We start from the raw sequence: 57,143 nt of genomic DNA, 5'->3' as shown, positions 1-57,143 counted from the left end.
AACCCTCGAAGGGGGCCAGGCGGCTGCCCTTGGTGGCGAGCACCAGCCGGTCGCGATTGTCGCGAGCCTGGATCCACTCCCCGAGAATGGTCTCGGACTCACCGCCGCTGTTGCCGGGCACCCAGGCGGAGTAGACATCCGCGGTGTCGATGAAGTTGCCACCCCCGGCGACGAAGGCGTCCAGCACATCGAACGACTCCGCCCGGTCCGCGGTCCAGCCGAAGACGTTGCCACCCAGGCACAGGGGAAAGACGTCGAGATCCGTGATACCGATTTTCGCCATGATCTCGAACGTACTCGGATTCAGCCGCGGCGCACGTCGGCGACCGCGGCGGTGAACACCTGGTCCAGGCCCTCGGTATCGGCGCGCGCGTCCGAGTAGCTCATATAGGTGACCGCGACGCGCACATCGCCGATCTGCCCGATCAGGGTCTGCAGTGTGCGGGTGAGTCCGGGACCGCTGGTCTGCCCGGTCACCGTGCGCCGCAGCGCCAGCGCCTCGTCGACATGTCCGGGCGGCGGCGGATCCAGCTGGGTCACAACGGTATTGGTGATCGGACCGCGAGTGACCCGCACCGTGGCGCATCGCTGCAGTCGCTCGCGCAATCGGGTCAGCGGCGTATCGGTCCTGGTCAACTCGACGGTGAGCGTGGCGCGAGACTGGTTGTCGGTCCCCACCGCGATCGCGCCCCGATCCGGCTCGAACGATGGGGTCGCCTCGCCACAGTCGGCCGGATCGACCTGTGCGCCCTCGGGCATCGCGCGCACATCCCCGGCGGCCCGGCGCGCCCGATCGGGCGAGAGCACGACAGTCGAATAACGCGCCGGGAACTCGTCCTGACCGGGCAGCAGCCGGTTCAGCGCACCCGGGGTGTGTGCGGCGTCGCGCGCGGGTATCGGATGGCCGGACACGGCCGCGCCGCACGCCGCGAGCGACCAGCTCAGCGCCGCGCATCCGAGGGCACGACCGATCGCACGGCCATACCGCGAGCCCGATGAATCCGGCACGATCACATGTTCACTATGGACGAAACCGCGCGAACGCCTCGCTGCCACGCCGGTGATGGCGTGCGGGAATGACGATCGGGTACCCGTTGTTGTGCGGGTGCGGTCCACCCCACCCTGCGCGGTCTCCGAACAAGATGAGAGACAATGGAAGGTGGTCGGCGATCCCGCGTCGAGGTGGGCCACCGCAGGAAGGAGTACGCGATGGACTACGAGTCGCGAATGTACGAGCTGGAGTTCCCCGCTCCGCAGCTGTCGTCCGCCGACGGCGCGGGTCCGGTGCTGGTGCACGGCCTGGAGGGCTTCACCGACGCCGGCCATGCGGTCCGCCTGGCTACGACGCACCTGCGCGAGAGCCTCGAGTCGGAACTGGTCGCCTCGTTCGATGTGGACGAGCTGCTCGACTACCGCTCGCGCCGCCCGCTGATGACGTTCAAGACCGATCACTTCACCGACTACGCCGATCCCGAACTGAACCTGTGGGCCCTCAAGGACACCGAGGGCACCCCGTTCCTGCTGCTGGCCGGTCTGGAACCGGATCTGCGCTGGGAGAAGTTCGTGACCGCGATGCGGTTGCTCGCCGAACAGCTCGGCGTGCGCCGGACCATCGGCCTGAGCGCGATCCCGATGGCGATTCCGCACACCCGTCCGCTGGGCGTGACCGCGCACGCCAGCGATCGCGATCTGATCGGCGAACATCAGCGCTGGCCCGGTGAGCTGCAGGTGCCCGGCAGCGCCTCCTCGCTGCTGGAATACCGGATGGCCCAGCACGGACACGAGTCGATCGGCTTCTCGGTGCACGTGCCGCACTATCTGGCCCAGACCGCCTATCCCGAGGCGGCCCAGACCCTGCTGGAAAGCGTCTCCGACAACGTCGGACTCAAACTGCCGCTGGCGGCGCTCGGTGAGGCCGCGGCCCGGGTTCGCGAACAGGTCAACGAGCACATCGCGGGCAATGCCGAGGTGGAGACGGTCGTGCACGCGCTGGAACGCCAGTACGACAGCTTCGTCACCGCCCAGGAGCGTCAGTCCAGTCTGCTCGCCGGCGACGCCGACCTGCCCACCGGCGACGAGCTCGGCGCGGAATTCGAACGCTTCCTGGCCGAGCAGTCCGGCCTCGGCGACGACGAGGACAACCGCGACAGGTAATGCCGGGGCGCGAAAAACCGCGTGACACCTACCGGTAACGTTGAAATACGTGCAGCTGTCCGAACTGATCCCCGATCGCGCCGTGCCCGACGTGGATCCCGAGTGGCTGTACGAGAGTTTCGCCGACTGGACCCTCGAACAGGGCCTGACGCTGTATCCGGCGCAGGAAGAGGCCCTACTCGAGTTGATGACCGGGGCGAACGTCATCCTGGCCACGCCGACCGGATCCGGTAAGTCGATGGTCGCGGTGGGCGCGCATTTCGCCGCGCTCAACCGCGGCGAGCGCAGCTACTACACCGCCCCGATCAAGGCGCTGGTCAGCGAGAAGTTCTTCGCGCTGTGCGAGGTGTTCGGCGCGGACAAGGTCGGCATGGTCACCGGCGACGCCGCGGTGAATCCGACCGCGCCGATCATCTGCGCGACCGCGGAGATCCTGGCCAATCTGGCGCTGCGCGAGGGCGCGGCCGCGAATGTGGGTCAGGTCGTGATGGACGAATTCCATTTCTACGCCGATCCCGATCGCGGCTGGGCCTGGCAGGTGCCGCTGCTGGAACTGCCGAAGGTCCAATTCCTGCTCATGTCGGCCACTCTCGGCGAGGTCGACTTCTTCGCGAAGGATCTCGAGCGGCGCACCGGCCGAAGCACCGCGATCGTCAGCGGCTCGGAACGTCCGGTGCCGCTGATGTTCTCCTACGTCCGCACGCCGATCACCGAAACCCTCGAGGAATTGGTCTCCACCCACCAATCCCCGGTCTACGTAGTGCATTTCACCCAGGCCGCCGCCCTCGAGCGCGCCCAGGCGCTGACCAGCGTCAACTTCGCGTCCAAGGCCGAGAAGGACGCCATCGCCGAGGCGATCGGCAGCTTCCGGTTCTCCAGCGGATTCGGCAAGACGCTGTCGCGGCTGATCCGCCACGGCATCGGCGTGCACCACGCGGGCATGCTGCCCAAATATCGGCGGCTGGTGGAACGGCTCGCCCAGGAGGGCCTGCTGAAGGTGGTGTGCGGCACCGACACCCTCGGCGTCGGTATCAATGTGCCGATCCGCACCGTATTGCTCACCGGACTCACCAAATTCGACGGTGTGCGCACCCGTCGCCTCAAGGCCCGCGAATTCCATCAGATCGCCGGGCGGGCCGGACGCGCGGGCTACGACACCATCGGCACGGTCGTGGTGCAGGCCCCCGAACACGAGATCGAGAACGTCCGGCTGCTGGCCAAGGCCGGTGACGATCCGAAGAAACAGCGCAAGGTGCAGCGGCGCAAACCGCCGGAGGGCTTCGTGTCCTGGTCCGAGGACACCTTCAACCGCTTGGTCGCCGCCGAACCCGAGGCGATGGTCTCGCGTTTCCGGGTGACCAACTCGCTGCTGCTCAATGTGATCGCGCGGCGCGGCAACTGCTTCGACGCCATGCGCCATCTGCTCGAGGACAATCACGAACCGCGCCCGGCCCAGCGCAAACACATCCTCAAGGCGATCCGCTTGTACCGGGCGCTGCGCGATGCGGGCGTGGTGCAGCAGCTGGACGAACCGGACGAATACGGCCGTCGCGCGCGGCTCACGGTCGACCTGCAGCGCGACTTCGCGCTCGACCAGCCGCTGTCGCCGTTCGCCCTGGCAGCCTTCGAGCTACTTGACAGCGACGCCCCGACCTACACACTGGATGTGGTGTCCATCATCGAATCCACGCTGGAGGATCCACGCCAGCTGCTGCTGGCCCAGCAGCACAAGGCGCGCGGCACCGCCATCGGTGAGATGAAGGCCGACGGCATCGAGTACGACGAGCGTATGGAATTGCTCGAGGACATCACCTGGCCCAAACCGCTGGTCGAACTCATCGAGCCCGCGTTCGAGACCTATCGCGCCGGTCATCCCTGGGTGTCGGAGTTCAGTCCCGCACCCAAATCCGTCGTGCGCGAAATGATCGAGCGCTCACTGACTTTCGCCGAGCTGGTCAGCGAATACGAACTGGCCCGCTCGGAGGGTGTGGTGCTGCGCTACCTCGCCGACGCCTATCGCGCCCTGCGCCGCACGGTTCCGGAATCGGCGCGCACCGAGGAGCTCGAGGACCTCACCGAATGGCTGGGCGAGCTTGTGCGCCAAGTGGATTCGAGCCTGCTCGACGAGTGGGAACAGCTCACCAATCCGGGCGCGGAGAACGACGACGAGCAGTTGGCCTTCGGTGCGGAGACGGTGCGCCCGATCACTGCCAATGAGCGCGCCTTCCGCGTCATGGTGCGCAACGCGATGTTCCGGCGCGTGGAACTGGCCGCGCTGGGCCGCTGGGACCGGCTCGACGAGCTGGACGACGGGCCGGACTGGGAATCGGCGCTCGAACCCTACTTCGCCGAGTACGAGACCCTCGGCACCGGGCCGAACGCCCGGGGCCCACGGCTTTTCCAGATCGAACAGCGGCCGGGCTTCTGGCGGGTGCGCCAGGTGCTCGACGACCCCGCGGGCGATCACGGCTGGTCCATCGACGCCGTGGTCGATCTCGCCGAATCCGATGCCGCCGGCGAGGTGGTGTTCGACGAGATGACGGTGACGGCCGGATGAATATTTCCCGCCGCGCACCCGTCAGCGCGTTGATCCTGCGCCGAAAACCGATTCCGGCGATCGCCGGGGTCACAGGTGGTAACGCCGCTCGATAGCCGAGCGGTATGTCGCGCCGCGACATGACGTGGCATTGCCATGGCGTATGGATCCGCCCGCGCGTGATCAAGGTGACGTCAATCCGGTTCGTAATCCGCGCCACCCTGCTGATACTGTTCCGCTCCGTGCCTGCAGCCAGTTGCTGCCCAGAAGAAAGAGAGTTCCCTTAGATTGTCGATCTCAAACGCGCCCGAGTCGCCCTGTCTCGTCATCGATCTCGCCCGGGTGCGCGACAACTTCCGCGCACTGCGCTCCGCGCTACCCACAGCGCGAATTCGGTTCGCGGTCAAGGCTTCTCCCCTGCCGGAGATCATCCGGCTGCTCCATACCGAAGGCGCGGAATTCGACGTCGCCAGTATCGGTGAGATCGAGCAGTGCCTGAGCCTGGGCGTCGACCCGGCCGCACTCTGCTATGGCAACCCCATCAAGAAGGCCGGCCATATCGCCGCGGCCCACGCCGCGGGCGTGCGCCGCTACGCCTTCGACACCGAAGACGATCTCGAGCGCATCGCCGAGCACGCGCCCGGTGCGGAGGTCGAATGCCGGTTCCTGGCCTCGGCCCCGCAGTCGCAGACGCCCTTCGGCACCAAATTCGGCTGCGCGCCCGGCGAGGCGGTGCGGCTGCTGGTGCGGGCGCGCGATCTGGGCCTGCGGGTGGTCGGACCGTATTTCCATGTGGGCTCACAGCAATTGGATCCGACGGCGTGGCGGATCGGCATCGAGCAGGCCGCAGCGATCTCGGAAGCCTTGGCGGTCAAGGACATTCCGGTCAGCGCGGTGAACATCGGTGGGGGACTGCCGATTTCGTATGTCGATCCCGCGCCCTCGCTGTCGGAACTGGGTGCGGTGATCGCCGAGGCGGCGTCGCGCCATCTCCCGGAGCACACCGATCTGGTGGTGGAACCCGGCCGTGCCCTGGTGGGCAACGCCGGCGTGATCCACGCCGAGGTCGTGAACGTGCGCATCGCGCCGGACGGGCGGCGCTGGATATACCTCGATATCGGCCGCTACAACGGAATGGCCGAAACCGAGAACGAGTACATCGCTTACCGGATCGAAACCTTACGAGACGGTGACCCCGTGGACGAGGCGGTGATTGCCGGTCCGACCTGCGATGGCGACGATGTACTCTATCAACGCACGCGTGTCCTCCTCCCTACCACGCTGCGAGCCGGTGATCCCGTTCGGATCCTCGATACCGGCGCTTATACGGCGAGCTATTCGTCGGTGTCCTTCAATGGTTTCCCGCCTCTGACTGTCAATGTCATTGGCGCTGAGCGAGAGTGAGTTTAGCCATGACGGCAGAATTCACCGGCTGGCACGTGCTGGCCGAGTTCGGTGGTGTCGACGCAGCTCTGTGCAACGACCTCGAGCGACTCGAAACAGCGCTTCGAAAATCGTTGCTAGGAGCCGGTGTCACCATCTGCGATGTGACTCATAAGCAGTTCGAGCCGCAGGGTGTCACGGTGCTGGCGCTGCTGTCGGAGTCGCATGCCTCGATCCACACCTATCCGGAATCGGGTGACATCTTCGTCGACGTGTTCACCTGCGGCAGTATCGGCGCGGGCGCCACGAAGGCGGTCGAGTTACTGCAGGCGGAACTGTCGCCCGGCAGCGTCCATATGGAGGTGATCCAGCGTGGGCACAGCGCCCGGCGGATCCACGAGCCCGTGGGCGAGGGTCTGACCCGCGTCTGGGATCTCGAGGATGTCATCGTCGACACCCGAACTCCGTTCCAGCACATGGTGATCGCGCGCACCGCCCAGGGCGTGTCGCTGTTCTCCGACGAGGATCGCCAGTCCACCGAGTTCTCCCAGCTGACCTATCACGAGGCCATGCTGGTGCCCGGCTACGCGCTGGCCGCGAAGCTGGACAAGGTGCTGATCATCGGTTCCGGCGAGGGCGTCGCCTCGCAGATGTCGGTGGCCGCGGGCGCGTCGCTGGTAGACCACGTCGATATCGATCAGCTGGAGGTGGAGCTGTGCGCGAAGCATCTCCCCTACGGCTATACCGAGGCCGATCTGGCGCGCGCCGTGGCCCACGAGGGCCCGATCAAGATGCACTACGCCGATGGCTGGGACTTCCTGGCCAAGGCCGAGGCCGCGGGCGTGCGCTACGACATGGTGGTCATCGACCTGCCCGACGAGCGGGTCGAGGACGCCCAGCACAACCGTCTGTACGAGGACGAGTTCCTGCTGCGATGTAAAGCGCTGCTCGCCGAGGGCGGCGTGCTCGCGGCGCAGGCGGGCTGTCAGACCATGTGGCGCAACGAGACCCTGAAGCGCTCGTGGAGCCGGTTCCACAATATGTTCGCCACCGTCGTGCCCTACGTCAGCGACGAGCACGAGTGGACGTTCATCTTCGGCACCCCGGCCGAGATCGTCGATCCGGTGGCGAAGATGACCGACACGCTGGCGCTGCTGCCCTACCGTGCCGAGACCGTCGACGCGCAGGCGCTGGTGCGCGGGGCCGTCGAACCGCACGCGCTGCGCGTGGGCGTGGCCGTAGGCTGACTGCCGCACAACGGAATACGCGAAGGGCCCGTCCGGACCGCGAGTCCGGGCGGGCCTTTCGCCCGTCACGGGTACACGGCGCTAATCTCGTGCGCCCATGGCGGTTTCGGCCACCGCGACGAGGTCGTCGGACTCATCGACCGGCACCAGATGATCGCGCGCGATCGGCTGATAGTCGCCCACCGCATAGCTGCCCGAGCCGTGCACGAGGATGTCGTCCTCGTCCACCATGCCGCGGTCGATCCCCTCGAGAATTCCGGTGAACGCCAGGACGCCGTCGGCATGTGGGGCACCTCGGTGGTCCTCGGTCAGCGCACCGACGCGACCGAATGGTCGCGCCGGATCGCCGACGCGCTCACCCGCGGCCATGCCGTCGTCCAGGAATACGTTCGGGCACAACGCTGTCCGGCGACCTTCATCGATCCGACCGACGAGTCGAGGGTCGAGATCGAGATCGCGCCGGTGCTGGGTCCGTTCATCGTCGACGGCGCGCCCGCGGGCTGTCTCACCAAGTTCTACACCCACAACACCCATCCGGTCGTCAGCGTCACCGCGGGCGGGGCGGATCTCAACACCGTGATCGGCCTGCCCGCACACGAGGCCCGCTGACATCGAGGCCGGTCCGATACAGGTCGGGACCCGTTGCGGTCTGCGGGTCGCAACGGATCCCGACCTGTACCGGCGCACCGGCCCGGAGGTCAGGGCAGGACGGGCGGCTCGATCCCCAACTCGCGCAGGCGATCCCGGTAGGTCTCGATCGAGGCGAGTTTCACGCCCTCGTAGCCGCGGACCACATCGGCCAGCGACGCGGCCGCCACGGCCCGGTCGTAGTCGGCGGCCAGGGAACCGGCCAGCGATTCGACCATTCCGGTGTAGTGCTCGAGCAAGGCGCGCTCGACCTTGCGCAGGTGCATGTAGCCGAACGGATCGAATTTGGTGCCGCGCAGGCGCTTACCCTTGGCCAGCATCTTCAGTACGACGTGGCTGCGCGGGGTGAAGCCCATCTTCTTCGAGCGGCCCATCGCGCGCAGGATCGGCGGATGCAGCTTGTAGGTGAGGTTCGAGCCCTCGGGCACCTGGGCCGAAACCTCGGCCAGGAACGCCGGATCCACCAGCCGCCGCGCCACCTCGTACTCATCCTTGTACGCGGTGAACTTGTACAGCCCGCGCGCAACCTGCTCACTGAATTCGGTGCGCTCGGTGACCGCCTGCTGGGCCAGCCAGATGCGCTGCACGGTCGCGACGTAGTCGCGAGCCATCCGCACGCCCTGGAAGCCGATCAGTTCCACCGCGCGCAACTCGACCAGTCGCCGGGTCTCCCCCGTCGCGGTGAGGCCGTCGAAAAGGTCGGCGGGAACGGCGATTTCGGGCCGCTTCGGCTGCGGGCGAGTGGTGGCCGCCGCGAACTCCTCCGGGCGCGCCACCGCGGCACGACCCCAGCGGAACGCGGCGATATTGGCCGCCACGGCCACACCGTTGATCTCTATGGCCTCCTCGATCGACGCGGCGGGCAGGCGCAGGCCGCCCAGCTGATAGGCCGCGCCGATCAGCAGGAAGTTCGCGGCGGTGGTGTTGCCGAACAGCTCCTCGGCCGCGGCCAGCGCGTCGAAGGAGTGCATCGTGCGCGAGACGCCCGCCAGGCGCGCGAGCAGCAGATCGGTCTCCGGATAGGACACCGACTTGTCGTAGACCATCTCGCCGGTCGGGGTCTTGCTGGTCGAGGCTACCGACAGCGTGGTCTCGGCCGAGCCGTAGCCCAGATTCTTGTTGTCGGTCGCGGCGAGCAGATCGAAGGCCACGATGCAGTCGGCGCTGGCCGGGGTCAACCGGTTGGACGGCTCCAATTCGCCCGGGGCGAAGCGCAGATGCGATACCACCGGTCCGGCCTTCTGACTCAGGCCGATCTGGTCCAGGCTGGCCACCTCGTATCCGGCGCGCATGGCCGCGGTCGCGAGGACCTGGTTCACGGTCACGATGCCGGTGCCGCCGATTCCGGCGAGGAAGACGTTCTGCGTGGTGGTCGGGGCGAGCGCCTCGATATCGGGCAGGGCGGGCGGTTCGGGCCGGATCGGCTTGACGCGCTTGGCCTTCGACTTCGCCGGATCCGGCAGCTCCACGGTGACGAACGACGGGCAGTCGCCGTCCATGCAGCTGTAGTCGGTGTTGCAGGAGGTCTGGTCGATGCGGGTCTTGCGGCCGAATTCGGTGTCGACCGGCTGCACCGACAGGCAGTTGCTCTTGACGCCGCAGTCGCCGCAGCCCTCGCATACCGCCTCGTTGATGACCACGCGGGTATTGCGGGTGGGCAGCGTGCCGCGCTTGCGCTGGCGGCGGGCGTCAGCGGCGCAGTGCTGGTCGTAGATCAGGACGGTCACGCCCGGAATCTCGCGCAGCGCGCGCTGGGCCTCGTCGAGCCGATCCCGGTGCCACAGCCGGGTCCCCGGAGCGAGGTCGCGCTTGCGGTACTTCTTCGGTTCGTCGGCGCAGATGATGATCTGCTTGACGCCCTCCACCGACAGTTTGTGCGTCAGCCGCGGCACGGCCAGCGCGCCCTCGGCGTCCTGCGCGCCGGTCATCGCGACGACGTCGTTGTAGAGCAGTTTGTAGGTGATGTTCACCCCGGCCGCGATGCAGGCCTGGATCGCGAGCTGTCCGGAGTGGAAATACGTTCCGTCGCCGATGTTCTGGAACAGATGCGGCACGTCGGTGAACGGGGCCAGGCCGATCCACTGCGCGCCCTCGCCGCCCATCTGGGTCAGGCCGAGCACCTTGCTGTCGTCGCGGTCGGACATGGTGACCATGGTGTGGCACCCGATACCCCCGCCCGCGAGCGAACCCTCCGGTACGGCCGTGGAGCGGTTGTGCGGGCAGCCGCTGCAGAAGTACGCGGCGCGTTTGGTCGGCAGCACCGCCAGCGAGAGCGGCTGCGGCAGCGGCCGTTTCATCTCGAGGTGGCCGTCGAGCACGCGGCGCAGCGGCTTGACGATCCGCCCGGCGGTCAGCTCGCCGTCCTGTTCGAACAGCGGCCGGTTCGAGGCGTCGCGCTTGCCGAGGATCTGCGGTGCGTCGGTGGCGCCGTAGAGGATCTCGCGGATCTGGGTCTCGATGAAGGCGGTCTTGTCCTCGACCACGATCAAACGCTCCAGGCCCCTGGCGAATTCGCGCACCCGCTGCGGGGCGATCGGGAACGGCATGCCGATGCGCAGCAGTCGCACGCCCGCCCGGTGCAGCGCCTCGTCGTCGACGCCCAGGTCGATCAGCGCCTGGCGCACCGCGTCGAAGGTCGTTCCGGTGGCGGCGATGCCGACGCGCGCGTGCGGCGGGTCGATCTCGATGACATCCAGATCGTTGAGGGTGCTGTAGGCCTGCACCAGTTCCCAGCGCGGGCCGTAGAGATCGGCCTCGGCGATGACGCTGTCGGTCGGCGCGGCCATCGGGCGCTGCCTGTAGGTGAAGGGCCTGCCCTCCCACTGGATTTCGGGGACGACGATATCGATGTCGCCGACCGAGCCGTCGACCGTCCACGCGCCGTCGGCGACGTCGGCCACGATCTTCAGCGCCACCAGGCAGCCGGACGCGCGCGACAGCGCCACGCCGTGCAGACCCATGGTGATGATCTCGCGGGCGTTGCGCGGGAACAGCACCGGAATGTTCATCGCGGCCAGCGACCGCTCCGAGACCGCCGGGACCGTCGAGGACTTCGAGGCGGGATCGTCGCCCACCAGCAGCAGCACACCGCCGTTGGGGTTGGCGCCGTACATGTTCGCGTGCCGCAGGGCATCGGTGGAGCGGTCCAGGCCGGGGCCCTTGCCGTACCAGACGCCGACCACACCGTCATGGGTCAGGGTGCTGCCCTCGGGCAGTTGGCCCTGGCTTCCCCACACGGCGGTGGCGGCCAGTTCCTCGTTCAGCCCGGGCACGAAGGCGATGTCGTGTTCGGCGAGCACATTCGGCATACCGCCGAGCATCCGATCGACGCCGCCCAGCGGCGAACCCTGGTAACCGGATACGAAGGTGCCCACCCGTCTGCCCGCGCGCAGATCGCGCACATGCTGTTCCACCAGCTGGCGCGCGATGGCCTGAACACCGGTCAGAACGACGGTGCCGCCGCCGACTCGGTAGCGATCGGCGAGGTCGTACGGTGCTGGGAGCAGTTCGCGGTCGGCGAGCTCGGTCATCAGTTCCACCCGTCCGTTCGGCGCCTTGTGGGCGCCTCTCGAAGTTGAGCATTCGTCGCCGTCATCCTGTCTCCAGGACGCGAAATGAACAACAGATGGATCAGAAATTGCGCAGTGTGCGCAATTCATCACGGGCAAAGTGGGCAGATGTTGTGCAGAGTGTGACCCGGGACACGATCTTGTCGATACCGCGTAGAATCGCTCGCGCTGTGGTCCGGGCTACTGTCCGGCGTCGCGGGCGGTCTCCCGCCGCCACCGCGCGCAGCGCTGGGCGTAGCGCTCGAGGTGATCGGTCGCGAATGTCTCGGCCACCCAGTCGTTCCGGGTGACCTCCGCGGTCCAGACATAGGTCGGCACCGGATCCGGGTGGCCGATCACCTCGATGGTGCGCAGTTCGTACTCGTCGTCCTCGAACGCGTCGATGATGTGCCATTCCGCCGGGGTGAGCCCGTCGAGGACCAGGCCCGCGGCCATGCGGCCGGGCTCGGGCACCAGTCCGGGATACAACCGGCCCGCGAGCGTGGCCGCGCGCCAATCCCGCGCGACGGCCACCGCGTAATCCGGTGTGCGACCGATCAATTCGTCGAGCACCGGCGCGAACTGCAGGGTGCCATAGACGAACAGCCGCCCGCCGACCCCCTCGAACCTGGTCATGCCGTTCGCCATGAGATTGCCAGCGGGTAGGTAGAAGATCTGATCGCGCGCATCCTTTCCATGGAACCACTCTGCCCAAATCGTCCGGAAAGGCCGAAGCGAGAGCGCGTGACCTCGATCACGGACATAGCGACAGGGAATGATAGCGCGCTCACAACTGATGCTGATCAGTTGCTGAGACTTATCGAGCGGGCCTCGCGGTCGCACCCGAGAGGCGGGCGAAGGCCTTGGGGTCGTGCGAGCAGAAGATCGTGATCTCGCCGCCGTGCTCGCGATTGAGCTCGGTCAATCGGCGCTGATTGTCCCGATAGGTCGCCATCGAGATGGCTCCGAACTCGTAGAGTCTTCCCATCCACGAGGTATTGGTTCCGGCCGGATCGATCTCGCTGTCCAGGTAGAAGGAGTCACCGGCGTGCAGCAGCCATCCCGAACCGGTGTCGACCGCCACGCCGCTGTGGCCGCGGGTGTGGCCGGGCAGCGGAATCACCAGAATCTCCGGCGGCAATCCCTCCAGATCGCGCACCGCGCGGAAGCCGAACCACGGCTCACCGCCGTCGAATTCGTTCACCATCCAGCGCGGGCCGTGCGCCCATTCGACGGCGCGGTAGCGCATCCGCTCCCCCATGGTGCGACCCGCGGTCGCCGCGCGGAACTCCGGACCGTGCACGTGGACCAGCGCGTCGGGGAAGTCCGACAGCCCACCGGCGTGGTCGAAATCCAGATGAGTGAGCACGATGTGGCGCACATCGGCCGGGTCGTAACCGAGGGCCTGGATTTGGCGGATCGCGGTCTCGTGTTCGGCGGGCTTGGCGCCGAACACGAAGCGGCTCGGTCCGAGCAATCGCCCGGGATCACGCACGCAGTCGAGCCCGAAACCCGTATCTACCAGCACCAGTCCGGCTCTGGTCTCGATGAGCAGGCAGTGGGCGACCGTACCGCGAGCCATACTGCCGCAGTTGAGGTGATGAATCCGCACGGCCCGAGCGTCCCAGACCCTCACCAAACGGTCAATCGCGCTGGTCGCGAACCCGAGCGGCCCGGATGATCTCGGCCAGATGCTCGTAGTCCTCCACCCGCGCGGTCGAACCTCGAAACACCAGGCCCAGCGTCCGCCCGGGCGCGGGCGCGGCGAAGCGCGCGATATCCAGCGTGCCGCGGGCGGTTTCGGCGGCCACGGCCATCTCAGGAATGAGCGTCACGCCCAGACCGCCCGCGACGCACTGCACCACGGTCGCGAGCGAGGCCGCACGGGTGTCGCCGACCGGTCCGGGTCGCACATCGCGCGCCCGGCACAGCTCCAGCGTCTGATCACGCAGGCAGTGTCCCTCGTCCAACAGCAGCAGCGGCAACCGGTCCAGCGCCTCGGGGGAAACGTCGGCCCGCCCGGCCAATTCGTGTCCGCGCGGGGTGACCAGCACGAACTCCTCGGTGTAGAGCGGTATCTCGATCAGGCCGGTCGTCTCGGTGGGCACCGCGAGCAGGGCCACATCGAGGACGCCGGTGCGCAGCCCGTCCAGCAGTCGCGCGGTCTGATCCTCGATGATATGCGGCACCAGTGTGGGCAGCAGCCTGCGCAATTCGGGCAGCAGATCCGGCAGCACGTAGGGTGCGACGGTCGGGATGATGCCCAGTCGCAGCGTGCCGCCCAGCCCGTTCCCGGCGGCCGAGGCGACGAAACGGTCGGCCGCCTCGAGGGTCGCCATCGCCTGGGGCAGCAGTCTTTTGCCCGCGGCGGTCACCAGGACCCTGCGGGTGCTGCGCTCGATCAGTTGGAGTCCCAGTCCGTTTTCCAGTGATGCCAGGGCCTGCGATAGCGTTGGTTGGCTCACATTCAGCCTGGCGGCCGCGGTGCCGAAATGCCGATATTCGGCGATCGCCACGAACGCACGCAGCTGTGACAGGGTGGGCTGATAAGTCTGATCAGTCACGCCTATCAGTATAGTGCGACTGATCACCTTTACCTTTCACTGCAGGTTGGGCAAGATCACAGCGAACACTTCGCACGGCAATCCCGACAACGAAGAGGAGCAAGCATGGCCCTGCTGACCATCGGCGACCAGTTCCCCGCCTACAACCTGACCGCGGTTATCGGCGGCGACCTGTCCAAGGTGAATGCTCAGCAGCCCGACGACTACTTCACGCAGATCTCGAGCGACGACTACGCGGGTAAGTGGCGAATCGTGTTCTTCTGGCCGAAGGATTTCACCTTCGTGTGCCCGACCGAGATCGCCGCGTTCGGCAAGCTGAACGACGAGTTCGCCGACCGTGACGCCCAGGTCCTGGGTGCGTCCGTCGACAACGAGTTCGTGCACTTCCAGTGGCGGGCTCAGCACGAGGATCTGAAGACCCTGCCCTTCCCGATGCTGTCGGACCTCAAGCGCGAACTGGCCGCGGCCACCGGCGTTCTCAACGCCGACGGCGTCGCCGACCGCGCGACCTTCATCATCGACCCGAACAACGAGATCCAGTTCGTGTCGGTGACCGCCGGTTCGGTCGGCCGCAATGTCGACGAGGTGCTGCGCGTGCTGGACGCGCTGCAGTCCGACGAGCTGTGCGCCTGCAACTGGAAGAAGGGCGATCCGACCATCAACGCCGGTGAGCTGCTCGCCGCCAGCGTCTGATTCGAGGAGTCACCAAGTGTCCGTAGAGAACCTCAAGAACTCGCTTCCCGAATACGCCAAGGACCTCAAGCTCAACCTGTCGTCCATCGCGCGGTCGACCGTGCTGAACGAACAGCAGCTGTGGGGCACCCTGCTCGCGTCGGCGGCGGCCACCCGTTCGGCCAGCACACTGCGCGAGATCGCCGAGGAGGCGGCCGACATCCTGTCGGCCGAGGCCTACAACGCCGCCCTCGGCGCCGCTTCGATCATGGGCATGAACAACGTGTTCTATCGGGGCAAGGCGTTCCTCGGCGGCCGCTACGACGACCTGCGGGCCGGACTGCGCATGCAGATCATCGGCAACCCGGGCGTGGACAAGGCCGATTTCGAGCTGTGGTCGTTCGCGGCGTCCTCGATCAACGGCTGTCAGCACTGCCTCGAGGCGCACGAGCACACGCTGCGCGAGGCCGGTGTCTCGCGTGAGGTGATCTTCGAGGCGCTGCGCGTGGCCGCGATCGTCGCCGGCGTCGGCCAGGCCGTCCAGGCCACCGAATCCCTCGCGGCGGCCAACGTCTGATTCGACCGAATTGCCCTGTCCCGGAAAAGCGTCGGGACAGGGCAATTTTGGTTTGCGGGACATGACAATGTTGGATTTGCCGCACGTTGTTTCGCGGCACGCTTTTCGCCGAGGCCCTCTCTCGATACCCAGCGGTACGCTTGTTCACCATGGGCGCAGTCGAAAGCGACAGCACGCAGGTCGAGGTGGTTCGCGTCTTCACCGATGCGGCCGGACGGTTCGGTAATCCGCTGGGGATCGCGCGGGCGGACGAGGTCGTCGGCGTCGATCACCAGGCCCTGGCCGCTCGGGCCGGGTACAGCGAGACCGTGGTGGTGGACGAGCCCGCCGACGGGCGCACCCGGATGCGGATCTACACCCCGACCGTCGAATTGCCCTTCGCCGGACATCCCTCGGTCGGCGCGGGGTGGTGGCTCGCGCATATCGCGCGGCCGGTCAAGGTCATCGACGTGCCCGCCGGGCCGGTCGAGGTCGAGGCGCTGGACAACGGGCTGACCTGGATTCGGGCCCGCGCCGAGTGGACGCCGAGCTTCGCCTTCGACCAGTTCGAATCCCTCGACGATCTGCTCACCCTGCAGCCCGCGGATTTCGCCGCGGGCCAGCACTACGCGTGGGCCTGGGTGGATCAGCATCGCGGTGCCATCCGCTCGCGAATGTTCGCGCCCGCCATGGGGATCGCCGAGGACGAGGCCACCGGCGCCGCGGCGGTCGCCATCACCGCGCTGCTGCGCCGCGGACTGATCATCACCCAGGGCCGCGGCTCACAGCTGTTCACCGAATGGGACTCCGACGGCTGGGTCCGCCTCGGCGGCCGAGTGGTGCCGGACTATCCGGTCATCGTCTGAGCCCGCATGGTTGCCAGGGGATTGTGGTAGCTGACGAAATCCGCGATCTTGCCCTCGCGCATTCGGATCAGCACGACCATGTGGTCGCGGTAGGACCCGCCGCTGTCCCACAGATCGTCGGCCGCGTCGACCTCCACCAGCCAGCGCCCCGGATCCAGGAACGGACGCATCGAGGTGACCGCGAGGGCATGGCGGCCGTGCATACCCAGGGTCGCGAAGGCCGCGCGAATCTCCTCGTGCCCGATCAGCTCTCGCGGGAAGCCCGGCGGCTGCCACGGCAGCAGAATTCGCGCGTCGTCGGTCATCGTCGCGAGGTAGCCGTCCAGATCGCGCGCCGATTGACACTCGAAATTTGCCAGGACGGTCATACGCTCGTGTCGACGCCGCGCGTCCAGCCCGGCCCGATCGGATTCGGTGGTCATCATGTGCTGCTCCCTCTCCGGAACCTCTCGCCTACCAAGAGTTAACTGAATGTGAGCTAGACCTCTTTCTCATAGTTATTCACAGCAAACGATCTGCGCAACAGCAGGGCTGTCATTCTTTCGTTAGGATCGCGACATGCACATCGTTGCGGCGGTGGTTCCGGATCGGGTCGAGATCTACGACCTGATCATCGGTTGCCATGTCTTTGCCACAACGGTCATACCGGACGTGGGCTATGGCTATGACGTGCGCGTCTGCGGCGACGAGCCGACCACCGCCATGTCCTTCGGCCAGCAGATGTTCGATATGCGGGCCCGCTGGCCGATGAGCGAGATCGAAAACGCCGACACCGTCCTGATTCCGGGCTTCCAGCCGCCGTGGGAGGTGCCGCCGGAGTTGGCCCAGGCGATCCGGCGGGCCGCGGGGGCCGGTGCGCGGATCGCGTCGGTGTGCACCGGTGCGTTCGTCGTGGCCGAGGCGGGACTGCTGGACGGCCAGCGGGCGACCACGCACTGGATGAACTGCGACGCGCTGGCGCGCCGGTTCCCGAATGTCCAGGTCGATCCGGACGTGCTGTTCGTCGACAACGGTTCGGTGCTCACCTCGGCGGGTTATTCGGCCGGTCTGGACATGTGCCTGCACATGGTGCGCAACGACTACGGCGCGCAGGTGGCCGCCGATACCGCCCGCACGATCGTGATGCCGCTGCAGCGCGACGGCGGTCAGGCCCAATTCATCACCCACACCGGCGATCCCGGCGAGCGCACCGCATTGCAGCCGGTGCTGGAGTGGATCGAACATCACCTGGACAAGCCGCTGAGTCAGACCGATATCGCCCGCGCGGCCGGGGTTTCGGTGCGCACGCTGCAACGCCACTTCCAGGAGCAGTTGGGCACCACCGCGCTGCAGTGGCTGTTGCGCACGCGGATCGATCGCGCCCGGCAGTTGTTGGAGACCACCGACCTGTCCATCGAGCAGATCGCCGATCAGTGTGGATTCGGATCGGCGGTCACGCTGCGGCATCACTTCGGCCGCAAGATCGGCGTGGCGCCGCTGGCCTACCGCAAGGCTTTTCGCTGAGACGGGTTCAGCGCAGCGCGGCGATCATCATGTAGGCGGTGCCGAGGTCCATCACCACATGCGGCAGCCTGGCGATCGGGCCGGTGGATCCCGACGGATGCACCAGGGTGTGCCACAGCGACAGTTTCGCGGGCAGCAGCGTCAGCACCGCGTCGACCACGAACAGCGTGGCCAGCACCGGCAGGATCGGGCCCTGTCGGCCGCCGTCCATATGCCCCGACATGGCGTAGAGCATGGCGGCGGCGGCCACCAGGTGATAGGCGATCGCCACACCCGGTCCAGCGGCGGCTCCGGTGCGCCACTGGATGATTCGGCCCAGCAACAGTAGGCCGTAGACCACCACCATGGCGGTCAGCACCCCGTCGAGGGCGTGCGAACCGGCCGCGACCGGGAAGACCAGCATCACGCCCATCACCAGGCACATGAGCAGATGCGCGGCATCGGATTCGAGATCCACCGCGCGCGAAAAACGCTGTCCCCCTTCACCTCCGGCCGTTCCCACGGCGACCCGCCCCGCCACGATCACCCCGGCCACCGCGAACGCGATCACCGCCGCCCACCGCAACGCCCCGTACTCCAGCACGAATCCGGCCACGCCAGACCACCTTTCCCGCGCTGCCCCTTCGTCGCCCTCTCTCCATGCTCGCACTCGATCGAGGTAAGGGCACCCTGTTCTGCGGATTCGGATACCTGCCAACCGACCAGTTCAGAGTTATGGTGTGCCATGCGAATCGTGGTGGACGATGTGACCGGAGCCGAGCTGATCGATCTGCTCGGCGGCCATCTGGCCGATATGTACGAGCACTCCCCCGAGGACAGTGTGCACGCCCTGGACCTCGACGGTCTGCGCAAGCCGGAGGTCACCCTCTGGACGATCTGGGACGAGAACACCCTCGCCGGTTGCGGCGCGCTGAAGGAACTCGACCCCACCCACGGCGAGATCAAATCCATGCGCACCGCTCCCGTCGTGCGCCGCCGCGGCGTGGGCGCGCTGATGCTCGGACACATCCTCGCCGAGGCCCGTACCCGCGGCTACGACCGCGTGAGCCTGGAAACCGGTACGGCGGAATTCTTCTCACCCGCGCGCCGCCTCTACGAACGCCACGGTTTCCGACCCTGTCCACCGTTCGCCGACTATGCGGAGGACCCGCACAGCATCTTCATGACGCTGGCGCTGTAACCGCCTCGGGCCGATGCGGCCCGCTGCCGGGTCGGCGCGAACGCTCAGCCCAGGGCGCGGGCGAAGGCTGCGGCCATATCGGCCACCTGCTGTTCGGTGATGACGAAGGTCGGGGAGATCTGCAACGCGCCCTGGCCCGCGGCGCGGCCCGAAACACCCTGAGCGCGAAGGGCCTTCACCAAAGCGGGCCCCTCGGCGGGTTCGGCCAGTTGAACCGCGGCGACCGCGCCAAGACCGCTGCGGATCTCGGCGACGCGCGGGTGGGCTGCCAGGGGCGCGAAGTGTTCGTGCAGCAGGGATTCGAGGTTCTTGCTGGCGTCGAGTAGGCCCTCGCGCTCGATGATGTCGAGGTTGGCCATGGCCGCGGCGGCCGAACCGGCGTGGCCGCCGTAGGTGTAGCCGTGGCGGAACCAGACGCCGCCGGAGTAGAACGGCTCGGCCACCCGCGGGGCGATGAAGACCGCGCCCATCGGCAGATAGCCGGAGGTGAGGCCCTTGGCGGTGGTCATGAGGTCGGGCTCGAGGCCGAAACGCGTGGAGGCGAACCAGGATCCGCCGATGCGGCCGAAGCCGGTGACCACCTCGTCGGCGACGAACAGGATGTCGTTGTCGCGGCACAGACCGCGCACCTCGGCCAGATAACCCTCCGGCGGCAGGTAGATCCCGCCCGCGCCGATGATCGGCTCGCAGAAGAAGGCCGCGATGCTGTCGGCGCCGACCTCATCGATCAGCGCCCGCAGCGCCTGGGCGTCGTTCCATTCGATCGTGCGAGCATCGGGCATGAGCTCGCCGTAGCCCTCGCGGTTGGGCGCGATACCGCCCAGCGCGGTACCGGCCACATGCATGCCGTGATAGGCCAGGCGACGCCCGACGATCAGCTTCTTGTCCGGACGACCGAGCTCGTGCCAGTAGCGACGGGCCAATTTGGCGGCGGTGTCCACCGAATCGGAACCACCCGAGGTGAACATGACCTTGCTGCCCGGCACCGGGGCCAGTTCGGCCAGCCGCTCGGCGAGCGCCTGGGTGACCGGCGCGGTCAGATCGCCGAAGTTGCTGTAGTGGGCCAGCGTCGACAGCTGCGCCGCGACCGCGTCGGCGATCTCGCGGCGACCGTGCCCGACATTGGTGAACCACAGTCCACCCGTGGCGTCGAGGTAGCGATTGTCCTCGCTGTCCCAGATGTAGGCGCCCTCACCTCGAGCCACCACGAACGCCCCGTCACGCTCCACCGCACCCATATCGGCGAATCCATGCCACAGCGCACCCATATCCCGGCTCCTCTCACCCAACCCGGCCGCCACCGGCCCCGCACCACATTACCCGCGAGTACGAAACAACCCGCACGGGAGCGGACGGGCAGAGCCCGACGACCGGCGCCGGGCCGAATCCGCGGATTGTTCGACGGCCACGGGCGGCTGCTCGGACACCTGGACGGCGGCCGCGCGCTATTACTCCGAGGCCCGATGAGCGCCGCGCAATGTGCCCAGACCCGCGATCGCGGCGGCCAGGAAGGCGAACACGACCGCGAGGATGACCAGGCCGATGAACAGCGAGGCATAACCCTGGGTGCGCGGGTCGAGGAACGGATACGGATACCAATGGACCATCGCCCCGCGAATCAGGCTGTACACCCCGTACACCGCGGGATAGATCAACCAACTCGCGACCAGCCGCATCGAAATGCCCAGCCGCGCCGGAACCAGCAGCCAGTCGGCTACCAGCACGATCGGCAGCACGCGATGCAGAACGTCGTTGATCCAGCGGTCCTGCAGCATCACATCGATATTGGCCAGCAGCACCGCGTACACCACGCCGGTGATGAGCAGATACAGCGCCGCCGCGCCGCGCAGGGTCTGCCAGCGGCGGCCGGTCGGGTCGAGCAGGCCGCCCGCCACCAGGACGAGGACGCCGAAGATATTGGATTCGATGGTGAAGTAGCTGAGGTAGTTACCCAGCGAGAAGCCGTCGACGCCGAGATTGCGCAGCGGGATCCAGAGCAGCGCAACAATTCCCAGCACACCGAATCCGAACCGCACCGCCCGCACCCACAGCGCCGTCCCCGCACCGGTGATCATGGGGTCGATCTTGGCATATGTCATCGCATTCGCAGTGGTAGGGAAACCGCGGGCACGCCCGTGTCCGGCGCGGGTCGCGGGCGGCTCGCGCTGCGTCGAGGCGGTCTCAGCTGTTCGGGGTCACGATCGCCCGGGCAGGGCGGAGCTCGCCGCCGCGCCCAGCGCACGGATCTCGCCCCGGATCAGGGCGGCGATGCCCAGCAGCAACGAAATGAATCGCAGGGCGCGGACCCACATCGGCGTTCCGGAACCAGCGGTCATCCATCGATGGTTACATACCGGACACCCGACTCGGAGCAAGATCGGTAAGGGGTTTGCGCTCCCGCGTCGACGTTTCGCTACGCTGGTCGATGCAATGACCAGGACCGCCGCCACATCTCGCGCGCTGCGCACCCGCCTGGCCGATCTCACGATCCGCGACGAATATCGTCTGCGTCGCCGGCTCGATCGGACTCGCGGGGACACCACCGACCTCGAGGCCGAGATCGCGGCCGCCGAGGGCCGGATCCAGGCCCGCCGCGCGGCCGTACCGCAGATCCGCTACCCCGAACAGCTACCCGTCTCCGCGCGCCGCGACGATATCGCCGCGGCTATCGCCGCCCATCAGGTCGTGGTGATCGCCGGTGAGACCGGTTCGGGTAAGACGACCCAGATTCCGAAGATCTGTCTGGAATTGGGTCGCGGCATCCGCGGCACGATCGGCCACACCCAGCCGCGCCGACTGGCCGCGCGCACGGTCGCCGAGCGCATCGCCGAGGAACTCGGTACCGAACTCGGCGACGTGGTCGGCTATACGGTCCGCTTCACCGATCAGGCCTCCGAACGCACCCTGGTCAAGCTGATGACCGACGGCATCCTGCTCGCGGAGATCCAGCGCGATCGGCTGCTGCGCCGCTACGACACGATCATCGTCGACGAGGCGCACGAGCGCAGTCTCAATATCGACTTTCTGCTCGGCTATCTGAAACAGCTGCTGCCCAAGCGTCCCGATCTGAAGGTGATCATCACCTCCGCGACCATCGATCCGGAGCTGTTCGCCCGCCACTTTGCGGAGCAATCAGATGACCCTAGCGCGGACGAATCCGGTACGCCCGCACCGATTGTCGAGGTATCGGGCCGGTCGTACCCGGTGGAGATGCGCTATCGCCCACTGGCGCTGGAGATTCCGGCCCCCGCCGGCGAGGGCGAGGACGACGAGGATGCCGACCCCCGTGTGGTGGACCGGGATCCGGTCGACGCCATCGGCGACGCGGTGACCGAACTGCTCGCCGAGGGCGACGGCGATGTGCTGGTCTTCCTCTCCGGCGAACGCGAGATCCGCGATGCCGCCGACGCGCTGCGCGATCTGAAACTGCCGCGCACCGAGATCCTTCCGCTCTACGCGCGACTGTCCGCGGCCGAACAGCATCGAGTCTTCCAGTCCCACACCGGCCGTCGTGTGGTGCTGGCCACCAATGTCGCCGAGACCTCGCTGACCGTGCCCGGCATCCGCTACGTCGTGGATCCGGGAACCGCCCGCATCTCCCGCTATTCGATGCGCACCAAGGTCCAGCGCCTGCCGATCGAACCGATTTCCCAGGCCTCGGCCCGGCAGCGCGCCGGCCGCTGCGGCCGCGTCGCCGACGGCATCTGCATCCGCCTGTACTCCGAGGACGACTTCGAGGCCCGTCCGGCCTTCACCGAACCGGAGATCCTGCGCACCAACCTCGCCGCGGTCATCCTCCAGATGACCGCCCTGGGCCTGGGTGATATCGAGAACTTCCCGTTCGTCGAACCACCGGACCGCCGGGCGATCCGCGACGGCATCGCGCTGCTCGAGGAATTGGGCGCGCTGGCCCGTAAGCCGGATTCGAAATCGACCGCGCCCCAATCGGCTTCCGAGTCCACCGACCCAGACGACAGGCCCGGCCGGGAGGACGAGCGCGAGGGTGCGGCGGCCGCGGGCGACCGGACCCGGCACGCGGAGAGCGGCCAGGGAAACAAGCGCGGCGGCGCGGCGACCGACGACGAGGACCGGACCAGCGGCCGTAGCGCGGGCGATCGCTCCGAGGAGGGCCGGAACAGCGCGGACGCGCGGGGACGCGGGAATTCGCGGCGATCCGATGAGGCCGTGGTCGGCGACCTGGCGCTCACCCCCGTCGGCCGGGAGATGGCCCAGATTCCCGTCGATCCGCGCATGGCCCGAATGCTGGTGGAGGCCAACAAGAACGGCTGCCTGCCCGAGGTGCTGGTGGTCGTGGCCGCGTTGTCGATCCAGGATGTGCGGGAGCGGCCCGCGGAATTCCAGCAGCAGGCCGACGCCAAACATGCCCGCTTCACGGTGGAGGGTTCGGACTTCCTGGCCTACCTGCGGCTCTGGGACTATCTGCGGGGCAAGCGTAAGTCGTTGTCGTCCAACCAGTTCCGGCGGATGTGCCGCGACGAGTTCCTGCACTATCTGCGAATTCGGGAGTGGCAGGATCTGCACGGGCAGCTACGGACCATCACCAAGGGTCTGGGCTGGTCCGGTGACGGACAGGTCGCGCCGATGCCCGAGGACACCGACGCGCTGCCGTGGGACGCCACGTCGATCCATCAGTCGCTGCTGGCGGGCATGCTGTCGCATATCGGCGTGCGCGAGGCCGAGAGCCGGGAATTCCTGGGCGCACGCAATGCGAAGTTCATGATCTTCCCCGGTTCCTCGCTGGCCAAGAAGCCGCCGCGCTGGGTGATGGCCGCCGAACTGGTGGAGACCTCGCGACTGTGGGGCCGCATGGCCGCGCGCGTCGAACCGGAATGGGCCGAGCGGCTGGCCGGGGACCTGGTCAAACGCACCTATTCCGAACCCCATTGGTCCGCGCGGCGCGGCGCGGCCATGGCCTACGAGCGGGTCACGCTCTACGGGGTTCCACTGGTCGCCCAGCGCCGCGTCGACTTCGGCCGCATCGATCCGGAGCTCTCGCGTGAACTGTTCCTGCGGCACGCGCTGGTTCAGGGCGAATGGCAAACCCGCCACGAGTTCTTCCATCGCAATCGAGAATTGATCGACGACGTCGCCGATCTGGAGAACCGGGCTCGCCGACGCGACATCCTCGTCGACGATCAGGTGCTGTTCGAATTCTACGATCAGCGTGTGCCCGCCGAGGTCGTCTCGGCCCGGCATTTCGACACCTGGTGGCGTAAGGCCAAGCGCAAAGACCCTGCGCTACTGGACTTCTCGACCGCGACACTGGTCAATTCCGATGCCGCGATACTGGATCCCACGGCCTTCCCGGATCAGTGGCGGCAGGGCGAGCTCACCTTCCCCCTCACCTATCAATTCGAGCCCGGTCAGGCCGACGACGGTGTGACCGTGCACATTCCGATCGCCCAGCTCGCGCACGTGCGCCCGGTCGGCTTCGACTGGCTGGTGCCGGGTATGCGCGAGGAGTTGGCGGCGGCGCTGATCAAGACGCTGCCGAAGCAGTTGCGCCGCACGGTGGTTCCCGCGCCCGACTTCGCCCGCGCCGCCTTGGCGCGACTCACTCCGCGGGCCGAACCGCTGCGGGTCGGCCTTGCCCGCGAACTGTCACAGCTGGGCTCGGTCACCATCGGCACGAACGATCTGGATCCGGCCGCGCTGCCCGATCATCTGCGCATGACCTTCGCGGCCACCACGCCCGACGGCACGATCGTCGATCGCGGCAAGAGCCTCACGGCGCTGCGGACCCGGCTGTCCGACCAGGTGTCGAAATCGGTCGCGCGCGCCACCAAGGCCGCCGAACGGGCCCCGGCCGCGGTGTGGACCTCCGAATCGCTCGGCACACTGGCCCCGACGGTGCGCCGCGAGGTCGGCGGCCAGACCATCACCGGCTATCCGGCGCTGGTTCCCGAGGGCGACGGCGTCGCGGTGCGCGTACTGTCCTCCCCCGGCCAGCAGGCCGCCGCCATGCGCGCGGGCACCCGGGCCCTGGTGCTCAACGAATTGCCCGCCTCGGCACGGTCCGCGACGGCCGGGCTGTCGCCCACCGAACGCCTTGCCCTGAGCCAGAATCCGTACGGCTCGCTGGAGGCGCTGATCGAGGACTGCCGCGCCTGCGCCGCCGACGAGCTGATCGCCGCCAACGGTGGCCCGGTACGCAGTCCCGAGGAGTTCCGCGCACTGGTCGAGCGGATCAGACCGCGCTTCGGCGAGACGGTCATTCGGATCGTGCGGCTGGTGGTGCCGGTCCTGGCCGAGGCCCATCGGGTGCGAACGGCCCTGTCCGACATCCATGATCGCGATATCGCCGACGATGTCGAACATCAGCTCGACGAGCTTGTCTTCGCGGGGTTCATCACCGAATTCGGCAGCGCCCGACTGCGTGAGCTGCCCCGTTATCTGCAGGCGGCCACGGCCCGGTTGCAGGCGCTGCCGGGTTCGGCCACACGCGATCGGCAGGGTATGGCCGAACTGGATCGTGTGCACGCCATCTATCAGCGGCTGCTGGACAGTCTGCCGGAGGCGCGCCGCATCGCACCCGATGTCACCGAAATCTGGTGGATGATCGAGGAATTGCGGGTGAGCCTGTTCGCACAGCAACTCGGCACGCCGTATCCGGTGTCGGCCAAGCGCATCGAGAAGTCGATCGCGGCCGTCCGCGCCGCGCCGGTCAAACGTCCGGGGCGGTAACCGATTCGGGTTATTCGCTGCGGTGCAGGATCGCGAGGTATTCGAACTCCTCGCCCAGTAGCGCGGGCGCTTGCTCCCGCGGCGATGGCGTATCGCCGACCACGATCGCACTCAGCGACAGGCCGGTTCCGTCGAGCAGCAGTTCCAGATCGGCGGGGGTATAGCAGCGTAGCGACTGCTGGATCGGGCGTTCGGGCGCGGTCGACTCCCACCAGGCATCGGTGGCGACGCAGGTGACGGGGTCGAAGCTGATGCGCTGGTGGAGGTCGAATTGGTAGCCCGCCTCGGGGACGGCCGGATGATGTTCCTCGTCACCGTCCCATGCGGCCCAGACGAACGGATTGAACACATCGATGAGCGCGACGCCGTCCGGCTCGAGCCAGGTCGAACCGATCCGCTCGAGGAGTCGACGCTGATCGGCGTCCGAGCCGATGCCGAATCCGTTCCAGTAGCAGACGATATCGAAACGCCCGTCCAGTTCGACCTCGTAGAAATCGGCCCGATGCGTCGTGAGCGCGCCCGGGGTCACATCATCGAACAAACGGCCGAGATAGTCCGCGCGGTCGCTGATCTCCACCGCGGTGACGTCGTAGCCCGCCCGCGCGGTGGCCACCGCCGTGGCGCCGTAACCGGATCCCAGTTCCAGCACGCGACCGGTCCACGGACCGTGTTCGCGAAGCAGCCGGACGCGCCGACGATCCCGATCCGTCACTCGCGCGTCCGCTGGCCCCCACCACATGCCGGTCGTCGAGTAGAACTCCCTCACCCAATCCATCTGCGCAGTCAAGCACAGGTACGGGTGGGGATCCAGGCGAGGTGCGGACCGGTCGGTCCGAAGATCCAGCGCCGGAGCCGAATTCGGCCCGGCGGTTATTCGGCGGTGACGCCGACGGCGTGTTCGGCGCGGTGACGGCGCAATTCGGCGATCTCGCGTTCGAAATCCTCGGCCGAACTGAACGAGCGATAGACCGAGGCGAAGCGTAGATACGCCACCTCGTCCAGATCGCGCAGCGGGCCCAGGATGGCCAGTCCGACCTCGTGACTCGGCACCTCCGGGGAGCCCTTGGCCCGCACCGCATCCTCCACCTGCTGGGCCAGCAGGTTCAGGGCATCGCTGTCGACCTCGCGACCCTGGCAGGCGCGGCTGACCCCGCGGATCACCTTCTCCCGGCTGAACGGTTCGGTGACGCCGCTGCGCTTGACCACCGACAGGATCGCGGTCTCGACGGTCGTGAAGCGTCGCCCACACTGCGGGCAGGCGCGACGGCGCCTGATGGCCGTGCCTTCCTCGGCCTCACGGGAGTCGACCACACGCGAATCCGGGTGGCGACAGTACGGGCAATGCATCCGTTGAGATCCTTCGGCAAGCGGGTGTATGGAGATCTTCCCGGCACAAGCGTATAACGCGCGAACTCGGGTTATACGTCCATAGCACCGTTGAGGATACTCCCGGGCGGGATGGAACTGCCGACCGGCCGGTCGGCCCCATCGGTCTCGCACCCGCTGTCAGGCCGTCAGCTGCCACTCCTTGGTCAGATCGGCGATGAGGTCGGGCACTCGGACCATCAGGCGATTGCGGGCCAGCTGATCGGGGAACGGCACCGACAGCAGCGCCTGCGCGGCGGCCCGATTCGACTGCAGTTCGGAATAGCAGGGCACCAGATCACCGGTGATATAGGTCCAGCGGGTATCGCGGTCGGCCCAGTCGAAGGCGGGCAGCGAGACCCGCAGCACGACCCGGCGGCCGTCGATATCGGCGGCGACGGTGACGGGGGCGAAGTTGCCCGGCGCGCGCACGCCGGGGACGGCCGGTTTACCCGCGACGGTGCTCACATAGGTCAGCACTCGGCCGATGGCGCCGCGACCCCAGGCGGTGGCGTCCCATTGATCGGCGATGATCTGATTCTGTTCGCGGTCGGTCATGCGCAGCAGGGCGTCGCGATATCCGGCCTCGGTGCCCGAGTCGATGGATCGCCATGCGGCAACGGCATTCTCGTCGAGCACCCCGGCCCGATACATCTCCTCGATCGCGGGCAGCCCCTCGGCGGCGTACGCCTCGTGCATGGGCACCTGATCGATGAAGATGTGCCGCTGCATGATCATCAACCGGGTCTGATACCAGGTCAGATCGGCGGCGGTCAGCCGCTGGCCCTCGGTGCCGAGCAGACGCAGATCGGCGGGCAGCAGATCGAGCAGTTGGGCCGGGGTCCGGCGGAGCAGATCGGCGACCGCGCTGCCGAGTTGGTGTACACCGGGCACGCTCACGACCGCGGAGACATCGTCCATATCGAAGAAGCCCGAGGCGAACGAGCCGCCCGCCAATTCGGCCAGACCCGCCCAGTAGAAGTCCGGATGTGTGGTGGCCAGTCGCCGATAGTTGACATACACCTGGGTGAAGGTGCGCGCATTGGCCGCGACACCGTGCGCGGGATCCCACGCGGCCAGGTCGATATCGGCATTACCGGCCGCGACCGCGAGCCAATACTGGTGCAGCAGTGTGGCATAGCGCCGCGGCGCGATACCGTCGGCGCGGGCGTGCTCGACCGCGGCGCGCAGCGTCGAGACATCCAGCGGCAGTGCGGGATTGAGCCCGCCGCCACCGGAACCGTCGCCGTTGACCGACGGCAGATCCAGATAGGCCGCATAACCCGGATCGGCGTATACGACCGGCGCGGCCGTGAACCCGACCATGAAGGTCGCCAGCAGCCCGGCGAGTCCGGCGAACAGACGCGCCGAACGCGCTGAGCGGGTGGGTGCGGTCATGATGCCAAGCCCTCGAGGTCGATCGGCGACGAAGATCGCCTGGGTCACGTGTCGAGCACAGTAGCAACAGGTTGCAGTAGGCGGATGTCGAAATTCGGCCACGCCCGATGGCCGCGCGGCCCTATCGAATTCAGCGGTCGTGCGCGGGCACGATCAGGGTGCGGCCCGTCGCCACCTCGGCGCCGCGCAATCCGTTCAGTTCCACGATCTTGTGCACGGTGTCGCGAACCGGGGCGTCGGGCGCGACCCGCGCGGCCACCTCCGACAGCGATTCACCCGCGCGCACCTGCACGACAGTGGTCGGCCCGGGACCGGTTTCGGCCGAACGCAATTGGGATACGCCGACCAGACCGCAGACGACCACCGCACTGACCAGCGCGGTGACCGCCAGGGTCGCGAAACCGATGCGAGCCCGTTCCACTCGCTCGCTGGGATGTGGTCCGCGATCGCGCTCCCCCGCCACGGCCCGCACGCGCATGCGCTCGTAGCGCACGACGGCGGCCGCGGGCCGGGCGCCGCGGGGGCGGCGGTTGCCCAGCCCGGCACAGGCCGGAGCCACGGCGGGCGACCGGCGGACACGCGGCACCGAATCGAAGCCGAGATCGGTATCGGCGGAGACGAATTCGCTGATCGGGGTGCGCATCGGACAGACCTCCAGGAGACGAGTGGGCGGGACTGTGTGTGGTTGATCCGGTGAGCCGAAAATCGCTGTTTCGATCATGTGTTCGAAGAACTGGTGTTCGATTTTTACCACGCGGCACCGACAAAGTCACGGCTTTGCGAGACATGCGTCGAACAGATGTTTGAAACCTGGTCGCGGGCGGGCTACTGTCGAGACACGCAATCCGGTGAGACCACAGACGAGCACCCCGCGGGCGTCGCCCGCGCGGCGCGAGGAGGACCGAACACCCCCATGAACGGAGGACGGCGACCGTGAACGAACGAACGGTGGGCGGACACGACGACCTGGCCGACCCTGTCACCGAATCCGACGGTGTCGAATCCCCCGCTGCCGGTGCGGATCTCACCGCCCGACAGCGCAAGGTGCTCGAGGTCATCCGCAGCTCGGTGAGCGAACGCGGCTATCCGCCCAGCATCCGCGAGATCGGCGATGCGGTCGGCCTGACCTCCACCTCCTCGGTCGCCCATCAGCTGCGCGCGCTCGAGCGCAAGGGCTATCTGCGCCGCGACCCGAACCGCCCGCGCGCGGTCGACGTGCGCGGCCTGGACGAGACGGCGGTGCGCGCGGTCGCGCCGGTCACCAGCCTGCGCGCGGTCGATTCCGGGGACGACTCCGGCGATCAGCCGATTCCCACCTATGTGCCGGTGCTGGGCCGGATCGCCGCCGGTGGTCCGATCCTGGCCGAGCAGGCCGTGGAGGATGTGTTCCCGCTGCCGCGCGAATTGGTCGGCGAGGGTTCGCTGTTCCTGCTCAAGGTCGTCGGTCAGTCGATGATCGATGCGGCCATCTGCGACGGCGACTGGGTGGTCGTGCGTCAGCAGAACGTCGCCGAGAACGGCGATATCGTCGCGGCGATGATCGAGGGCGAGGCGACGGTGAAGACATTCAAGCGCACGGGTTCCGATGTCTGGCTGCTGCCGCACAACCCGCTGTTCGAACCGATTCCGGGTAACGACGCGCAGGTCCTCGGCAAGGTCGTCACGGTTATCCGCAAGATCTGAGACGGCCTCAGGCCGTGAACACTTCGGTGCCGCGGCCGACCAGGTGCGTGGTGGCGTCGCCGCGCTTGCGGTTCTCGCAGATGACGCGCACCACGTGCCGGCCGCCTGCCACCGGCCCGGAATCCAGCACGACCTCACCCGCGGCGTTCACCGCCGCCCACGGGCCGCTGATGTGCCGGGCCGCGATTTGGCAGTGATAGCCGGGTTTTTCACCGAAGACGTGCGCGGCGATGGTGGCCCCGGCACTGTAGGTGACCCATGGAGTCGCCTGGGCCGGCCCGGCGGCAGCGGTCAGCAGCCCGGCCGTCGCGCCGAAGATCAGGCCGACGCGCAGTACGAGCGGACGCTGAGAAGTCATCCGCCTATCGTGCCCCCGCAACCGTGAGGATTGTGTGAATCGAATCTACGTGTTTCGGTACCGCGGATGAACGACTCTGTTCGGCGCGACGGGATCGGCGAGGTCAGCGATGGAAGCGGGCGCGTAGTTGGGGGTCGTTTTCCCACCACAGGCCGCTCACCGGTTCTTCGGTGACAACAGGGGTCGCGGGCGGAATCTGTTCGGCCGCATCGAGTTCGGCGTCCACCTCGGCAGCGCGGCGGCGCTCGTCGAAGGCCCAGGAGCGCATCAGGGCCAGCAGGTACGGCAGGCCGAGGACATCGCCGAGAACCCAGATGACTCCGGCGGCGATGGTTTGGTCCAACCGTTGGTCGGGGCCCCAGGTTCGGCCGATCTCGGCGTAGTAGTCGGTCGCGACCAGGGGGCCGAACCAGAGGACCAGGCCAAGGACACCGTCGGCCATGGATTCGAAGACCGTGATCAGCAGCGAGATCGACTGATTGAACCGCTGCGGCACGGGGTCGGTCTGTAGGCGGGAGTAGAAGTACAGGAAACCGATGGCCACCAACAGTATTCGGGTCAGCGCGTCGATCGCGCCGTGGCGCAGCACCAATTCGTACCACGGCGTCAGGAACAGCAGCCACGGCGCGGCGAGTACGGCCACCGAGGGCACGAGCGGATAGGTCAGCGCTCGCGCGAGCGGTGAGGTCAGCGCCCGGTCCAGTCGCGCCCGCCCGGACGGGCCGAGCGCGGCGCGGATGACGGTGACCGGGCGGCCGGTGGCCAGGCCGAACGGGACCACGTACAGCAGCAGCAAGGTCTGCAGCGCCCGCACCCAGAACAGCGTGTCGGAGTACACGCCGACCACGCTGATCCCGGTGAGCAGCCAGACGCCCAGTCCGAGTCCGAGGAATGCGACCGCGCGTCCGGCGGGCGCCTCGGCTGGGCGCCCGCGCATGCGGGCGGCCTGATATCCGGCGGCCAGGGCGGCGGTGATCACGATCGTCGCGGCGTCCCACCGCCACGAGGTCACGATCGACCCCAGTGTCAGCGGTGTGTCGATCCATGCCACGGCGATCAGTATCCACGCTCCCGCCGACCCGGGTCAGCCCAGGTCGGCGGGCATTTTTCGCAGATGGGATATTTCGGGCGGGACGGCGTCAGCGCGCGTGCCCGACATTCTGGGCGCGATGACTGGGTCCGTGCGAGTCCTCGCAGTGCGTATCGGCCCCGCCGCCGATCTCGAGCAGCTCCGGCAGGGCGTGGTCGACCTGCAGCGTGGCGTGTTCGATGTGATGCTCGTCATCCAGCCAGTGCGCGAGGTCGTGTCGCACCGCGTGGCAGTCCCGACCGGGATCGACCAGGACGTGTGCCGAGAGCGCGGGCGAACCCGAGGTGATCTCCCAGATGTGCAGGTCGTGCACCTCGACCACGCCGTCGCGGGCGGCCATGGCCTGACCGATCTCGGTCGGATCCAGATCGGCGGGCGCGGCCTCGAGGAAGATACGGCTCGACGCGCGCACCAGTTCCACACCGGCCTTGACCATGAGGGCGACGACCACCAGCGTCGCGATGGCGTCGGCGCGTTCGAAGCCGGTGAGCAGGATGATCACACCGGCGACGGCGGTGGCGATGAACGCGAACAGATCGTTGAGGATGTGCTGATAGGCGCCCTCGACATTGAGACTGCTCCGGTTGGCCTTCGAAATCATCCAGGTGGCAAGCACATTCACCGCGACGCCGACCAGTGCGGTGATCAACACCAGCCCGCCGGTGACCTCCGGCGGATTGATCAGCCGCCGGATCGCCTCGTAGCACAGCCAGGCCGCCAGCAGTAGCAGCGTGAGCCCGTTGGCCTGCGCGGACAGGATCTCCACCCGCTTCCAGCCGAAGGTCATCCGCCCGGCGGCCGGGCGTGCGGCCAATCGAATCGCCCCCAGCGCGAGCACGATCGAGGCGGCGTCGGTGAGCATGTGCGCGGCATCCGACAGCAGCGCCAGTGAACCGGCCAGCACACCGACGGTTACCTCGCCGAGCAGGAAGACCACGATCACCGCCAGCGCCCCGGCGAGCCATCGTCGGTCACTGTCGGGCGTGGCGTGTGCGTGCTGATGGGAGTGCGCGTGTCCGGCACCCATGCGGTGTCCCCTTTCGGTCGTTCGGCCCGATCGCGATCATATGCACACATCACTATGTATGCAAGGCGACTGGACATCGTGACCTGCGCCACAGCCGCGCGCGATCGCATCGCTCTCGAAACGACTTACCCCGCAGGGCTTTTCGCCACCCGGCGGGTTCGACTTGACTTCTCGCCGCGAGTGGGTCCACCATTGCCCAGTCAGCACCTCGCTAGGCGAGGCTCCTGTACGAACACAGGCCACTGATCCGACGACGTCGAGAGACGCCCAGGGTTAGGACAGATCTTCCCGGATTAAGGGGTGATCCGAAGTGGCTTCCCAGTCGGGATACGTCGTGCAGTGCCGAAGCTCTGACGAGAGGGGTGCGGGTCCCGCGGTTCGGCGGGCGCAATCCCTCGGCATCGTCGCGCAGGTTCTGATGTTCGGATTCGACGACGCGCGCGTGCGTCACGGCGGCAAGGAGGTGAGGGACGAGATGAAATCCGGCGATAGTCCGTATCCGAGTCCGGGTCGACATTCTGTTCCGTTACCAGCCTGCCGCGAGCTTCCCGCAGCCTGACATCCGCGCAGACCGTATCTCCGCGTATTTCGGCGTGCGCGAAAACCGTTGTGACGGCTGGATTTCCCCCTTCGAGGAGTCCGTCATGACCTTCACCACCTTCCCCCGCCTGTCCCTGATGACTGCCGCCCGCCGCGTCCGGGCGCGCTACCACCTGACCCCGCAGGAGCGGCACAACCTGCGCGCCGCGCAGACCCCGCTGGCGGTCGTCAGCGCCTCGCTGGGCGCCCATCCCTACCACCGGTAGGTCTTCGAAGCGGCGCATATTCGCCTGTGCCGCAACCCTTTTTCACGCACCAACCTGATGAAGTCGAAAGGGAGAACGGCCATGGCCTTCTTCTCCGGCGGCGCCGCGCGCCGCAACACCTCCACCGTCACCACCGAGGCGCCGACCGGCGCGGTCATGGACAGCGCCCATATCGGCGATATCGTCGGCGCGCTGGGCACGATCGGCCGCGACGACACCCTGACCGGCCGCAGCCGTTGGCAGCGATTCCGAATGCTGCTGGCCGTGATCGGGCCCGGCCTGATCGTCATGGTCGGCGACAATGACGCGGGCGGCGTCGCCACCTACGCGCAGGCCGGTCAGAACTACGGCATGGCCCTGCTCTGGACGTTGCTACTGCTGATTCCGGTGCTCTACGTCAATCAGGAAATGGTCGTGCGGCTGGGAGCCGTCGCGGGCGTCGGTCACGCGCGGCTGATCTTCGCCCGGTTCGGCAAATTCTGGGGCGCGTTCAGCGTCGGGGATTTGTTCCTGGTCAACGCGTTGACCATCGTCACCGAATTCATCGGCGTGGCCATGGCGCTCGGCTATTTCGGACTGCCCAAGTCGATTTCGGTGCCGCTGGCGGCGGTACTGCTGTTCGCGGTCGTCGCGGGTGGATCGTTCCGCCGCTGGGAACGATTCCTGTTCGCGCTCATCGCCATCAATATCGTGATGTTCCCGCTGGCCTATCTGGTACATCCCAGCGTCTCCGAGTCGGCGCGGGGTCTGATTCCGTCGTTCCCGGGCGGGCTGAATTCCACCCTGCTGCTCCTGATCGTCGCGGTCGTCGGCACCACCGTCGCGCCCTGGCAGCTGTTCTTCCAGCAGTCCAATATCGTCGACAAGCGGATCACCCCGCGCTGGATCCGCTACGAGCGCATCGATCTGTGGCTGGGCATCGTCGTGGTGATGCTCGGCGCGGTGGCGATCATGGCAGCCGCGGCGTTCGGACTGGCGGGTACCGCCGCGGCGGGGAATTTCACCGATGCGGGCGCGGTAGCCCATGCCCTGCACGAGCACCTCGGCCCGACCGTCGGCGCGCTGTTCGCGATCCTGCTGCTGGACGCGTCGCTGATCGGCGCGAACGCGGTGGGCCTGGCCACCACCTATGCCCTCGGCGACACCCTGGGCAAGCGGCACTCGCTGCACTGGAAGATCGGCGAGGCGCCGGTGTTCTATATCGGTTACGCGCTGTTGCTGGCCGCCGCGGCCGCGGTGTCGTTCAGCCCCGATCATGTGCTGGGTCTGCTCACCCAGGGCGTACAGGCGCTGGCCGGAGTGCTGCTGCCGTCGGCGACGGTATTCCTGGTGCTGCTGTGCAACGACAGGGCAGTGCTCGGGCCGTGGGTGAATACGACGCGGCAGAACATCGTGGCGGGCGTGATCGTGTGGTCACTGGTGCTGCTGTCGCTGGCACTCACCGCGGCGACGTTCTTCCCCGAATTGTCCACGGCCAGTTTGCGACTGTTCTTCCTCGTCGGCGCGCTGGTCGGGCTGCTCGGCGGCGTGGCGCTCACGCTGACCAGGAACCGGGCCGAACGTCGCGCGACCGAGCGCACCGCGGCCGAGTTGGGCGGCCTGGATCCCGATCAGGTCGAGGAGCTGGAATCGACGCCGCTGTCGCGGGCCGAACGGCGCACGATCCGCGAGCAGGACCGCGACTGCTGGCGCACTCCCGCGCTGGACACGCTGGCCCGTCCGGCCTTCTCGCCGCTGCGGATGGCCGGAATGATCGCGCTGCGGGGTTATCTGGCCATCGCGGTAATTCTGGTCGGGGTGAAGATCTTCCAGTCGATCACGGGTTGACCTGCTGCTCCACGCAAACAAGACAGGCAAACTTGCAAGTTTGCCGACGGCTGCTGCACGCCGCGCGCACGGCCAAGGAGGATTGGCTGACCCGCGCGATGGTCACGAAATTGACCCCGGCCGAGCAGGATTCGCTGATCGCGGCGATTCCGCTGCTGCACCGGCTGCTCGAACCGTAGAGAGGTAGTCATGCCCGCCACCACCCTCGACCCCCGTACCGCCCTGGTCCTGATCGATCTACAGCGCGGCGTCACCGCCATGCGGACCGTGCCGCATACCGCCGCCGAGGTGGTGTCGCGCGGTGCCGAACTGGCCCGCGCCTTCCGCGCGGCGGACTGCCGGTGGCACCGGTGCGGGTGTCGTTCGCCGCAGACGGCACGGACGCGCCGCCCGGCCGCACCGAGGTCGGGACCGGGACGGCGACTCGGCCACAGGGCTGGGACGAATTGGTCGCCGAACTCGAGATCGCGCCCACCGACATCGTGGTGACCAAACGCCAGTGGGGTGCGTTCCACGGCACCGACCTGGATGTGCGATTGCGCCGGCGCGGCGTGACCGCCATCGTGCTCGGCGGCATCGCGACCAGCATCGGCGTCGAATCCACCGCCCGCGCCGCGCACGAACACGGCTATCACGTGACGTTGGCGACCGACGCGATGGCCGACCGCGACGCCGATTCCCATCGGCACAGCATTACCAAGATCTTTCCGCTACTCGGCGAAACCGCCACTACCGAGGAGATTCTGGCGCTGCTCGCCGCGCGCGACTGAGCCGAGCGCGATGCGCGGCGGCGGTGTCTATTCCCCACCAGAACAGCGCACCCGCGAGGACGGTATGCAATACGAAAGCCAGATAGACCAGCACGCCGTCGTATTCACGGGCCCATACCGGAAGCTGCGGCAGCGCGATCATCGCCGCGACCAACAGCAGTAGACCCAACGCGGCGGCCGGAGTGCCCAGTGGACCGGCCGCCGCCCCCAATTCCGGCGGCGGGGCGACGCGTAGCGGGGGTCGCTCGATTGTCATGATCAATTCTCCGATCCCCCGACCAGCGAATAATCAGCAAACCATTGGTTCGATGGTCGCGACTTACCGGTCGGATCGGAAGGGTTTGTGACGGCAAACACAGGTCTGGCGTCCGATCGGTCCGATTCCACCCGAGGACGTCCACGGCCGCCCCCGCGCACGGCGAGCAATCACATATCGGAATTGTTGCGGACGCCGATTGTTTTCACCTTTCGACATTCCGCACCGGAAACGCCGAAATTGCGTCGGATTCGCTGTATGCGCGAACGTTGCGGTACGGTATGGAGAATCCCAGTTGATCCATGTCCTTGCGAAGGGGCTAGCTCATGGCCAAGAAGGTCACCGTCACGCTTGTCGACGATTACGACGGGAAGTCCAAAGCGGACGAGACCGTACAGTTCTCGATCGATGGCGTTGCCTATGAAATCGATCTGTCCACGCTGAATGCCGGTAAGCTCCGGGGCGCCCTCGAGCCCTGGACGGATAAGGCCCGCAAGGTGGGCCGGCTCAAGGCCGGCACGACCACCCGGCCCAAGACCGCGGCCGACCGCGAGCAGACCGTAGCCATCCGAGAATGGGCCAAGAAACACGGCTTCAACGTGTCGGCGCGCGGCCGAATTTCCTCCGAGGTCGTCTCGGCGTATCACAAAGCCAACAAGTAATACGATTTCGCGGCGCCGCCCTCACGGCGTGACGATCGCGAAGTTCGGATCGGGTTTGTCCAGCAGTGAGGGCAATGCCGCCAGCACCGCGGCATTGCCCACGACCCGCAACTCACCGCGGGCCACGGCCCCGGGCACATCGCGCCCGGCCAGCACCGTGCCGAGCAGGACCGGGCAAGTCAGGGTGATCGTGGCGTCCGGGGCGGGCAGGCCGTCATCGGCCGCGCGGTCGTAGTGGATCAGAACCCCGTTGCGCAATTCCACGCGATGCACTCGATCACCCTCATCGATGAATCGCCAATCGGTGATCATGCGGACGTCCCATGCCTTGGGGCCGTCGATGCGCAGTGATATCGCGTCGAAGGCCTGTGTCACGGTCAACGCGCCCAGCAGCGAACCCGACTCCGATCCGGTCGGCGTGCCGAACGGCCCGTCGCGCAGTTCGCGGGCGCTGGACAGATAGAAGTTGCGCCAGGTGGCATTCTCGCTGCCGTAGCCGAGTTGTTCGAATACGCTCGCCTGCAACCGCTTCGCCGCGGTATGGCCGGGCTCGGCGAATATCGCGTAGTTCAGCAGTCGTGCCGCCCAGCGGAAATCACCTGCGTCATAGGCCGTCTGCGTCTTGCGCACCACCTCGTCGACGCCGCCCATCGCCGTCGCGTGCCGCTGCGCCGACGCCACCGGCGGATGCTCCCACAGATGTGCCGGATTCCCGTCGAACCAGCCCATGTAGCGTTGATAGATCGCTTTCACGTTATGGCTGACCGAACCGTAATAGCCGTGCGTGAACCACTTTTCGGTGAGCGCGGGCGGCAGCCTCAACTCCTCGGCGATCTCGGCGCCGACATATCCCCGATTCAGCAGGCGCAGTGTCTGATCGTGCAGATACGCGTACAGATCCCGTTGCAGGGGCAGGTATTCCACGATTCGGTCGGTCCCCCACACCGGCCAGTGATGCGAGGAGAACACCAGATCCGCCCGGCGCGCATAGCGATTGACGGCATCGGTGAGATAGGTCGCCCACACATGCGGATCGCGGACCAGCGCGCCGCGCGGGTGAGCGGATTGTGCATGGTGTGGGTGGCGTTCTCGGCCATACACAGGTCACGCGCCGCGGCGCGGCCGCATCGTCCTGCGTGTCGCTCATGCCGACACCGTGACCGAGACTCCGCGCCGCCGGCGCAATCCGGAGCAGACCCGGCGCGCGATCGTGGCGGCCCTGCTGGCGGCGCTACACGACGGCGACTTCGCGCCCACCACCAAATCCCTGGCCGCCGCGGCCGGGGTCTCCGAGCGCAGCGTCTTCGTCCACTTCCCCACCCGTGAGGAGCTGCTGCGCGCGGCCACCGAACAGCAGTCCGATCACGTGGAATCGGTACTTGCCCAGGCGAACCCGCGGCGGTCGCTCGCCGAGCGCGTCGCGGCCGCGGTCGGCCAGAGCGAGGCCGTCTACGCCCTGCAGTGCCGCCCGCGTCTGCTGGGACTGCTGGAATCACAGTCGAATTCGGCCGTCGACGAACGGATGCGGCTGACCGACGCTCGCGTCCGCGACCGGATCGGGCGGCTGTTCGCCCCGGAGCTGACGGGCCCCGACGGCCGCGACGAACAGTTGCTCGACCTCCTCGACACCACGCTGAGCTGGCCGTATCGCCATCATCTGATCGAGCGGCGCGGACTGTCGGCCCCCGCCGCCTCGGCCGCGGTGACCCGGGCGGTGAACGTCTTGCTGCAGGCCTCGAATCGGTGACGATCGCACCATCCGGAAGCATGCCGCCGCGAAACAAATCGCCCGGCGCGGTAGCCTGGTGCTCTGGTTCGGCGGAACGCCGATCCCGCAATTCGCGCAATGGTGGTCGAATCTGGGCGGGGGTGGGATTGCATGACACGCAAGAGCGATATCGCGGCACTGGCTCGACAATGGCGAATCTCGGTCGCCGAGACCGGCTTCGTTCCGATGTCGCTGCGCGAGCTCGACCGGTTGCTCAATCAGTTGGTCGAGCGATTGGTCGCCGCGGCGACGACCGAACCGTTCGATCCGGCCGATGCCGCCGATGTGGGCGCCGAGCTGGTCAAGGCGAATCTGACCGATCCGCAGGTCCTCACCCGCTCCGCACACGCGCTCACTCCACTCACCGAACTCGTTGCGCCGCACGGCGATCGCATGGTCGCGGTCTTCGGCGAACTGGCGCGCGGATACACCGAGACGCTGCTGACCGCCCGCGCCCGCGATCAGGAGATGCTGCACACCGCGATGGCCGACGCCCGGCACGCGGCGGAGATCCGGTTCCGGGTGATGTTCGACAATGCCGCCGTCGCCATCGGTATCGGTGACACCCGGGGCCGGGTGGTCGATGTCAACCCCACCCTGGCCGCGATGCTCGGGGTGCCCGTTCAACGACTGCGCGGACGACCGGTCTCCGAACTGGTTCACCCCGACGACCGCCATCAGATGCAATCGCGGGTCTTCGGCGAATTATTGTCCGCGGGTTCGGGCACCGTCCGACTCGAGGTGCGCTATCGACGACCCGACGGCAGCGGCGGCTGGGCGGCGTGGGCCATCACCCTGGTCCCCGAGACGGGCGGGCGCGCCGCCTATCTGCTCGTTGTCGGCGAGGACACCACCCAGCGCCGGGCCCTGCAGGCCGAATTGCACCGCCAGGCCCGCCACGATCCACTGACGGGCCTGCCCAATCGACGCCATCTGGTCGACACCCTGGCCCGCATCATCGCCGAGGCCGAACCGGGCGATCGGGTCGGTCTGGGTTTCGTGGATCTGGACGGTTTCAAGACGATCAACGACACCTATGGCCACGGCGTCGGGGATCGACTGCTCACCGCCGTGTCCAATCGCCTGGCCGCACATTCCCTGGGCGCCATGCTGGCCCGGGTCGGCGGTGACGAATTCGTGGTGCTGTTCGCCCCGCCCTGCGATTCGGTGCGGGTGGCGGGAATCGTCGAGACGATGCTCGGCGCGCTGTCGGAACCCATTGCCGTCGACGATCATCTGCTGCGCGTCACCGCGTGCATCGGCGCGGTGGTCACCCCCGTTGCCAATGCCGATGCCGAGCGGTTGCTCGATGCCGCCGACGCCGGGCTCTACCGCGCCAAGGCCGCCGGGCCGAACCGCTGGGTGTTGCACGGCATCGATGTCACGGCGGCCGCGTTTCCCGGTTCGACTTGACTGTGACACCAAGTCCCGCAATCGTTTACGAATGCGGTAACGCGATCACGAGTTTTCCGTTCCGGGACCGCTGCGGCTTGTACGATTGTCGATGATGGCGAGGGAGGTGCGGTGTCGGAGGTCAGGCGTGCGCCGGAGGGCGTCGATCCGTCCAAACCGAACGCAGCTCGGGTGTACGACTATTTACTGGGCGGTAAGGACAACTACGAGGCGGACCGCATGGTCGCGCAGCGAATGCTCGCCACCGCGCCGGACAATCGCACCCTCGCCTGGTTCAGTCGCCAATTCCTGATTCGCGGCGTCGAGATGGCTCTCGACGCGGGCGTACGGCAATTCATCGATCTGGGCGCGGGCATTCCGACCTCCCCGGCCGTGCACGAGGTGGCGCAGAAGGTCGATTCGAGCGCCCGGGTGCTCTCGGTCGATTACGACCCGGTGGTCTACGCGCACGCCAATGCCATGCTGTCGGGAATACCGGGTGTGCGCCCGGTGCTGGCCGACGTGCGTCAGCCTGATCTCGTCGAGCGGTTGCGCGCCGAGAAGGTCGTCGACTTCGACCAACCGGTCGCGATTCTGCTCGTCGGCGTATTGCATTTCATCATGGACGACGAGGGTCCGGACGAGATACTCACCCGATTCCGGGAAGCCATGGCGCCGGGCAGCTTTCTGGCCTTCACCCAGGGCTCCGCCGACAGCGATGCCGGCTTCATGGACCAGGCGCGCCGCGATACCGTCGGCACCACGGCCCAGTTCTATTTCCGCTCCGCGGCCGAGATGGTCACGCTCCTGGACGGATTCGACATTCTGCCGCCGGGCGTGGTGACCATTCAGGAATGGCTCGGCGGGGATCTGCCGCCGACGCTGCTGCGAATCCTGTCCGGCGTGGTCCGTAAGCCGTAGCCGAACCGCTGTCCGTATCAGGCGATTTGGGCGGTCCTACGGCGCGTCGGCCAGTCGCGCGGCCCGTGCCACCAGCTCATCGGCGATCGGACGCGGTCTGCGGCCCAGTCCGCACGCACTGGCCACTCCGTCGGCACGCCGCCCGAGCCCCTGCTCGGCCAGATGTAGCAGATGAATCTGCTCCTCCTCGGTCGGATCCTCGTGGACGATGCCCGCGTAGAACGCGGTGTCCGGACCGAGCGCCAAATCGCGTAGCGGAGTATAGAAATGCGGATCCGGCGACGGCGGAATATCCCCTGCGGCCAGCGGTCCGTGTACGAATTCCAGCGGCCGATCCGCGGGCCAGTGCCGCACAACAGAATTCGCCAGCGTGACCAGCGGCTTGGCATTCGGGAGAATCGCGCGCGCCTTGTTGTTCATACTGCCCACACACAGATGCACGCCGAAACGCGTGCCCAGCGGTGACGCGGCGGCCACCGCGGCCATTCCCCTTCCCAGCCCGAATGCGAACTCGACCGCCCGCTGCAGCGATGGAACCTTCGACAGCGCCACCATTTCGGCGGTGGCCTCCAATTGAAAGACGACATCGTCGCCCGCCAACTCCCGGATGGCGGCGATATCGCGTGTCATCGCATCGGCGAACGCTCGCCGATACCTGCGCACACCGCGCGCGCCGAGGGCGATGAACGCCAGCGTGAAATCCGTCGGCATGCCGATCTGCAGCAACAGATCCGGCCGATCCTGCTCCGCGCGCAGCCGTCGATAGATCGGCAGCGCCTCGCGCGCCTCGTCGAGATATCCGAGATTCATTGCATCGCCGGTCAATTCGGCGCCGGGGGCGACCCGGTACAGGGTGCGTTCGCTACTGGTTTCCCAGCTGCCCTGCGAACGGACCTCGAGGATGCCCTGCGCCACCAGATCGGCGATGATGACCTGAAGATAGGTCTCGTACCGCCGCACCTCGCCGGTCGCCAGGGTGCACAACCGAGCGCCCGCACCGGACAGCATGGCGCGCATGGCGTCCTCGGTATCGGTAGCCGGGAAACTGCCCACGAAATGTACAGCCCGCCTGGCGGTGTCGCGCATCGTCGTGGACTTTCCTCTCATGTCGGGTGATCACACCATAGTGGCCCGGAGGCACACTCTACCCAGTCGCCAAGCGTGTCAACGGGTACGAAAAAGAAACAATCCGCTACGGCGTGTTTGCCCAAGCCTTGCGTGTCCGCCACCCGGAGCTATAGCCTGCGTGACTGATACCTGAATACGGATGTCGGACAGGCGTTTTTCGGATCTCACCCATGGGAGCGCATCGCGTGCGAACCTCGGTCAAGAACTTCGCCGCAGCCGCGGCGGCAGCATTGCTCTGTTTCGCTCCGGGGGTCGCCCGGGCAGATGACACGTCAACGCAAACAGGCGGCGATTGTCATTCCTTCTTCTACCCCGTGCCGCAGGGTCAGCTCGCCTCCACCCTGTGCCAGCCCTCGAGCGGACCGTCCGACACCGTGATGGTGCTGATGTCGGGCTCCAACTACAACGGCACCTATTGGGACTTCCAATATCAGCCGGAGACCTACAATTTCCGCCGGGCCATGAATGCCGCGGGCTTCGCCACCCTGATCGTCGATCGGCTCGGCAACGGCGACAGCACCCATCCCCCGGCCCTGTCGCTCACGGCGACCGCCACCGCCAACGCCCTGCATCAGATCGTCCAGTCGCTGCGTGGCGGATTGGCGGGCGCGCCGGCGTTCTCGAAGGTCGTCATCGTCGGCCATTCGCTCACCTCGGGCACCTCGGTCATCGAGTCCTCGGCCAATCACGATGTCGACGGGGTGATCCTCACCGGCTACTCGCACGCGCTGAACATCCCAGAGACGATCGGCGTGATCTCGACCTACTATCAGGCGGTCAACGATCCCGTAGTCGGTGGGCGCACAGCGGATTCCGGCTATCTGGTCAGTCGGCCCGGCACTCGGCTGCACGACTTCTTCGATCCCGAGGACGTGGATCCGCAGGTGCTCGCGCTCGACGAGCGGAACAAGGAGATGTTCTCGCTGTCGGAGTATCCCGACGGTCTCACCTCCACCCTGCCGGGCATGTCGAGTTTCATCACCGCGCCGGTGCTCATCACCAACGGCGGCAAGGATCGGCTCGCCTGCGGTCCGAACTATTCGGTCTGTGCCGATTCCGAGACGCTGCGCGCCGAGGAGGCGAAGTTCTTCTCCCCTGCCGCGAAGTTGCAGGCCTATGTGCTGCCCGGTAGCGGTCACGCGCTCAATCTCGCCCGCAACACCCGCGATTACCAGGCCGCGGTGATCGACTGGATGAACAACTACGTCAAATAGCCCGAAACGGCATCCTCGCAGCTGAGAAAGGCTCGTTATCCATCCGGCCGACCGTGCTGCGGGGGTACCGTGGTCGAGAAGGTTGTCTGGAGAAGGAGTCGGTTGTGGCTCGCGAATCACTGGAGGAGAACTCGGGCCTGGCCTATCTGGGCCGGCTGTCGCGCTGGCAGACGATGTTACAGCAGCTGACCACCGACGATCCGACCTACAAGGACATCGTCGATCAGAAGCTGATCGCCGCCGCCGAGGCGCTCAATCGGGGCATCGATGAGCGCACCGTCCAGGTGCTCGGCCGCTACACCGATTTCGAGATGGCCGAAATCCGTAGCGCCGCAGAGGAGTTCCGGGTCGACGACGCCGAATTCGATCGCGAGGCCGAATCCCTGCTCGATTACGACGACGAGAACGAGGACGAGGACGACGAATTCCCCACCGGCCGTCCGCCGCTGCGCCCGGTCTGACGGCCGGATCCGGTACGCGTCATCGCCGAATCCGGCCGCCGCACCCGTCAGGGAACGAGCAACCTACCGAGGAAATCCGAGACTGCGCACATCAGGTCCTCGATGAAATGCGGGATCATCACTAATCCTTCCTTTTGGGATCTTTTCCGCGAGTACGGATCTGGCCGTTCTGAACTGTGATTCGGCACGGCGCGGCCCGCGGATGGGCGGCCGGTCGGTTTGCGAGGGTTCGTTGTGAAAGCTCACCAAACCGTCCGTCCGGCGGCTACCGAACTGTCACGATCGATGACCGAAACCGACACCCGCCCGTCTCGAGACGGTTACGTTGACACGAAATCCGAAGGAAGGTGTGGACATGTCCGTTGCCACTCCGGACCGACCCGGCCTGACGGTTTCGGGACGCCCCATGTCGACCGCACTGCAGGATGTCTGGGCACTGTCGCGGCAGATGGTCGGCCATTTCGTGGAGAATGTCGCGCCCTGCGGCACGTTACCCGGGGAGGCCATCCACGGTGACGTCACCACGATCACCCGGATCTGCCTCGAGCTGGCCGTCAGCATGCTCGACGGTAAGGACATCCCGGAGAAGACCCAACGACTGTCCGAGGCCGCGGCCGGCTGGGCGCGCGAGGGCGTACCGATCGACACCATTCACCACGCCATCCACGAGGGCTTCAAGATCGGCTTCGATCTGGTGGTCAGCCACGCCGCGGATCGGCACCGCGCGGCCGGTTCGAGCGCGCACGACACCATGCTCAGCCTCAGCCTCGCCGACTACGAGAATCTGCTCGGCGGCGCCAAACTCGTGGTGGAGATGCTCGACACCATGACCTCGGCGGTGTCGATGGCCTATGTGCGCGAGCTGCGCGCGGTGGTCAGCGAACATCACACGGCCGTGCACACGCTCACCTCGGCACTGCTGGGCGGGCATCCGACCTCCACCATGGCCCGCGAATGCGGAATCGAGGTGGCCGAGCAGTACCGCGTACTCGCGCTGGCCGTCGCGTCGCATCCGGAGGAGGCCAATCCGATGCTCGACACGAAGGTGGTGGCGCGGCGCAAACTTCGCCGGGTGCAGGCCGAATTGGCCACGCACTGCGGCGAATCGGCGCTGTCGCTGCTCAGTGTCGACGGCGGCACACTGCTGATTCCGGCCGACCGCTTCGCCGAGGAGGATCTCGACGAGTTGATCGCGCGGCTCTCGCGCGCGGCCCGCGTGCCGATCACCGCCACGGTGCTCACCGCCGCGGCCGAGGCCATTCCGACCGCCGCCGATCAGGCCCACGAACTGCTCGACATGGTGAGCCGGCTGCAGTCCGAGCCCGGGCTCTACCGCTTCGACGATCTGGCCCTCGAGTATCAGCTGACCCGGCCCGGCCCCGGCCGTGAATACCTGGGTTCACTGCTCGATCCGCTCGACGCGCATCCGGAACTGCTCGAGACGCTGCAGACCCATATCGCCCACAATCTCAACCGGCAGCGCACGGCCCGGCTGCTGCATGTGCACACCAATACCGTGGACTACCGGCTCAAGCGCATCGGCCAGCTCACCGGCTTCGATCCGACCCAGGCCAGCGGACTGTGGTACCTGCGGTCCGCACTCGTCGCGCGGACCTATCGCGGCTGATCAGCGGGCTCGGCTGGAGTCGGGTCTGATCCGCCCGGCCTCCACCAGCGCCTGATACGCGGATTGTTTGCGCGGACACTCCTCGCGCAGACAGCCGCGGTGGCGCTGCATGGTCAGATGGGCCTCACTCACCGACAGCGGGTGCTCCGGCGCCTCGTGTGGCCAGCCGATCGGCCAGATCGAGGACTGGAATCCGGTCACGACTTCCTCCGGCGCCATCGTCAATCGTCGTCCAGGCCCGCCGACAGGTACGCGGCCGCGGCGACCCAGCGCGTGCACGAGAAGGCGTGCTCCGCAACGAGTATCCGGCGCGCGACCGCCTCGGTCAGTGGACCGTCGGGACCGTCACAATGTTGCACATCACCCAAATGGCAAGGCGCGGAACACATTCGCATGGCAGTCGTCATCTCGACTCCCCTCCCACCAGACGTCGCGAAGGCTCCCCACCGACCCGCTGAACATCTGAAATTGTGATATTCTGGACGTGATAAATGCTAGCGTGATTATCACGCGAGCGAAAGAGGTTGGGGCAGAAGGGGGTTCAGGCGGCACCGGCCGGAGGGCGGTCCGCCGCTCACCATGGGTACGCGACTGCGCACGGCGCGAAAACTTTTGTTAGGCCGCGAGATCGAGCATATGATCACCGCCGCCGGCGTCAGTCAGAGCGAAGCTGCCAAGATAATTGACACCAGCCAGAGCCGCATCGCGATGCTCATCACCGGCGCCAGCTCGATCACCGTCGGCGACCTCGAGCGACTGGCCATCCAGCTGGGCTTCACCGATCCCGGTTACCTCGAGACCCTCGAGGAGTTGCGCCGCGACAATCACAAGCGCGGTTTCTGGAACACCGGATACCGCCGGGCCTATCTCGAGGATCTGCGCCTGCTGGTCGATCTCGAGGATTACGCCAGCCTGCTGCGGATCACCGAGGCCGAGATCATGCCCGGCCTGCTGCAGTGCGAGTCCTATATCCGCGCCCTGCACGAACCCGAACATCCCGACGATCCGGATGCCGAACAGGCCGTGGAGGATTCGGTGCGGGCGCGGCTGGCCCGCCAGGAGATCCTGACCAAGTCGACCGCGCCACAGTTCCGCGCGATCCTGTCCGAATCCTGCCTGCGCCGCGAATACGGCGGCCGCGCTGTCATGCTCGAACAGCTGCAGCATCTGCTCACGCTGTCTCGGCGCGGCAACATCATGATCCAGGTCCTGCCGTTCACGGTCACCACGCACGGCGCGGGAATGGAGGATCGGTTCACGCTGGTGCGCGTGCCCTCCCCCGGCGCGGCCGGCGATCTGGACATGGCCATCGTGGAGAGCCAGGGCGATATTCGCTACATCGACGACAAGCCGGCCGTCACCGCGCGCGAGACGGTGTGGTCGCGATTGTCGGCCGCGGCGCTGAGCGCCGAGGATTCGCGGGCCTTCGTCGAACACGTCGCGCGCTCGGTGCGCCGCAAGACGTTCACCGCGGGGTGAGTTCACCCGTTCATCGCATGTAGAAGGGGCAAGGGGAATGAGCGACAACGGCTTTCAGTCGCGCGAGATCGATGCCGGCCGCCCGTCGGCGGCGCGCATGTATCACTACTACCTGTCCGGCGAGGCCGTATTCGACGTCGACAAGGTGTTCGGGGAGCAGATCTTCCAGATCTTCCCGTACGCCGACGTGTGGGCCCATCACAACCGCGGCTTTTTGCAGCGGGCGACGAAATTCATGGTCGCGCAGGGCATCCGGCAGTTCCTCGACATCGGCTCCGGATTACCCACCGTCGGCAACACCCACGAGGTGGCCCGGCTGGCGGCGCCGGATACCCGGGTGGTCTACGTCGACAACGATCTCGAGGCCGTCACCCGCGCGCACGAACTGCTCGACCGGCAGGACGCCCTGGACTCGACGGCGATCATCGAGGCCGATCTGCGCTGCCCGGATCTCATCCTCGGACATGCCGATACCCGCCGGTTACTCGACTTCGACCGGCCCGTCGGCCTGCTCATCATCAGCGTCTGGCCGTTCGTGCCCGACAGCGATCGCCCGTATGAGCTCATGGCTCAATTGCGCGACCGGCTACCCGCCGGCAGCTATGTCGCCATGAGTCACGCCTCGCTGTGGGAGGCCTCGCCGGAGGTCAAGGAGCGGATACTGGCGCTCACCGAGCTGTACAAACAGACCTCCGATCCGGTGGTCAACCGCACTCGCGACGAATTCGCCGCCTTCTTCGACGGTTTCGAGCTGGTCGAGCCCGGCCTGGTGCACGCACCGGACTGGCGGCCCACCGAATCGGTGGATTCCCAGGATCCGGCACGGCCGTGTAATTTCGCCGCCGTCGGCTACAAGCCATAGGCGACACGCAGGCGCGTGGGCGTCCATCCCCGCGCGCCTGGGCTTTACTCCGTAGAAAGGCAACATCAATGACGCTGCTACCGACCTTCACCGCGGCCGAATTCCGCAAGGCACATGCCAGCTCGCCCAACCAGAACTGTGTGCGAATCGCACGGAAGGATGGTTGGACCGCGGTGTGGGACGACAAGCGCGCCTCCGATCGCATCACCCCTGCCAGCGTTCTGCCCGCCGATGAACTCCTACTGTTCACCGACGAGCAGTTCGACGCCTATCAGGTCGGCGTGCGGGAGGGCCGGACCGATGCCTCCTCGCTGACGGTCGCCCATCGCGCCGACGGTATGTATGTGTTTCGAGCTGTCACAGCGCAACCCGTGCCGGAGGTCGAGCTGATCTTCGATCAGGCCGAACTCGACGCCTTCCACGACGGGGTGCGCAATCGCGAGTTCGACCGCGCCTGAGGCGCCCGGATCCCACGATCGACCAACAACGTTGTCGGTCAACAACTTTAAGCCGGGGGGAGGTTTACCCGCAGACATTCGGTGAATTTCACCGACGTGGCGGTGCCCGGATTGGCCATCGTCACAGGTCCCGGCGAAGAACACGCCGGGAGAGGTTAGGGACAGCTGCCGGGAAAAGGCCAGGGACAGCTGCCGGGAAAAGGCCAGGGGCAGCCGCCGGAAAAGACCAGGGGCAGCTGCTGGGAAGGATAGGGGGCAGCCGCTGGGAAGGATAGGGCGGCTGCCGAGGTCGGAGAAGGGGCCGGATATGCCGGAGCGACGGGGCGTCGATGGGCCGGAATCGCCGGGTGCGTGATAGAGAGATGTCGTGCCGCAGCAACTCATCGTTTCCGTTTCGGTCGACCACACCTGCCGCCGCCCACGGGTGATCGCGGCACGATGACCACCTTTACGGCGACGATCGCGGCCGCCGGCGCGCGGACCGGCGGCTACCGTCGCGATCTGGACGGGTTGCGCGGCCTCGCCATCGCTCTGGTCGTGGTGTTCCACCTCTGGGTCGGGCGGGTCTCGGGGGGCGTGGACGTCTTTCTGGTGCTGTCGGGCTTCTTCTTCACCGGATCGCTGCTGCGCCGCACCGAGACGGTCGCGGTGTGGGCCACGCTACGGCGGCTCGCGCGCCGACTGCTGCCCGCGCTGGTCGTGGTGCTGGCGGCGGTCGCGGTCGCCACGCTGCTGCTGCGGCCGGTCACGCAGTGGGCCGATATCGCGCGCCAGACGCTGGCTTCGCTGCTGTACTACCAGAACTGGCAGCTGGCCCTGTCCTGGAGCGATTATCTGGCGGCCGATCCGTCGGTGAGCCCGCTGCAGCATCTGTGGTCGATGTCGGTGCAGGGACAGTACTACCTCGCGGCGCTGCTGCTGATCGCGGCGACGGCCGCGCTGTGCCGATGGCTGCGCCAGCCCAGCGCGGTCCGGCCGCTACTGGCCGCGGTGATCGTGGCCGCCGCGGCGACCTCGTTCGGCTATGCCGCCCATGGCGTTTCGACCCAGCAGGGCTGGAACTACTACGACAGCGCCGCGCGCGCGTGGGAACTGCTCACCGGCGCGGGCCTGGCGCTGATCGCGCCGTATCTGACCCCGTCGCGCGCGCTGCGAGCGATCCTGGCCGCGGCCGGACTGACCGCGGTCCTGCTGTGCGGCTGGATCGTCGACGGGGTGCATCAATTCCCGGGACCGGCGGCGCTGCTGCCCGTCGCCGCGACCGTCGCGCTGATCGTGGCCGGTGCGAACGCCGAGCCCGAACAGCTGCCCGTCCCCAATCGACTGCTGGCCGCCGCGGGCCCGGTCCTGCTCGGCGAACTCGCCTACGCCCTGTATCTGTGGCACTGGCCGATTCTCATCCTCGCCCTCAACGAGCTCCGCCTGCCCCGAGCCGGAATCGTGGTCGGGACAGCGGTTTTCGCGATCTCACTGGCACTGGCGCTGCTCACCCACCGGCTGGTCGAGCAGCCGCTGCGCGAGACGGTCATCCGGCGTTCCGCGATCCGGTACCGCCGCGCGCTTGGCGCCTTCGTCACCACCACCGGCATCGCGATCATCGCCTCGGTCGTCGGCTGGCAGGCGGTGCTGCACGCCAATCCCCCACGCGCCGAGGCGGATCTGGATCTGCTGGAGTATCCGGGCGCCCAGGCGTTCACCGACGGTCTGCCCACCCCGCCCGCACCGATGCGGCCGACGGTCTACGACGCCCAGGCCGAACTGCCGCCGCCGACCCGCGACGGCTGTATCGCCGATTGGGACACCCGCGCGGTCGTCACCTGCGCCTACGGCGACACCTCCGCGACCCGCACCCTGGCCGTGGTCGGCAATTCCCATGCCGAACACTGGATGCCGGCCCTGCAGATCCTCGCCGAGCGGCATCATTTCAAGCTGCTGGTCCATCTGAAGATGGGCTGCCCGCTCACCCTGTCCGACGACGCCGGATACAAGGGCGAGGCCAATCCGGACTGCCGCGACTGGTCGCGCGAGGTGATCGAACTGCTCGGTCACGAACGGCCGGACTGGGTGTTCACCACCGGCACCCGGCCGGCCGATCAGGGCGGCGACGAGACGCCCGACGACTATCTCGATGTCTGGTCGGCGCTGTCGCAGCGCGGACTCAATGTGGTGGCGATGCGCGATACTCCGTGGTTGCGGCGCAACGGCATTCGCTACCGCGCCATCGACTGCCTGGCAGACGGCGGCACCGCGGCGGGCTGCGGTATGCGCCGCGCCGACGCGCTCGCGCCGGTCGATCCGGCCGCCACGCGCGCGGTGGCCTTCCCCAACGTCTTCCCGATCGATGTCACCGACGCCTTCTGCGATCGCGACGTCTGTCCGGTGGTGATCGGCAATGTGCTGGTCTACCACGACGAACACCACCTCACCGCGACCTACTCGCGCACGCTGGCGCCGGAATTGGAGCGTCGCCTGCGGCCGATCCTGCGCTGGTGGTAATTCACCATTCGGTAGAAACGGTCGAAAGGTGGCCGCGATGCAATTACATGATGAAATTGCATTCGGAGTCCAAACCGTAAGGTTCGATTACCGTTCGAGCACATTCCCGGCTACGCGTCGGCGAAGTTCCGGTGTGCTGAGAGTCCATTTCTGGCCAACAAACCTCGAGATCGGGCCACGAAGAAATCACATTCCGGCCACAGTGGCCTTCGCGGCCCGAACGACCTTGTGGGGATGGCAAACTTGCTGGCAGAGGCGCCGTACAAGGGGCACACTTTAGGTGCCACATTCGGCGAGCGCCGAATGCAGGGGGCAAGGAAAGAACCGATGAGGATTCGGCCACGACAACAACTGCTGGATCTGTGGCGGGCCATGATGGACAGCTGCTATCGCGGCGGCCGGTGGAATTGGGGCGGCCGCGACGGCGCCAATTCCATCAGCGACGCCGAACAGCTGCTGTGCCTGCTGTATCCAGCCACCGAAATCGAGGCGTTCGCACTGGACCGCCCCGACGACATGGCCACCGACGTGGAACAGGCGCTGACCGCCTTCGGGGAACGCACCCGCATCGGCGGGGCGCTGGTCGGATTGATCGAGGAGTATCTGGCCCGCTACACCTCCGAGCAGGGCGAACCACAGTTCGGCGCGCGCGGCTATCTGCGGGCCGAGGACGATGCCCGGCCCACCGAGGCACAGCTCGACATCGAGGTCGTGGACTCGTATTCGATGTCGCTGAGCCTGTGTATCGCCTCGCTGCGCTTCCTGCGCGGGTTCCGGCGCTTCGTCTCCGGTGAGGTGCGCCGCGAGGCAAGGGAACTCGAACCGCGCATCGATGCGGTCGAACGAGGCATCCGCACCCGGCTCACGGCGGCGATGACAGGGCTGGTGCGCAGCTTCGTGATTCACACCCCGGAGCCGAAATCCGATGCCGGGCAAACCATTCTGCATATGATCAACCAGGCGGGCGGCTCCGACGAGGATCTCATCGCGGCTCTGTCGGCGCGGCTGGAGCGGCTGCGCGTCCAGGCGGCCAACGAGGTTCGGCTCGGACAGGCCACCGAGGTGGACGTCGCCGACGATCTGCGACTGTTCGAATGCGGTTGGAGCTGGGGAGTATTCCGCAAGGCGGAGCCGATCGAACTGGTGCGCAACCATGTCGCCGAGGCCGCCGGACATGCCGAACCGCGACCCTATCTGTACTTCACCGCGGTCGCCCTGGACGGCATCAGAGATCTGACCTCCCAGCGCATTCGAGAGCTCGACCTGCTCGACGAGGGCCAGCGCTATCTGGCCGACGCGTTGCAGCTGCGCCTCGAGCTGACCGAGAAGTACTGGTCCACCGTTGCCCGCTTCGGCACCGGACGCTGGCCGCTCGAGGACATTCCGTGGCGCACCTCCGACGGCGAGGAATCGGACTACTTCTCACTCGCCGTGGCGGCCATGCTGATTCAGGATCTGGTGGTGCGCGAGAGCACCGACGATCTGGGGCGCACGGTGGCGGTCTTCGATCAGCTGGCCCGGCGCGGCCGGGTGATCAGTCGGCTCACCACCCACGATCCGGCCGCGACCCTGCACTATCCGGGCGTGCGGTTGCGGCTGGCGGGCAGTGAGGAAATCGAGGGCGGACCGCAATTGCTCTGGTACGTACCCGATTTCGTGACGATGATGCTCAAGCGCACCCTGCAGGCCGCGCGGCTGCGCACCGACGTCGCCACCCGCGATCAGCTGATGGCGCTGGCCGAATCGGCCATGGACCACCTCGATCAGCGGATGCTGCGGCACGGCCCGGCCGCGGGCCTGTGGGACGACACCAGCGGGGTACTGGGCCCCTCGGGTTTCGCGGCCGAACAGCCCTCCTGGTTCATGACCGAGCGCGTGATGGAATGTCTGGTGGTGGCCTACGACACCTATCGACAGCCACCGTTGGCGCCGCAGTCGATGATACAGCGCGCGGTCGAATTGCTCAGCGAGGCAGAACATCTGCACAATCAGGAGCGGCTGCTGGTCAGCGACGGCTACCTGTCGCCGAAGTGGGCGGCGCTGAATCGGATCGCGCAATCGCTCGATCGCGCCCGCGCCCAGCTCACCGAGCGACCGGGCACCGCGTTCAGTCTCGCCACCGAGGCCCTGGTCCAGCTCGACGAGCTGGCCTACGCCCGGCAGGACGCCCAGCGATGAGGTGGGTGTAGTGCTGGTCTTCTCCACTTCCGACAAGGGCGGCACCGGTCGCTCGGTGACCAGCTGCAATATCGCCTACCGACTGTGTCTGTCCGGCCGCAATGTGGCCTATGTCGACTTCGACTTCGGATCACCCACCGCGGGCGCGCTTTTCGAGATCAGCTCGGTCGAGCGCGGCGTCGCGGGCGGCGGGGTGCATTCGTATCTGCTGGGCCAGAGCGGAACCGCGGCGCGGGTCGACGTCGGCTCCGCGACCGATCGATCCCAGCTGCGGCGGATCGGCCCGCGCGCGGGCCGGCTGGTACTGCTGCCCGGCGACGAGGGCGGCGCGGAATTCCTGACCCTGGACAACACCGTGGTGCGGCGCTGCGCCGAACTGCTGGTCGCGCTGGAACAGGAATTCAAGGTCGTGGTCGTCGATCTGAGCGCGGGCCGATCGGTGGCGCTCGAGATCGCGCTGCAGTCCACGGCGATGCCCCAATTGCGCCGCCGCACCGCCCGCTGGCTGATCTTCCACCGCTGGACCCGCCAGCACATCCTGGCCGCCTCCGGACTCGTGCACGGACCGCACGGACTACTGGAAACGGGCAGCGAATGCGGACACGATCCCGACGAGTTGCTCGGCTCGATCCGCTATGTGCGCACGGCCCTGCCCGCGGCCGAATCCAGTCGCACCGCCGAGCGGCCCGCACAGGCCGCCTGGCTGCAGGAACAGGATGCCGCGCTGAAACGGCTGGCTTCGGCCAATCATCTCGGCGCCACGGCCGTTCTGGGCGCCACCCCGATCGAGCCCGTGCTGCAGTGGCGCGAGCAGATCGTGCTCGACACCGATGTCAACGCCAAGATCGCCAATGAGGAGACCGCGCTGGCCTATTCGGAGCTGGCCCGGCGCCTGGTCGACAACGCCACCTGGGAAAGGCTCTGATGCCCGACACGCAGACCTACACCGAGGCCACCGAGCACCCGTGGATCGAGCCGGTGCCGATGTCGCATCTGTCCATCGAGGTCGGACACTTCTATCTCAACGACATCCTCGGGGACGCCGATCATCTGCGCGCGGAGTTCCGCCGCATGGTTCCGCTGGTGAGCGCGTTCGTGGAATCGGCGCGCATCCGGTTCGGGCCGCGAGCCCGGGTCAGCACCTGCTATCTACTCGACGACTACTTCCAGCCCGAGACCGACGCCGCCGAGGCGCTGCACCGGCTGCTGGCCGCCGCCGAACAGGCCGGACTCGGAATCGACTATCTGGCACGGGAATCCGGCTGCTCGAGCAGTTCGGCCTTCGTGGACGGAGTGCCCCTGGGCGAGCCGGTGCCGGTGGCGGAGATGGTCGCCGCACGCATCGTGGCCGAGCCCGCGCCGCCGGATACCGGCAGCCGTCCGCCGACGGTCGAATCGGGCTGGCTGTGCAACGGACGCCGCTCCTCCGACGGTGAACCGGCACAGGCCATGCGCGGCAGGAGCTTCCGGCCGCCCGAGGAGTTCGGCCGCCGCGAGCATTCGATCTTCCTCGATGTGCAGCTGTGGAGCAATCAGGTCACCGATCGGGGTCCGGTGACGCGGTGGTCGTGTCCGTTCCTGGCGGCGGTATGGCATCTGCTGCGACTGGGGATGCTGCGCTATCACGGTGCGGCCGTGGTGGATCCGTATCTCTGGCAGCCCGGAGATCCCTGGCCGCGGCGCTGGCACGATGTGCCGCCGGTGGTGCAGCTCAATCCCGACGCCGCGCCGTTCGCGGCCTACCACACACTGTCGATGCTGCCCAAACGCTATATCGCCATCGAACATTCGGTACGGGTGATCCTCGACCACCTGGATCTGGACGACGATGTGGTCGCGCAGATCAGCGCCCTGGGCGCCGCGGACGAGACGCCGACCCTGGTGCCCCGCAAGGTTTCCGAACGGCTGTCGCACCTGTTACTAGACGGGTCTTAACCATGGTGTCCACCACGCCCCTGGTCGTGCTCGGCGAGGTGCGAACCTGCCTGCTGCCGACCGCCGGGGCGCTGGGGCGGGCCGAGGCGCGCGAACTGCTGACGCTCATCCCGGGCCGCGCGGTGCGGTGGCGGGAAAGACCTGGGACACTGGCGATTTCGCCGACGATCGCGGTCGGCGTGGATTGCGACCTACCGATGGGCGAGCAGCGGACGCGAATCGTGGGCACGGTGGCGACCCAGGTGACGCTGGTGGGCGGGCGCGTCCTGCAGTCCTCGGCGCACGCCCGGGTAGTGCGGGCGGCCGAACGCCGCCGTCAGCCCTGGTCGCACTACATCAGCCAGAAGGGCGTGACCGAGGTGATCAGTCGCATCCCCGAGCGAGAGACGGCCGAAATCATCTTGGCCGAAAGCTATCTCGCCGACGGCACGCATCCTGGCACCCTCGATATGGCCTCGATCAGTGAACGCCTGCTGGCCCATATCCGCGCCGACGCGCGGCTGGATCAGGCGCCGCCGATGCAGGCCGCCACGACGCGGCTGCGCTGGACCGCGCGCATCGGGCGGCGAGAGGGCCAGACGGTGAAGCTGCACGTGGACGACGACAGCACCCGCTCGCTGCGGGTGACCGTGCGCCAAGAGACGGATCTTGCCGCCGTGCAACGGTTCTGCGAGGACATCGCGGTACACGACTGGCTGCTGACCACCACGGCCGCCGCCTTCGAGGAGGCCGATCGCTTCGGCGCCTCCAGCCGCGAGCGCCTCGATATTCTCGCGCCGTTGCTGCAGCACATCACCGGCCTGTGGATGCCCGGGGCGCACACCCCGGCGGAGCTGCGGGCGCTGTGGAAGGAGTTGCAGACCGAGCCCGGATTCTCCCGGCAGTGGAGCACCCTCACCGATCGGTTGCGCGACAATGTCTCGGTGGCGATGCTGGACGCGTTGCGGCACAAGGCCTTCGACACCGAATGGTGATCACATCCGGAACCATTTGCGCACCAGCAGCGCGAAGAACACCGACATCGATACCGTGCCCACCCACGATTCGATCGCGTACAGCGGCCGGGCCGCGGCGTGCAGATCCTGGGTGTCCCCGGGGCCCAGCGGATTCAGGAAGCTGGTCGCGCACATGTAGATCGTCTCGGTGGCCGAGGCGTTGCCCGACACCAGCAAACCGATCACCGTGAACACCACCAGTTGCGCGGCCACCCAGCCGAGCAGCCAGAACGGCCGATAACCGTAGCCGCACAGGATGTATGACACATGTCCGGCCGAGCGCCGCCAGCCGCGCGGCGTGGCCCGGGTGCGGGCGCGGGCCAGCTCCAGCCCCGCCCGGTCCTCCGCGTCGACATCCTCGTTGATCCGGTACAGCGCGGTCGCGCGCCGAAAGGTCAGCGCGGCGTGGGCGTGCAATCCGATCGCGGTCAGCTGCGCGCCGAGCCGCTCGTACACCTCGGCCAGCACCGTGGTCTGAATCGCGCTGAGCCGCAACGGTCCCCGGAATTCCACCTCGGCCGCCAGCAGCGCGGCCAGCAGGGCGCTGGGCACACGCCAGCCCTCCTCGTCGCGCGCGGGACGGCGGGCGGCCGCGTACAGGTGCTCGAACACCAGACCCTCGACGGTGCGGCGCACGCCAGGCGGATTGTATTCGGCCAGAACGGCTTCCACATGGGTGCCGAATATGTCGAGCAGTTCCCGTTCGGGGCCCTCGACGCGATCGATCTCCGCGGCGTAACCCGCCGCGCGACGGGCGATACGCGTGGAGACCGATGCCACGAACGGGGAGAGCTCGGCCATGATGGTGTGGGATCGAATCGTCAGCCGTGCAGATGGTATTCGTACAGGTCGCGCGGCTCACCGGCGCCGAAATAGCGCTCGTCGTGGGCCACGAAGACGAATCCGGCCTGTTTGAACAGATTGGAGGCGGGCAGATTGTCCGGTCGCACGGTCAGATATTCCACCTCGGCCCCGATTGCCCGACTGCGCTCGAGGGTGTGCTCGAGCAATGCTCGACCGTAGCCACGGGATTGGAATCGCTTCGCTACGGCAAAGGTGAACAGCAGCGCCCGGCGCGCCTTCTCCAGGGTCAGGGCGTAGCCGATGACATTTCCGTCGAGCTCCGCCACGAGCCAGTCGGATCCGTGCAAATCGTACAGTTGTCGCAGCATGAGGTACCTGTACGGCTCGTCGAAGACCTCATCCTCGATGGCCGCGATGGCTTCGAGATCGCTGAAACGAGCCTGCCGGTATTCCGGCCGCGGAACCTGCGTGCTGTCCATGTGCTCCCTAGCGCCAGGGCATAAGCCGTTTGTTGCCCAGCCTAGTCTTCCGAATATTGAATCGGTGCGGCGCCGGGAAAAGTTACGCCCGATCGCTATGCGCCGATCTCGTGGATCTCCGCCGATTCGATTCCGTCGAGGA

Annotated in this window: 57 protein-coding genes, 1 pseudogene and 1 riboswitch (2 of these 59 only partly in view); of the genes and pseudogenes, 31 read left to right on the top strand and 27 right to left on the bottom strand. The window is 67.2% G+C overall.

Going from position 1 to position 57,143, the window contains the following annotated elements:
- Positions 1-283, bottom strand: the 5' end (the start) of a protein-coding gene (locus NP4_RS12085; RefSeq protein ID WP_067996550.1) for an aldo/keto reductase. It extends 650 nt beyond the left edge of the window; the window shows 283 of its 933 coding nt (coding positions 1-283); its start codon is at positions 281-283; its stop codon lies off the left edge, out of view.
- A 20-nt stretch (positions 284-303) separates the two neighbouring features.
- Positions 304-1,008 carry a DUF5642 family protein gene (locus NP4_RS12080; RefSeq protein ID WP_245998001.1) on the bottom strand — a complete coding sequence of 235 codons (705 nt, stop codon included), beginning with the start codon at positions 1,006-1,008 and terminating at the stop codon, positions 304-306.
- Between the two features lie 201 nt (positions 1,009-1,209).
- On the opposite strand from NP4_RS12080, the gene NP4_RS12075 reads away from it, so the two are divergent.
- The 4 genes from NP4_RS12075 (at position 1,210) to speD (ending at position 7,320) form a co-directional block, all read left to right on the top strand.
- Positions 1,210-2,154 (top strand): proteasome assembly chaperone family protein, encoded by a 945-nt coding sequence (locus NP4_RS12075; protein ID WP_062504887.1) that lies wholly within the window; start codon positions 1,210-1,212, stop codon positions 2,152-2,154.
- A 49-nt stretch (positions 2,155-2,203) separates the two neighbouring features.
- Positions 2,204-4,711: a DEAD/DEAH box helicase gene (locus NP4_RS12070; protein WP_067996548.1), complete on the top strand. Its 2,508-nt coding sequence runs from the start codon at positions 2,204-2,206 to the stop codon at positions 4,709-4,711.
- A 267-nt stretch (positions 4,712-4,978) separates the two neighbouring features.
- On the top strand, positions 4,979-6,094 hold the full coding sequence (locus tag NP4_RS12065; protein ID WP_245998003.1) for a type III PLP-dependent enzyme: 1,116 nt from the start codon (positions 4,979-4,981) through the stop codon (positions 6,092-6,094).
- Positions 6,095-6,102: 8 nt separating this feature from the next.
- A complete protein-coding gene (speD, locus tag NP4_RS12060) occupies positions 6,103-7,320 on the top strand; it encodes an adenosylmethionine decarboxylase (RefSeq protein ID WP_067996541.1) in 1,218 nt (405 codons plus the stop codon).
- 81 nt (positions 7,321-7,401) lie between these two features.
- On the opposite strand, the gene NP4_RS40895 is transcribed toward speD, so the two are convergent.
- Positions 7,402-7,551: a DUF6002 family protein gene (locus NP4_RS40895; RefSeq protein WP_156524910.1), complete on the bottom strand. Its 150-nt coding sequence runs from the start codon at positions 7,549-7,551 to the stop codon at positions 7,402-7,404.
- Here NP4_RS40895 and NP4_RS12055 point away from each other — a divergent pair.
- Complete coding sequence (locus NP4_RS12055; RefSeq protein WP_067996538.1) at positions 7,522-7,929, top strand: hypothetical protein; 408 nt, start codon at positions 7,522-7,524, stop codon at positions 7,927-7,929. The genes NP4_RS40895 and NP4_RS12055 overlap by 30 nt on opposite strands.
- Before the next feature lie 89 nt (positions 7,930-8,018).
- On the opposite strand, the gene NP4_RS12050 is transcribed toward NP4_RS12055, so the two are convergent.
- From NP4_RS12050 to NP4_RS12035, 4 genes are all read right to left on the bottom strand, one after another.
- A complete protein-coding gene (locus NP4_RS12050; protein WP_067996855.1) occupies positions 8,019-11,498 on the bottom strand; it encodes an indolepyruvate ferredoxin oxidoreductase family protein in 3,480 nt (1,159 codons plus the stop codon).
- Positions 11,499-11,717: 219 nt separating this feature from the next.
- Entirely contained in the window at positions 11,718-12,152 is a 435-nt protein-coding gene (locus tag NP4_RS12045) for a gamma-glutamylcyclotransferase family protein (protein ID WP_067996852.1), read from the bottom strand.
- A gap of 181 nt (positions 12,153-12,333) precedes the next feature.
- Positions 12,334-13,128, bottom strand: coding sequence for an MBL fold metallo-hydrolase (locus NP4_RS12040; RefSeq protein ID WP_067996535.1), 795 nt, complete (start codon positions 13,126-13,128; stop codon positions 12,334-12,336).
- Between the two features lie 31 nt (positions 13,129-13,159).
- Positions 13,160-14,080: a hydrogen peroxide-inducible genes activator gene (locus NP4_RS12035; RefSeq protein WP_067996532.1), complete on the bottom strand. Its 921-nt coding sequence runs from the start codon at positions 14,078-14,080 to the stop codon at positions 13,160-13,162.
- Positions 14,081-14,185: 105 nt separating this feature from the next.
- Between NP4_RS12035 and NP4_RS12030 the strand changes: the two genes are divergently transcribed.
- The 3 genes from NP4_RS12030 (at position 14,186) to NP4_RS12020 (ending at position 16,174) form a co-directional block, all read left to right on the top strand.
- Entirely contained in the window at positions 14,186-14,773 is a 588-nt protein-coding gene (locus NP4_RS12030) for a peroxiredoxin (protein ID WP_062504858.1), read from the top strand.
- A gap of 16 nt (positions 14,774-14,789) precedes the next feature.
- Positions 14,790-15,329 carry an alkylhydroperoxidase, AhpD family gene (gene ahpD, locus NP4_RS12025; RefSeq protein ID WP_067996529.1) on the top strand — a complete coding sequence of 180 codons (540 nt, stop codon included), beginning with the start codon at positions 14,790-14,792 and terminating at the stop codon, positions 15,327-15,329.
- A gap of 149 nt (positions 15,330-15,478) precedes the next feature.
- Positions 15,479-16,174 carry a PhzF family phenazine biosynthesis protein gene (locus NP4_RS12020; protein ID WP_067996525.1) on the top strand — a complete coding sequence of 232 codons (696 nt, stop codon included), beginning with the start codon at positions 15,479-15,481 and terminating at the stop codon, positions 16,172-16,174.
- On the opposite strand, the gene NP4_RS12015 is transcribed toward NP4_RS12020, so the two are convergent.
- Entirely contained in the window at positions 16,156-16,599 is a 444-nt protein-coding gene (locus tag NP4_RS12015) for a nuclear transport factor 2 family protein (protein ID WP_067996522.1), read from the bottom strand. The two genes, NP4_RS12020 and NP4_RS12015, sit on opposite strands and share 19 nt — an antisense overlap.
- Positions 16,600-16,732: 133 nt before the next feature.
- On the opposite strand from NP4_RS12015, the gene NP4_RS12010 reads away from it, so the two are divergent.
- On the top strand, positions 16,733-17,677 hold the full coding sequence (locus NP4_RS12010; protein ID WP_067996521.1) for a GlxA family transcriptional regulator: 945 nt from the start codon (positions 16,733-16,735) through the stop codon (positions 17,675-17,677).
- Between the two features lie 7 nt (positions 17,678-17,684).
- Here the strand turns inward: NP4_RS12010 and NP4_RS12005 are convergent, their stop codons facing one another.
- Positions 17,685-18,272, bottom strand: coding sequence for a DUF5134 domain-containing protein (locus tag NP4_RS12005; protein WP_067996517.1), 588 nt, complete (start codon positions 18,270-18,272; stop codon positions 17,685-17,687).
- A 129-nt stretch (positions 18,273-18,401) separates the two neighbouring features.
- Between NP4_RS12005 and NP4_RS12000 the strand changes: the two genes are divergently transcribed.
- Positions 18,402-18,857, top strand: coding sequence for a GNAT family N-acetyltransferase (locus NP4_RS12000; protein ID WP_067996514.1), 456 nt, complete (start codon positions 18,402-18,404; stop codon positions 18,855-18,857).
- Between the two features lie 44 nt (positions 18,858-18,901).
- Here NP4_RS12000 and NP4_RS11995 read toward each other — a convergent pair whose 3' ends face one another.
- The 3 genes from NP4_RS11995 to NP4_RS40890 all read right to left on the bottom strand — a co-directional run bounded on the left by NP4_RS11995 (position 18,902) and on the right by NP4_RS40890 (position 21,193).
- The gene (locus NP4_RS11995; protein ID WP_067996511.1) at positions 18,902-20,125 is read right to left on the bottom strand and encodes an aminotransferase family protein; all 1,224 of its coding nucleotides are present in this window, start codon (positions 20,123-20,125) and stop codon (positions 18,902-18,904) included.
- A 180-nt stretch (positions 20,126-20,305) separates the two neighbouring features.
- Positions 20,306-20,956, bottom strand: a complete 651-nt coding sequence (locus NP4_RS11990; protein WP_245998006.1) for a Pr6Pr family membrane protein — start codon at positions 20,954-20,956, stop codon at positions 20,306-20,308.
- Between the two features lie 96 nt (positions 20,957-21,052).
- Positions 21,053-21,193 (bottom strand): hypothetical protein, encoded by a 141-nt coding sequence (locus tag NP4_RS40890; protein WP_156524909.1) that lies wholly within the window; start codon positions 21,191-21,193, stop codon positions 21,053-21,055.
- Positions 21,194-21,287: 94 nt separating this feature from the next.
- Here NP4_RS40890 and hrpA point away from each other — a divergent pair, with 94 nt between their 5' ends.
- Positions 21,288-25,562: an ATP-dependent RNA helicase HrpA gene (gene hrpA / locus NP4_RS11985; protein WP_067996502.1), complete on the top strand. Its 4,275-nt coding sequence runs from the start codon at positions 21,288-21,290 to the stop codon at positions 25,560-25,562.
- 10 nt (positions 25,563-25,572) lie between these two features.
- On the opposite strand, the gene NP4_RS11980 is transcribed toward hrpA, so the two are convergent.
- The 4 genes from NP4_RS11980 to NP4_RS11965 form a co-directional block, all read right to left on the bottom strand.
- Positions 25,573-26,337, bottom strand: coding sequence for a class I SAM-dependent methyltransferase (locus NP4_RS11980; RefSeq protein WP_067996500.1), 765 nt, complete (start codon positions 26,335-26,337; stop codon positions 25,573-25,575).
- 95 nt (positions 26,338-26,432) lie between these two features.
- Complete coding sequence (gene nrdR / locus NP4_RS11975; protein WP_062502788.1) at positions 26,433-26,909, bottom strand: transcriptional regulator NrdR; 477 nt, start codon at positions 26,907-26,909, stop codon at positions 26,433-26,435.
- A 159-nt stretch (positions 26,910-27,068) separates the two neighbouring features.
- On the bottom strand, positions 27,069-28,325 hold the full coding sequence (locus NP4_RS11970) for a hypothetical protein (RefSeq protein ID WP_067996497.1): 1,257 nt from the start codon (positions 28,323-28,325) through the stop codon (positions 27,069-27,071).
- A 130-nt stretch (positions 28,326-28,455) separates the two neighbouring features.
- Entirely contained in the window at positions 28,456-28,968 is a 513-nt protein-coding gene (locus NP4_RS11965; RefSeq protein ID WP_147287982.1) for a LysM peptidoglycan-binding domain-containing protein, read from the bottom strand.
- Positions 28,969-29,291: 323 nt separating this feature from the next.
- Between NP4_RS11965 and lexA the strand changes: the two genes are divergently transcribed.
- The gene (gene lexA, locus NP4_RS11960) at positions 29,292-30,008 is read left to right on the top strand and encodes a transcriptional repressor LexA (RefSeq protein ID WP_067996849.1); all 717 of its coding nucleotides are present in this window, start codon (positions 29,292-29,294) and stop codon (positions 30,006-30,008) included.
- 7 nt (positions 30,009-30,015) lie between these two features.
- Here the strand turns inward: lexA and NP4_RS11955 are convergent, their stop codons facing one another.
- From NP4_RS11955 to NP4_RS11945, 3 genes are all read right to left on the bottom strand, one after another.
- Positions 30,016-30,366: a hypothetical protein gene (locus NP4_RS11955; protein WP_067996492.1), complete on the bottom strand. Its 351-nt coding sequence runs from the start codon at positions 30,364-30,366 to the stop codon at positions 30,016-30,018.
- A gap of 103 nt (positions 30,367-30,469) precedes the next feature.
- Complete coding sequence (locus tag NP4_RS11950; RefSeq protein WP_082875807.1) at positions 30,470-31,408, bottom strand: cytochrome c oxidase assembly protein; 939 nt, start codon at positions 31,406-31,408, stop codon at positions 30,470-30,472.
- 97 nt (positions 31,409-31,505) lie between these two features.
- Positions 31,506-32,483, bottom strand: coding sequence for a cation diffusion facilitator family transporter (locus NP4_RS11945; protein WP_067996486.1), 978 nt, complete (start codon positions 32,481-32,483; stop codon positions 31,506-31,508).
- A 200-nt stretch (positions 32,484-32,683) separates the two neighbouring features.
- Positions 32,684-32,852: riboswitch (M-box (ykoK) riboswitch) on the top strand.
- A 275-nt stretch (positions 32,853-33,127) separates the two neighbouring features.
- Here NP4_RS11945 and NP4_RS40885 point away from each other — a divergent pair.
- The 4 genes from NP4_RS40885 to NP4_RS11935 all read left to right on the top strand — a co-directional run bounded on the left by NP4_RS40885 (position 33,128) and on the right by NP4_RS11935 (position 35,886).
- Complete coding sequence (locus tag NP4_RS40885) at positions 33,128-33,289, top strand: hypothetical protein (RefSeq protein WP_156524908.1); 162 nt, start codon at positions 33,128-33,130, stop codon at positions 33,287-33,289.
- Between the two features lie 81 nt (positions 33,290-33,370).
- Positions 33,371-35,116 carry an NRAMP family divalent metal transporter gene (locus NP4_RS11940; protein ID WP_067996483.1) on the top strand — a complete coding sequence of 582 codons (1,746 nt, stop codon included), beginning with the start codon at positions 33,371-33,373 and terminating at the stop codon, positions 35,114-35,116.
- A gap of 32 nt (positions 35,117-35,148) precedes the next feature.
- Positions 35,149-35,295 (top strand): hypothetical protein, encoded by a 147-nt coding sequence (locus NP4_RS40880; protein WP_156524907.1) that lies wholly within the window; start codon positions 35,149-35,151, stop codon positions 35,293-35,295.
- A 171-nt stretch (positions 35,296-35,466) separates the two neighbouring features.
- Positions 35,467-35,886 (top strand): isochorismatase family protein, encoded by a 420-nt coding sequence (locus NP4_RS11935; RefSeq protein WP_373863829.1) that lies wholly within the window; start codon positions 35,467-35,469, stop codon positions 35,884-35,886.
- On the opposite strand, the gene NP4_RS11930 is transcribed toward NP4_RS11935, so the two are convergent.
- Positions 35,846-36,142: a hypothetical protein gene (locus NP4_RS11930; RefSeq protein ID WP_067996479.1), complete on the bottom strand. Its 297-nt coding sequence runs from the start codon at positions 36,140-36,142 to the stop codon at positions 35,846-35,848. The genes NP4_RS11935 and NP4_RS11930 overlap by 41 nt on opposite strands.
- 326 nt (positions 36,143-36,468) lie before the next feature.
- On the opposite strand from NP4_RS11930, the gene NP4_RS11925 reads away from it, so the two are divergent.
- Complete coding sequence (locus NP4_RS11925; protein WP_062502804.1) at positions 36,469-36,804, top strand: histone-like nucleoid-structuring protein Lsr2; 336 nt, start codon at positions 36,469-36,471, stop codon at positions 36,802-36,804.
- Between the two features lie 21 nt (positions 36,805-36,825).
- On the opposite strand, the pseudogene NP4_RS11920 reads toward NP4_RS11925, so the two are convergent.
- Positions 36,826-37,913, bottom strand: a pseudogene (locus NP4_RS11920) (alkyl sulfatase dimerization domain-containing protein); the annotation flags it as partial.
- 47 nt (positions 37,914-37,960) lie between these two features.
- On the opposite strand from NP4_RS11920, the gene NP4_RS11915 reads away from it, so the two are divergent.
- The 3 genes from NP4_RS11915 (at position 37,961) to NP4_RS11905 (ending at position 40,885) form a co-directional block, all read left to right on the top strand.
- Entirely contained in the window at positions 37,961-38,551 is a 591-nt protein-coding gene (locus NP4_RS11915) for a TetR/AcrR family transcriptional regulator (RefSeq protein WP_067996476.1), read from the top strand.
- Positions 38,552-38,683: 132 nt separating this feature from the next.
- On the top strand, positions 38,684-39,985 hold the full coding sequence (locus tag NP4_RS11910; RefSeq protein WP_067996473.1) for a diguanylate cyclase domain-containing protein: 1,302 nt from the start codon (positions 38,684-38,686) through the stop codon (positions 39,983-39,985).
- A 111-nt stretch (positions 39,986-40,096) separates the two neighbouring features.
- Positions 40,097-40,885: an SAM-dependent methyltransferase gene (locus NP4_RS11905; RefSeq protein ID WP_067996470.1), complete on the top strand. Its 789-nt coding sequence runs from the start codon at positions 40,097-40,099 to the stop codon at positions 40,883-40,885.
- Positions 40,886-40,921: 36 nt separating this feature from the next.
- Here the strand turns inward: NP4_RS11905 and NP4_RS11900 are convergent, their stop codons facing one another.
- Entirely contained in the window at positions 40,922-41,971 is a 1,050-nt protein-coding gene (locus NP4_RS11900) for a hypothetical protein (protein WP_067996466.1), read from the bottom strand.
- 356 nt (positions 41,972-42,327) lie between these two features.
- On the opposite strand from NP4_RS11900, the gene NP4_RS11895 reads away from it, so the two are divergent.
- The 3 genes from NP4_RS11895 to NP4_RS11885 all read left to right on the top strand — a co-directional run bounded on the left by NP4_RS11895 (position 42,328) and on the right by NP4_RS11885 (position 45,315).
- A complete protein-coding gene (locus tag NP4_RS11895) occupies positions 42,328-43,227 on the top strand; it encodes an alpha/beta hydrolase (RefSeq protein WP_245998008.1) in 900 nt (299 codons plus the stop codon).
- Between the two features lie 104 nt (positions 43,228-43,331).
- Positions 43,332-43,688: a hypothetical protein gene (locus NP4_RS11890; RefSeq protein ID WP_067996460.1), complete on the top strand. Its 357-nt coding sequence runs from the start codon at positions 43,332-43,334 to the stop codon at positions 43,686-43,688.
- A 355-nt stretch (positions 43,689-44,043) separates the two neighbouring features.
- Positions 44,044-45,315 (top strand): PucR family transcriptional regulator, encoded by a 1,272-nt coding sequence (locus NP4_RS11885; RefSeq protein WP_067996846.1) that lies wholly within the window; start codon positions 44,044-44,046, stop codon positions 45,313-45,315.
- Here the strand turns inward: NP4_RS11885 and NP4_RS11880 are convergent, their stop codons facing one another.
- Together NP4_RS11880 and NP4_RS40875 are read right to left on the bottom strand one after the other, a co-directional pair.
- Positions 45,316-45,534 carry a hypothetical protein gene (locus tag NP4_RS11880; RefSeq protein WP_067996457.1) on the bottom strand — a complete coding sequence of 73 codons (219 nt, stop codon included), beginning with the start codon at positions 45,532-45,534 and terminating at the stop codon, positions 45,316-45,318. It lies immediately after the preceding gene.
- 2 nt (positions 45,535-45,536) lie between these two features.
- Positions 45,537-45,683: a hypothetical protein gene (locus NP4_RS40875; RefSeq protein WP_156524906.1), complete on the bottom strand. Its 147-nt coding sequence runs from the start codon at positions 45,681-45,683 to the stop codon at positions 45,537-45,539.
- A 268-nt stretch (positions 45,684-45,951) separates the two neighbouring features.
- Between NP4_RS40875 and NP4_RS11875 the strand changes: the two genes are divergently transcribed.
- From NP4_RS11875 to NP4_RS11840, 8 genes are all read left to right on the top strand, one after another.
- Positions 45,952-46,794, top strand: a complete 843-nt coding sequence (locus NP4_RS11875; protein ID WP_245998013.1) for a helix-turn-helix domain-containing protein — start codon at positions 45,952-45,954, stop codon at positions 46,792-46,794.
- Positions 46,795-46,831: 37 nt separating this feature from the next.
- Entirely contained in the window at positions 46,832-47,656 is an 825-nt protein-coding gene (locus NP4_RS11870; RefSeq protein WP_067996452.1) for an SAM-dependent methyltransferase, read from the top strand.
- 68 nt (positions 47,657-47,724) lie between these two features.
- Complete coding sequence (locus NP4_RS11865; protein WP_067996449.1) at positions 47,725-48,114, top strand: hypothetical protein; 390 nt, start codon at positions 47,725-47,727, stop codon at positions 48,112-48,114.
- A gap of 438 nt (positions 48,115-48,552) precedes the next feature.
- Positions 48,553-50,610: an acyltransferase family protein gene (locus NP4_RS11860; protein ID WP_067996446.1), complete on the top strand. Its 2,058-nt coding sequence runs from the start codon at positions 48,553-48,555 to the stop codon at positions 50,608-50,610.
- A gap of 327 nt (positions 50,611-50,937) precedes the next feature.
- On the top strand, positions 50,938-52,788 hold the full coding sequence (locus NP4_RS11855; protein WP_067996442.1) for an SCO2524 family protein: 1,851 nt from the start codon (positions 50,938-50,940) through the stop codon (positions 52,786-52,788).
- 10 nt (positions 52,789-52,798) lie between these two features.
- Positions 52,799-53,713, top strand: a complete 915-nt coding sequence (locus tag NP4_RS11850) for an SCO2523 family variant P-loop protein (RefSeq protein ID WP_067996843.1) — start codon at positions 52,799-52,801, stop codon at positions 53,711-53,713.
- Positions 53,713-54,723, top strand: coding sequence for an SCO2522 family protein (locus tag NP4_RS11845; protein ID WP_067996439.1), 1,011 nt, complete (start codon positions 53,713-53,715; stop codon positions 54,721-54,723). The genes NP4_RS11850 and NP4_RS11845 overlap by 1 nt, the downstream gene beginning before the upstream one ends.
- Positions 54,724-54,725: 2 nt before the next feature.
- Positions 54,726-55,697, top strand: a complete 972-nt coding sequence (locus tag NP4_RS11840; protein WP_067996437.1) for an SCO2521 family protein — start codon at positions 54,726-54,728, stop codon at positions 55,695-55,697.
- On the opposite strand, the gene NP4_RS11835 is transcribed toward NP4_RS11840, so the two are convergent.
- The 3 genes from NP4_RS11835 to NP4_RS11825 form a co-directional block, all read right to left on the bottom strand.
- Complete coding sequence (locus tag NP4_RS11835) at positions 55,698-56,519, bottom strand: hypothetical protein (protein ID WP_067996434.1); 822 nt, start codon at positions 56,517-56,519, stop codon at positions 55,698-55,700.
- Between the two features lie 20 nt (positions 56,520-56,539).
- Complete coding sequence (locus NP4_RS11830; RefSeq protein WP_067996431.1) at positions 56,540-57,001, bottom strand: GNAT family N-acetyltransferase; 462 nt, start codon at positions 56,999-57,001, stop codon at positions 56,540-56,542.
- A gap of 95 nt (positions 57,002-57,096) precedes the next feature.
- A protein-coding gene (locus NP4_RS11825) for an alpha/beta fold hydrolase (RefSeq protein ID WP_067996429.1) crosses the window boundary here: on the bottom strand, positions 57,097-57,143 show its final stretch. It continues 769 nt past the right edge of the window; the window shows 47 of its 816 coding nt (coding positions 770-816); the start codon falls outside the window, past its right edge; it ends in the stop codon at positions 57,097-57,099.

Origin of the sequence: Nocardia pseudobrasiliensis NBRC 108224, from assembly GCF_001613105.1 — a bacterium.
Lineage (GTDB): Bacteria > Actinomycetota > Actinomycetes > Mycobacteriales > Mycobacteriaceae > Nocardia > Nocardia pseudobrasiliensis.
Note: the sequence above shows the minus strand (reverse complement) of the source record. Positions and strands in the feature narration are given on the sequence as shown.

Coding starts and splice junctions, on each gene's coding strand:
- NP4_RS12015 (WP_067996522.1), bottom strand. CDS start 16,599: ATGATGACCACCGAATCCGATCGGGCCGGGCTGGACGCGCGGCGTCGA.
- NP4_RS40885 (WP_156524908.1), top strand. CDS start 33,128: ATGACCTTCACCACCTTCCCCCGCCTGTCCCTGATGACTGCCGCCCGC.
- NP4_RS11980 (WP_067996500.1), bottom strand. CDS start 26,337: ATGGATTGGGTGAGGGAGTTCTACTCGACGACCGGCATGTGGTGGGGG.
- speD (WP_067996541.1), top strand. CDS start 6,103: ATGACGGCAGAATTCACCGGCTGGCACGTGCTGGCCGAGTTCGGTGGT.
- NP4_RS11875 (WP_245998013.1), top strand. CDS start 45,952: ATGATCACCGCCGCCGGCGTCAGTCAGAGCGAAGCTGCCAAGATAATT.
- NP4_RS11900 (WP_067996466.1), bottom strand. CDS start 41,971: ATGCGCGACACCGCCAGGCGGGCTGTACATTTCGTGGGCAGTTTCCCG.
- NP4_RS11885 (WP_067996846.1), top strand. CDS start 44,044: ATGTCCGTTGCCACTCCGGACCGACCCGGCCTGACGGTTTCGGGACGC.
- NP4_RS12020 (WP_067996525.1), top strand. CDS start 15,479: ATGGGCGCAGTCGAAAGCGACAGCACGCAGGTCGAGGTGGTTCGCGTC.
- NP4_RS11860 (WP_067996446.1), top strand. CDS start 48,553: ATGACCACCTTTACGGCGACGATCGCGGCCGCCGGCGCGCGGACCGGC.
- NP4_RS12010 (WP_067996521.1), top strand. CDS start 16,733: ATGCACATCGTTGCGGCGGTGGTTCCGGATCGGGTCGAGATCTACGAC.
- hrpA (WP_067996502.1), top strand. CDS start 21,288: ATGACCAGGACCGCCGCCACATCTCGCGCGCTGCGCACCCGCCTGGCC.
- NP4_RS11840 (WP_067996437.1), top strand. CDS start 54,726: ATGGTGTCCACCACGCCCCTGGTCGTGCTCGGCGAGGTGCGAACCTGC.
- NP4_RS12030 (WP_062504858.1), top strand. CDS start 14,186: ATGGCCCTGCTGACCATCGGCGACCAGTTCCCCGCCTACAACCTGACC.
- NP4_RS11955 (WP_067996492.1), bottom strand. CDS start 30,366: ATGACTTCTCAGCGTCCGCTCGTACTGCGCGTCGGCCTGATCTTCGGC.
- NP4_RS12075 (WP_062504887.1), top strand. CDS start 1,210: ATGGACTACGAGTCGCGAATGTACGAGCTGGAGTTCCCCGCTCCGCAG.
- NP4_RS11855 (WP_067996442.1), top strand. CDS start 50,938: ATGAGGATTCGGCCACGACAACAACTGCTGGATCTGTGGCGGGCCATG.
- NP4_RS11830 (WP_067996431.1), bottom strand. CDS start 57,001: ATGGACAGCACGCAGGTTCCGCGGCCGGAATACCGGCAGGCTCGTTTC.
- NP4_RS11845 (WP_067996439.1), top strand. CDS start 53,713: ATGCCCGACACGCAGACCTACACCGAGGCCACCGAGCACCCGTGGATC.
- NP4_RS11865 (WP_067996449.1), top strand. CDS start 47,725: ATGACGCTGCTACCGACCTTCACCGCGGCCGAATTCCGCAAGGCACAT.
- NP4_RS11870 (WP_067996452.1), top strand. CDS start 46,832: ATGAGCGACAACGGCTTTCAGTCGCGCGAGATCGATGCCGGCCGCCCG.
- NP4_RS11880 (WP_067996457.1), bottom strand. CDS start 45,534: ATGGCGCCGGAGGAAGTCGTGACCGGATTCCAGTCCTCGATCTGGCCG.
- NP4_RS40895 (WP_156524910.1), bottom strand. CDS start 7,551: ATGGTGGACGAGGACGACATCCTCGTGCACGGCTCGGGCAGCTATGCG.
- NP4_RS11995 (WP_067996511.1), bottom strand. CDS start 20,125: ATGGGTGCGCTGTGGCATGGATTCGCCGATATGGGTGCGGTGGAGCGT.
- NP4_RS40890 (WP_156524909.1), bottom strand. CDS start 21,193: ATGACCGCTGGTTCCGGAACGCCGATGTGGGTCCGCGCCCTGCGATTC.
- NP4_RS11835 (WP_067996434.1), bottom strand. CDS start 56,519: ATGGCCGAGCTCTCCCCGTTCGTGGCATCGGTCTCCACGCGTATCGCC.
- NP4_RS11990 (WP_245998006.1), bottom strand. CDS start 20,956: ATGACATATGCCAAGATCGACCCCATGATCACCGGTGCGGGGACGGCG.
- NP4_RS11970 (WP_067996497.1), bottom strand. CDS start 28,325: ATGACCGCACCCACCCGCTCAGCGCGTTCGGCGCGTCTGTTCGCCGGA.
- NP4_RS12045 (WP_067996852.1), bottom strand. CDS start 12,152: ATGACCAGGTTCGAGGGGGTCGGCGGGCGGCTGTTCGTCTATGGCACC.
- NP4_RS11910 (WP_067996473.1), top strand. CDS start 38,684: ATGACACGCAAGAGCGATATCGCGGCACTGGCTCGACAATGGCGAATC.
- NP4_RS12000 (WP_067996514.1), top strand. CDS start 18,402: ATGCGAATCGTGGTGGACGATGTGACCGGAGCCGAGCTGATCGATCTG.
- NP4_RS11925 (WP_062502804.1), top strand. CDS start 36,469: ATGGCCAAGAAGGTCACCGTCACGCTTGTCGACGATTACGACGGGAAG.
- NP4_RS11965 (WP_147287982.1), bottom strand. CDS start 28,968: ATGCGCACCCCGATCAGCGAATTCGTCTCCGCCGATACCGATCTCGGC.
- NP4_RS11930 (WP_067996479.1), bottom strand. CDS start 36,142: ATGACAATCGAGCGACCCCCGCTACGCGTCGCCCCGCCGCCGGAATTG.
- nrdR (WP_062502788.1), bottom strand. CDS start 26,909: ATGCATTGCCCGTACTGTCGCCACCCGGATTCGCGTGTGGTCGACTCC.
- NP4_RS12050 (WP_067996855.1), bottom strand. CDS start 11,498: ATGACCGAGCTCGCCGACCGCGAACTGCTCCCAGCACCGTACGACCTC.
- NP4_RS11940 (WP_067996483.1), top strand. CDS start 33,371: ATGGCCTTCTTCTCCGGCGGCGCCGCGCGCCGCAACACCTCCACCGTC.
- NP4_RS11945 (WP_067996486.1), bottom strand. CDS start 32,483: ATGGGTGCCGGACACGCGCACTCCCATCAGCACGCACACGCCACGCCC.